Below are 48851 nucleotides of genomic sequence, written 5' to 3' on the forward strand. Positions count from 1 at the left end.
GCGGGAGCGGGGTCGACGGGCGGCAGGACCGCGGGCCGGGGAGCGCTCGCGCGGGTGGAACGGCGGGTCGAGCCGCCGGTCGCGGCTGCGCCGTCCGATTCGCCGGTGTGCCGTGCGGATGAGTCGCTCATGAGTGCCTCCCGAGGCCTGCTGCGGGCGGCCCGCGAGGCGGATCCCAGCCTAGAGCCTCACGCCCGGGAGCCCGCCGAGCGCCCGAGCAGTCCCGCGCGCGCGAGGAGCAGGTAGAGCTCGCAGCCCAGGCAGAGCCCGAACGCCGCGTTGAGGACGGCGGCGAGGAACGCGAGCGAGCCAGCCGCCGCGACGGCGTAGGGCACACCCGCGAGATGGAGGAGCACCCCGGCGCCCGTCACGACGAGTCCGACCAGCTGCGCGAAGCGGAGCGGGCGAGCGTCCTCCCATTCCCGGGGCGGCGCGAGTCGCGGGCGGACCAGCCGGCGGAACACGACCGCCCACGGACCGGAGCCGACGCCGCGCGCCGCCGACCACGCGAACAGCGCGGCGAGCACGGCGAGCAGGAGGAAGCCCGGCTGCACGAGCCGCTCCGAGAGGTCCGCTCGCGCCGGAGCGGCGAGTGCCAGGCCGACCGTGAGGAGCAGGAGGAGCGCGGTCACGGAGGCGGCGAAGCGCGGACCCCGCGGATCGACGCGGCCGGCGGGGGCGGAAGCGGTCACGGGGTCCTCTCCAGGAGTCGGTCGAGCTCGTCGAGCACCACGGAGCGGGAGGGGGCCCCGCTGAGGCGGCTGCGCGCCACTCCGTCGGCATCGAGGACGAGCAGGGTCGGGGTCTGCAGGACGCGGAAGCGGTCGGCGAGGTCGGCGCGGCGCGTGAGGTCGACCTCGAGGTGCACGACGCCGTCCCGCTCCTGGACGAGTGCGTCGAGCATCCGGTGCACGCCCGGGCAGCGGGAGCAGTATTCCGTCGAGAACTGCACGACCGTCGCCGAGGCGCCCAGAGCGGCCCCCGGGAGGAGCGAGGCGGGATCGATCCGGTCGGCGGACGCGACGGGCCGGGCTCGGACACGCCCGCTCGCGCGCCGGTGGGCCAGGCCGAGCGCCGCCGCGAGGGCGACGAGTCCGGCCAGCAGGGCGGCGATCAGGAGGGGATCCACGGGGGAAGGCTAGGCGCGATCCTCGCGCTCGTGCACGTTGTTGCGTCATGAGTCGACCGGCCCCCGAGTGCTCTATCGTCGTTCCGGTGACCGAGCAGACGAGCGCGACTCCCCCCATGGACTCCGACGGAGAGGGGCACGCCATCGAGTTCCGCTCCGATGTCGTCGTCGAGCTGGTGCGCTCGAGCGCCCACGACTCCGACGTCCTCTTCGCCGCCCGCGTCTCGACGCAGGGCGAGCAGACCCTCGCCGGCGCGCTCGACGCCGAGGAGGCCGACGCCGAGATCCAGCGCAAGCGCGACCGCGGCCTCATCAACTACCTGATGCGCGACCGCCACGGCTCGCCGTTCGAGCACAACTCGATGACCTTCTACGTGCAGGCGCCGATCTTCGTGTTCCGCGAGTTCATGCGGCACCGAATCGCCTCCTACAACGAGGAGTCGGGCCGCTACCGCGAGCTCCGCCCTGTCTTCTACGTGCCCGGCCCCCAGCGCAACCTCGTGCAGGTCGGCAAGCCCGGCGCCTACTCCTTCGAGCCCGGCACGCCGGAGCAGACCGAGCTCGTCGTCGCCGAGACCCGCCGCGCGAGCACGCAGGCCTTCGAGGCCTACCAGCGGATGCTCGGCGAGGGAGTGGCCCGCGAGGTCGCGCGCATCGTCCTCCCGCTCAACATCTACTCGTCGATGTACGTGACGCTGAACGCGCGCTCCCTGATGAACTTCCTCTCGCTGCGCACCAAGCGCGAGGACTCGACGTTCCCCTCCTTCCCGCAGCGCGAGATCGAGATGGCGGCCGAGCAGATGGAGCAGCGCTTCGAGGAGCTCATGCCCCTCACCTACGCCGCGTTCAACGCCAACGGCCGCGTCGCTCCCTAGCTCTCGGACGGCCTCCGGGACGTCGGAGTGCCGCGCGCGAGTCGACCCGGACCGGGACGAGCTCCGCGCGCGAGGCCCGCTCCGCGTCGACTCGGGACGACGCAGGCGCTCCAGTGGACGCGGGGCGGGCGCTGCTCGTCGAGGACGCCCCGGTCCGCGTCCTCTCAACGAGTCGGCTCCGCCCGACGAAGCCCCCGGCCACTCGCGTCCGACCCGCTACCCTGGCCTCGTGTCAACTCCGGAGAATCCTTTCGGCCAGGTCCTGGTCGCCCTGGTCACCCCGTTCACCGCCGACGGCGAGGTCGACTGGCCCGGCGTCGAGAAGCACATCGACGACTGCATCCGCGCGGGCGCCGACGGCATCGTCGTGACCGGCACCACGGGCGAGACCAGCACGCTCACCGACCCCGAGAAGATCCGCCTCGTCGAGGTCGGCAAGTCGGTCGCCGCGGGCCGCGCGAAGATCATCACCGGCGGCGGCTCGAACGAGACCGCGCACGCGATGCAGCTCGCCCGCCAGAGCGAGAAGGCCGGCGCCGACGGCAACATGATCGTGACGCCGTACTACAACAAGCCCACGCAGGCCGGCATCCTCACGCACTTCCGGATGATCGCCGACGCGACGGACCTGCCCGTCATCCTCTACGACATCCCGGGGCGCACCGGCGTCCCCATCCGCTACGAGACGATCCTGCGCGCGGCCAAGCACCCGAACATCCTGGCCGTCAAGGACGCCAAGGGCGATCTGTCCGAGGTGAGCCGCGTCCTCAACCAGACCGACCTGATGTACTTCTGCGGCGACGACGCGAACGTGCTGCCCGAGCTCGCGATCGGAGCGACGGGCCTCATCGGCGTCACCGCCAACATCGCGTCCTCGCCCTACCGCACCATCGTCGACGCGGTGAACGCGGGCGACCTGCGCGCCGCGACCCTCGCCCACCAGCAGCTCGAGCCGCTCGTGCGCGCCGTGATGACGCACGTCCCCGGTACCGTCGCCGCGAAGTACATCCTCCACGGCCTCGGCCGCATCTCCTCCCCGCGCGTGCGCCTGCCCCTGGTCGGCCCGGAGGAGTCGGAGGCGGCGCTCATCGAGGACGAGCTCGGCCTCGTGCGCGACATCCCCGGCGTCGACTTCCGCAACTTCCGCCCCGACCGCAACGCCGCCGCCGGCGGCGCCCTCCCCAAGGTCGCCGGCACCACACGCTGACGCCGCTCGAGCGGCACCTCCACCGAGAACCGAACGAAGAGGAGGGCGCATGCCCAGTCCCGTGATCACCCCGCCGGCGCTCGCGGCCGGCACGCTGCGCATCATCCCGCTGGGCGGTCTCGGCGAGATCGGCCGCAACATGACGATCTTCGAGATCGACGGCAAGATCCTGGTCGTGGACTGCGGCGTGCTCTTCCCCGAGGAGAACCAGCCGGGCGTCGATCTGATCCTCCCCGACTTCTCCCCGATCAAGGACCGCCTCGACGACATCGTGGGCGTCGTCCTGACCCACGGCCACGAGGACCACATCGGCGCCGTCCCCTACCTCCTGAAGCTCAAGCGCGACATCCCGCTCATCGGCTCGACGCTCACCCTCGCGCTGGTCGAGGCGAAGCTCAAGGAGCACCGGATCAAGCCGTACACGCTGGCGGTGAAGGAGGGCGACATCGAGAACCTCGGGCCCTTCGAGCTCGAGTTCGTCGCCGTCAACCACTCCATCCCGGATGCGCTCGCCGTCGCGATCATCACGGACGCGGGCTCGGTGCTGCACACCGGCGACTTCAAGATGGACCAGCTGCCCCTGGACGGCCGGATCACGGACCTCCGCGCCTTCGCCCGACTGGGCGAGGAGGGCATCGACCTGTTCATGGTCGATTCGACGAACGCCGACGTCCCCGGATTCACGCCGAACGAGCGCGACATCGGCCCGGTCATCGAGAGCGTGATGGCGAAGGCGTCGCGCCGCGTCATCGTCGCGAGCTTCTCGAGCCACGTCCACCGCGTGCAGCAGGTCCTCGACGCCGCTCACGCGAACGGGCGCCGCGTCGCCCTGCTGGGCCGCTCGATGGTCCGCAACATGGGCATCGCCGCCGACCTCGGCTACCTCAGGGTGCCGCAGGGCGTGCTGATCGACTTCAAGAAGGCGGGGGACATCCCCGAGGACCGGATCGTCTACATGTCGACCGGCTCCCAGGGCGAGCCGATGGCGGTCCTCAGCCGCATGGCGAACCTCGACCACCAGATCGAGCCGGGGGAGGGCGACACCGTCATCCTCGCGTCGAGCCTCATCCCCGGCAACGAGAACGCCGTCTACCGCGTGATCAACGGCCTGACCAGGCTCGGCGCGACCGTGGTGCACAAGGGCAACGCCAAGGTGCACGTCTCGGGTCACGCGGCGGCCGGCGAGCTGATCTACTGCTACAACATCCTCAAGCCGCTCAACGTCATGCCGGTGCACGGCGAGTACCGCCACCTCGTCGCGAACGCGAAGCTGGCGCGCGACACGGGCATCGCGGAGGAGAACACGATCATCGCCGAGGACGGCACGGTCCTCGACCTCCTCGACGGCACGGTCACCCGGGTCGGGCAGCTCGATCTCGGCTTCGTCTACGTCGACGGCTCGACCGTCGGCGAGATCACGGACGCCGATCTCAAGGACCGCCGCATCCTCAGCGAGGAGGGCTTCATCTCGATCATCGTCGTCGTGGAGGCGGGAACCGGCCGCATCGTCGTCGGCCCCGAGATCCACGCCAAGGGCTTCGCCGAGGACGACCGCGTCTTCGACGAGGTGAAGCCGCGCATCGCGAAGGCGCTGGAGGAGGCGGTGCAGAGCGGAGTCAGCGATCAGCACGCCCTGTCCCAGACCATCCGCCGCGTCGTCGGCCGCTGGGTGAACTCCAGCTACCGCCGCCGGCCGATGATCGTGCCGCTCGTCATCGAGGCCTGACCCGGCGGGCGGGGGAGCGCTGCTCCCGAGTCCGCCGCAGCCGAAGAGGGGGCGCACCGCCCGCCGGGGGAACCACCGACCGAGCAGCCAGGAGGCCGCACGTGGAGTACAGGATCCGCACCGCCCGGCGCGAGGACGCGCCGTTCCTCGCCGACATGCTGGTCGAGGCCGCCAACTGGAACTGGACGACCGCCAGGACCCGGATCGACGTCCTCGAGGAGGAGTCCACCCGCCGGTACATCGCGGGCTGGCCCCGCCCGGGAGACCTGGGCTCGATCGCCGAGACAGGTGAGGGAGAGCGGATCGGCGCGTGCTGGTCGCGCCTGTTCACGACCGCCGTGCCGGGACGCGGCTTCGTCGCGCCGGGCGTCCCCGAGCTCACGCTCGGAGTCCGGCCGGTCTGGCGGGCGCAGGGAGTGGGGCGCGCGCTGCTCAAGGCGGCGCTCGAGCAGGCGCGGTCGGCCGGCTACGCCCGGGTGTCGCTGAGCGTCGCGACCGACAACTTCGCCCGCCGCCTGTACCGGAGCGAGGGCTTCACGGCCGTCGCCGACCGGGGCGACGCCGAGACCATGGTCGCGACCCTGCGCTGAGCGGGCGGCCTCGGCGCGGGTCCCCGGCGATGACGGGGGCTGCAGGTACGGTGGCAGCATGGCCACGAGTACCAAGACGACCTCCCGCGGGCGGGGGAGCTCGCCCGCGCGCTCCGGCGCGCCGCGTTCCGGCCGGGGCTCGGGGCGGGGAGCGGCCGAGACGAAGGCCACCGTCGCCTTCGACTCCGGTCCGCGCACCAACGTCCTCGTCCGCCTGTGGATGACGCTCGCGCACGTCGTGGGCGGCGCCGCGCGCGCCCTCGGCCCCGAGCGCCTCGCGAAGGAGGAGCGCCGCGACGGCGTGCCGTTCCTCCTGGTCCTGCTCGGAGTCGCGGGCGCAGTGGTCGAGTGGTTCCTCGCGGGCGATCCCGTCGCGCAGGTGCTCGACGCGTGGAGCTTCGGCGCCCTCTTCGGACGGGTGGCCTACGTGCTCCCGGTGGTCCTCGTGCTCTTCGCACTGTGGCTCTTCCGGCACCCGAGCTCCGTCGACGACAACGGCCGGATCGGCGTGGGCCTGTCGTTCCTGCTGATCGCCTCCGCGGGCATCTGCCACGCCCACCTCGGCACGCCCTACCCGGGCGACGGGATCCTCCGCATGGCCGCCGCCGGAGGCGTGCTCGGCTGGCTCGTCGGCGCCCCGCTCGTCGCGATCGCGACCGTGCTCGGCGCGACGGTGGTGCTCTCGGCAGTCATCCTGCTCTCGCTCTTCATCATCACCAAGACGCCGCCGAACAGGCTCGGCGCGCGGTTCCGCGACCTCTACTCGTACCTCTTCGGCACTCCCGTCGTCGACGACGAGGAGCGGGCCCGTCTGAAGGCCGAGAAGGCCGCCGCGAAGGCGGCCGCCAAGGCCGAGGCGGAGTCGTCCGACGATCAGGAGGAGGGCGGCGAGCTGCCCTGGTGGCGTCGGACCGAGTCCGGGCGCGAGGACGAGCCGACAGTGCAGGCCGAGCTCCCGATCGACTCGCTCACCGAGATCGTCGACGAGCCGAAGGGCCGTCGCGGCCGGTCCCGCACGAAGGGCTTCGACACCGCCCTCGAGGAGCACGACGAGCCCTCCGATCCGCCCACGCGCTCCTACGAGACCCAGGTGCTCTCGGACGTCGAGGACGCCGAGGCGGCCCTCGCGCGCTTCGAGCGCTCCGGCGCCGCCACCACTCCCGTCGGGGTCGTCGACGACGACGCGACCGGAGTCATCCGACTGGACGACCTCGACGTCGCGCCCGCCGTCCCGGTGCCGCCGGTCATCGAGACCGGTCCCATCGCCCCCGTGCCCGCCGACGACCCGACCGCCGGCTTCGACTCCTCGTTCGAGGACGACACCCCGTACCGGCTCCCGTCGGCCGCGGCGCTGTCCACCGGCACGCCGTCCAAGGCGCGCTCCGCGGCGAACGACGAGATGGTCCGCGCGATCACCGAGGTGCTGCAGCAGTTCAACGTCGACGCCACGGTCACCGGCTTCTCCCGGGGGCCCACTGTCACGCGCTACGAGATCGAGCTCGGTCCTGGCGTGAAGGTCGAGCGCGTCACCGCGCTGAGCAAGAACCTCTCCTACGCCGTCGCCAGCAACGAGGTCCGGATCCTCTCGCCGATCCCCGGCAAGAGCGCCATCGGCGTCGAGATCCCGAACACCGACCGCGAGATCGTGTCGCTGGGCGACGTCCTGCGCTCCTCGGCCTCCACGACGTCGACACATCCGATGACCATCGGCGTCGGCAAGGACGTCGAGGGCGGCTACGTCGTGGCGAACCTCGCCAAGATGCCGCACCTCCTGGTCGCCGGCTCCACCGGCTCCGGCAAGTCCAGCTTCGTGAACTCCATGATCACGAGCCTGCTCATGCGCGCGCGGCCGCAGGACGTCCGCATGGTCCTCATCGACCCCAAGCGCGTCGAGCTGACGATCTACGGAGGCGTGCCGCACCTCATCACGCCCATCATCACGAACCCCAAGAAGGCGGCCGAAGCGCTGCAGTGGGTCGTGAAGGAGATGGACATGCGGTACGACGACCTCGCGTCGTTCGGCTACCGCCACATCGACGACTTCAACGCCGCTGTCCGCGGCGGCGAGATCGTCCTGCCGCCGGGCAGCAACCGCGTGCTGAAGCCGTACCCCTACCTGCTGGTGGTCGTCGACGAGCTGGCCGACCTGATGATGGTCGCCCCGCGCGACGTCGAGGACTCGATCGTCCGCATCACCCAGCTCGCGCGCGCCTCCGGCATCCACCTGGTGCTCGCGACCCAGCGCCCGAGCGTCGACGTCGTCACCGGCCTGATCAAGGCCAACGTGCCGAGCCGTCTCGCGTTCGCGGTCACGAGCGTCACCGACTCCCGGGTGATCCTCGACCAGCCGGGCGCCGACAAGCTGATCGGCCAGGGCGACGGACTCTTCCTGCCGATGGGCACGAACAAGCCGATGCGCGTGCAGGGCGCGTGGGTCCGCGAGGACGAGATCGCGAAGGTCGTCGAGCACGTCACCCGGCAGGCGCAGCCCGAGTACCGCCAGGACATCACCGTCCAGGCGCAGCGCAAGGAGGTCGACTCCGACATCGGGGACGACCTCGAGCTGCTCGTCGCCGCGGCCGAGCTCGTGGTCAGCACGCAGTTCGGCTCGACGTCCATGCTCCAGCGCAAGCTCCGTGTCGGGTTCGCGAAGGCGGGGCGGTTGATGGACCTCCTCGAGTCGCGCGAGGTCGTCGGACCCTCCGAGGGGTCCAAGGCCCGCGACGTGCTGGTGACCGCCGAGCAGCTGCCCGGGGTGCTGGCCCGCATGCGCGGAGAGGAGCCGGGCGAGGCTCCCGTCGCCCCCTCCGCTGTCGCTCCGGACCCCTACGACGACCCGCTGGCCGAGCCGACCGGTCCCGCCGCCGTCGACTACCACGACCACGACGAGAGCTCGGACGACGACGCCTGGCACCTCACGGGACGCGACTGAGCGATGATCCGCGCGGCGCACCGGACGACCACGACGAACGCAGGAGCACGATGAGCACTCCCACTCACGACAAGGCCTCGCCGGTGAGCAACTGGAACCTGCCGAACGCGATCACCGTGGTGCGGATCCTGCTCGCGCCGGTGTTCTTCTGGATGCTGCTCGCCGACGGGGGAGACGACGGCGGCCTCCGGATCGCGGCCGCGCTGCTCTTCATCGTCGCCATCGCGACCGACGGCATCGACGGGCACATCGCCCGCAGCCGCGGCCTGGTCACCGATCTCGGCAAGCTGCTCGACCCCATCGCCGACAAGGTGCTGACCGGCGCCGCCCTCATCGGGCTCTCGATCCTCCTCGAGCTGCCGTGGTGGGTGACGATCCTCGTCCTCGTGCGCGAGATCGGCATCACGGTGTTCCGGATGGCCGTGCTGTCCGATCGCGTGATCCCCGCCTCGCGCGGGGGCAAACTGAAGACGATCGCGCAGTCCGTGGCCCTCTCGCTCGCGCTGCTGCCGTTCTGGAACGTGCTCGGCGAGTGGGTGCACTGGCTCAACGGCGCGACCATGACCGTCGCCGTCGTCCTCACCGTCGCGACGGGCGTCGACTACCTCGCCGACGCCGCCCGCCAGAGTCGAGCGGCACGCCGGGCGTGATCGCCGAGGCGCTCGTCCGCGCGCTGGAGGCCCGCGGACTCGGACTCGCCGTGGCGGAGTCGCTCACCGGCGGAGCACTGAGCTCCGCGATCGTGGAGGTGCCCGGCGCCTCGGCGGTGCACCGCGGAGCCGTGGTGAGCTACGCGACCGACCTCAAGCACCGGCTGCTCGGCGTCGACGAGGCGCTCCTGGAGGCGGAGGGCCCGGTGCACCCCGAGGTCGCGCTGCAGATGGCCCGGGGAGCGGCCGAGCGGCTCGGAGCCGTCGGCGCCCGCACGGTCGGCATCGCGACCACCGGAGTCGCGGGGCCGGACCCGCAGGGAGGCCGCGCGGTGGGCACGGTCTTCATCGCCGTGGTGCTCGGAGGTCTCGAGACGGTGCGCGAGCACCGCTTCGAGGGCGACCGCGCGGGGATCCGGGCGGCGAGCGTCGAGGCGGCCCTGCGCCTGGCCGAGGACACCTTCGCGCACTCCTCCGACGAACCCGCCTGAGTGTTCCGGAATCGCTCCGGAATCGTGGAATGCCCTGGGTTTCGCCCCGGTTACATCTGACGTCGCTCACACGCAAAGTCCAGTCATCCGGTATTAGAGTCGACTCACACGAGCCGGGTAGTGAACAGCTATCCGGTTCCTTCGTACACACCCCCCTTCGAATTCATGCTCCGGCATCACTCGACGAGACCGTGGACGAAGAAGCGGTTGACGTGGAGAAGGAGGGTCCAATGGTTCTAGTTCGTCAGGAGATCGGCGATGTCCTCAGGGACTTCCGCCTGCAGAAAGGTCGCACGCTGCGCCAGGTGGCCAGCAAGGCGAGTGTCGCTCTGGGCTACCTGAGCGAGGTCGAGCGCGGTCAGAAGGAGGCCTCCTCGGAGATCCTCGCCTCTGTCGCCGATGCGCTCGACACCCCCATCTCCGTGATCATGCGCGAAGTCGGAGACCGGCTCGCGGTGATCGAGGGGATCGACACCATTCCCGACACCATCCCGGCCGACATGGTCGCCGGATTCGACGCGGACCTCGTCACGCGGTAGACGGTCCCGACCGCTTCATCCCCCACCTCCATTCCACGCGAAGGGCGCCCCGGCTCCGGCCCGGGCGCCCTTCGTCGTTCCCGGCCGGCCGCCTCTGCGGTTAGCGTGGAGTCATGAGGTTGAGCGAGTTCCGACAGCTGGTCGACGACGAGTTCGGGGCGTCCTACGCCCGCGTGCTCGTGTCCGATCTCGTGCTGACCGAGCTCGACGGGCGGACGGCGGACCGGGCGCTCCGGGACGGTGCGGAGCCCCGGGAGGTCTGGCTCGCCCTGTGCCGCGCGAGCGACGTGCCCGAGAGCCGCTGGCACGGGATCGACCCGAAGAGCCGTCGCCGCTGAGCCGTCGCTCGCCCTGACTCCCGAAGTCGTGTTCGACACGCCGGGTGCCGATGATCGAAGTCGTGTTCGATCGGGTCTAGGCTCCTCCACAGAAGCAGGAACGCCGCCGTGTCCACGGAGGCGCTCGCGCCGGGCGCCGATGTCGGTGGTCCGGCATACCGTGATGACAAGTCAACGGACCTGCTTCACCGCCTTGTCGCAGCCGGCCGGCGTCGTGTTCACCACGGCGGCATCACCGGCACGACGCGACAGCCTGTAGGCGATACCACCCCGACACGAGAGCGAGACGGCCATGCCCAGTTCCTCAGACCGCGAGAAGTCCCTCGAGACCGCACTCGCGCAGATCGACCGCCAGTTCGGCAAGGGCGCCGTCATGCGCCTCGGCAGCGACGAGCGCGCCCCCGTCGAGGTGATCCAGACCGGCTCGATCGCCCTCGACGTCGCGCTCGGCATCGGCGGGCTCCCGCGCGGCCGCATCGTCGAGATCTACGGCCCCGAGTCCTCCGGTAAGACGACGCTGACGCTGCACGCCATCGCGAACGCGCAGCGCAACGGCGGCATCGCGGCGTTCATCGACGCCGAGCACGCGCTCGACCCCGAGTACGCCAAGAAGCTCGGCGTCGACATCGACTCCCTGCTCGTGTCCCAGCCCGACACCGGAGAGCAGGCCCTCGAGATCGCCGACATGCTCGTCCGCTCGGGGTCCATCGACCTGATCGTCATCGACTCCGTCGCCGCACTCGTGCCGCGTGCCGAGATCGAGGGCGAGATGGGCGACTCGCACGTCGGTCTGCAGGCGCGCCTCATGTCCCAGGCGCTGCGCAAGCTCACCGGCGGGCTGAACACCACCAACACCACGATGATCTTCATCAACCAGCTCCGCGAGAAGATCGGCGTCTTCTTCGGCAGCCCCGAGACCACCGCCGGCGGCAAGGCGCTCAAGTTCTACGCGTCGGTCCGCCTCGACATCCGCCGCATCGAGACGCTGAAGGACGGTACCGACGCGGTCGGCAACCGCACCCGCGTCAAGGTCGTCAAGAACAAGATGGCGCCGCCGTTCAAGCAGGCGGAGTTCGACATCCTCTACGGCATCGGCATCTCGCGCGAGGGAAGCCTCATCGACTTCGGTGTCGAGCACGAGATCGTCCGCAAGTCGGGTGCCTGGTACACCTACGACGGCGACCAGCTCGGACAGGGCAAGGAGAAGGCGCGCCAGTTCCTCATCGACAACCCCGACATCGCGGCAGAGATCGAGAAGCGCATCCTCATCAAGCTGGGTGTCGTCGCCGATCCGAACGCGGTGAAGGACGCCGCTCCGGTCGCGATCGAGACCAAGCAGCCCGTCGCCAAGCAGCCCGTCCGCAAGGGCGCTTGAGCCCGGTGCGAGACGCGAACGGGGAGAGGGCCGAGGGTCGTCCCGTGGCCTTCCTCCCCTGGGTCACGGACGGCGAGCAGGAGACGGAGGCGTCCGCCTCCGCTCCGACGGGCGCGGGCGACGGGCGGACGGATCGGATCGCCGAGCTGTCGGCCCACGTCGCCCGCCGCTCGCCGGCTGCTCCCGAGGCGGCACTCCCCGAGACCGCGCCTGCCGAGGAGGCCGCCGACGAGGACGACGAGGCGTTCGAGCTGCCCGAGGAGCCCGATCCCGAGCAGATCGCCGACCGCATCGTCCGGGGCCTCTCGCGCAAGAGCCTGTCGGTCGCCGAGGTCGAGGCGCGCCTCTACACCGAGGGCGTCGCCGAGAAGGACGCACTCGAGATCCTCGAGCGGTTCGCCCGCTTCGGCTACCTCGACGACCACCGGATGGCCGGGCAGCTCGTCACGCAGCTGCGCGAGCGCAAGAAGCTCGGCAGGTCCTCGATCATGCAGGAGCTCCGCGGGCGCAAGCTCGACCCCGATGCCATCGCCGCGGCGCTCGACGAGCTCGACGGGGACGACGAGTACCGCACCGCCGTCGAGCTCGCGCGCAAGCGCCTGCCGAGCCTGCGCTCCCTGTCGGACGAGGTGGCGGAGCGGCGCCTCACCGGATTCCTGGCGCGCCGCGGTTACTCCGGCGCCCTCGTGCAGCGCGTCGTGCGCGAGACCGTCCGCAAGCCCGGCTCGAGCGTCCGCTTCCGCTGAGCCGCTCGGGGTGCTCCCACCCCGAGGGCGCGCCGGGAGCGCTCCGACCGGCGCGTAGAATCCCTGACCATGACCACGCTCATCCCCGCTCCGGTCTCCGCTGCCGTCGCCCGCCCGAGGACCTACGAGGTCCGCACGTTCGGCTGCCAGATGAACGTCCACGACTCCGAGCGGCTGAGCGGGTCCCTCGAGGCGGCGGGCTACGTTCCGGCCGACGGCGCCGAGGCCGACGTGGTCGTCATCAACACCTGCGCGGTGCGCGAGAACGCCGACAACAAGCTCTACGGCAACCTCGGCCACCTCGCCTCGGTCAAGCGCCGCCACGAGGGCATGCAGATCGCCGTCGGCGGCTGCCTGGCGCAGAAGGACAAGAACGTCATCCTCGACAAGGCCCCGTGGGTCGATGTGGTATTCGGCACCCACAACATGGGCGCTCTTCCGAGCCTGCTCGAGCGCGCCCGCCACAACGAGGAGGCGCAGCTCGAGATCCTCGAGTCGCTCGACGTCTTCCCGTCGACGCTCCCCACCAAGCGCGACTCGACCTACAGCGGGTGGGTGTCCATCTCGGTGGGCTGCAACAACACCTGCACGTTCTGCATCGTCCCCTCGCTCCGCGGCAAGGAGAAGGACCGCCGTCCCGGCGACGTCCTTGCCGAGATCCAGGCCCTCGTCGACGACGGGGCCATCGAGGTGACCCTCCTCGGGCAGAACGTGAACTCCTACGGCGTCGAGTTCGGCGACCGCCAGGCGTTCTCGAAGCTGCTGCGCGCCGCAGGCACGATCGACGGGCTCGAGCGGATCCGCTTCACGAGCCCCCACCCCGCGGCCTTCACCGACGACGTCATCGACGCGATGGCCGAGACTCCGGCCGTCATGCCTCAGCTGCACATGCCCCTGCAGTCGGGGTCCGACCGGGTGCTCAAGGCGATGCGCCGCTCGTACCGCTCCGAGCGCTTCCTCGGCATCCTCGACCGGGTGCGAGCGAGGATCCCGCACGCCGCCATCAGCACCGACATCATCGTCGGGTTCCCCGGCGAGACGGAGGCCGACTTCGCCGAGACGCTGCGCGTCGTCGAGGAGGCGCGCTTCGCCTCGGCCTTCACCTTCCAGTACTCGATCAGGCCCGGGACCCCTGCGGCGACGATGCCCGACCAGCTGCCCAAGCGGGTGGTGCAGGAGCGCTACGAGCGCCTCGTCGCCCTGCAGGACGCGATCAGCGAGCAGGAGAACCGCGCGGTCGTCGGCCGCGAGGTCGAGGTCCTGGTCGCCACGGGGGAGGGTCGCCGCGACGCCGAGACGCACCGCCTCAGCGGTCGTGCCGAGGACAGCCGGCTCGTCCACTTCGACGTGCCCGCCGGTTCGGAGCAGCCGCGGCCCGGAGACGTCGTCTCGGTCCTGGTCACCCGTGCCGCTCCGTTCTACCTGCTCGCCGATTCCCCGGACGGAGCGCCGCTGCGCATCCGCCGGACCCGCGCGGGCGACGCGTGGGACCGCGCGCAGACGGAGTCGTGCGGCGTGCCGTCGACCGGTGGCACCGGCGGCGCGCCGCGGGTCTCCCTCGGCCTGCCGGCGCTCCGCGCGCGGCCGGCGACGCTGACGTCTCCGATCTACGACGCTCTCGATGGCGAGCGCTGACGCGGGAGCACCCGAGCTGATCGCGGTCGTCGGGGCGACGGGCACGGGCAAGTCCGAGCTCGCCCTCGATCTCGCCGAGCGGGTGCGCGCGGCCGGCCGCGGGGCCGAGATCGTCAACGCCGACGCCATGCAGCTCTACCGCGGCATGGACATCGGCACGGCGAAGCTCCGTCCCGACGAGCGGCGCGGGGTCCCGCACCACCTCCTCGACGTCCTCGACGTCACCGAGGAGGCGTCGGTCGCGCGCTACCAGTCCGAGGCGCGCCGCGTCGTCGAGGAAGTGCTGGCGCGCGGGGCCCTGCCGATCCTGGTCGGGGGCTCAGGTCTGTACGTCTCGAGCGTCGTCTTCGAGTTCTCCTTCGCGGGGACCGACCCGCAGGTGCGTCGGGCGCTCGAGGAGACCGCGGAGCGCGAGGGCGCGGGCGTCCTGTTCGAGCGCCTGCGCGCCGTGGACGAGGTCGTCGCTGCTCGGATCGGCCCGCACAACGTCCGCCGCATCGTCCGCGCCCTCGAGATCACCGAGCTCACCGGCACCCCGAACAGCGCCCTGATGTCCGACGAGCCGGAGCTCTGGCGGCCGGCGGAGCTGCTGTTCCTCGAGGCGCCCCGCGACGTCCTGGTGCGCCGGCTCGACGAGCGGGTCGAGCGGATGTGGGCCGACGGCGTGCTCGACGAGGTGGAGCGGCTGGTGCCCCTCGGGATCGAGCGAGGCGTCACCGCGAGCCGCGCGATCGGCTACGCCCAGGCGCTCGGGCAGCGTGCGGGCGAGCTCTCGCAGGAGGAGGCGATCGCCTCGACGCAATCGCTCACCCGCCGCTACGCCCGGCGGCAGAACAGCTGGTTCCGCCGCTACCGCGACGCCCACCGCCTCCCGTCCGGAGCACCGGATCTGGCGGCACGGGCCGCGGTCGCAGCCCAGCTCGACGACTCCGCTCCTCGCTAGGCTGTCCGCCATGACGATCGAGCTGCACTTCACCAAGGGCCAGGGCACCGGGAACGACTTCGTGCTCTTCAGCGACCCCGACGGTGAGGTGGACCTCACGCCCGCGCAGATCGCGATGATCTGCGACCGGCACTTCGGCGTCGGAGCCGACGGGATCATCCGCGCCGTGCGCTCAAGGGCGATCGCCGAGGGTGCGGCCTCGCTCGCGGAGGAGCCGGAGGCCGAGTGGTTCATGGACTACCGCAACGCCGACGGATCGATCGCCGAGATGTGCGGCAACGGCGTCCGCGTGTACGCGGCGTTCCTCCTGGCGAGCGGCCTCGCCGAGCTCGAGCCGGGCGACACCCTGCCGATCGGCACCCGCGCCGGTGTGCGCGACCTCACGCGCAGCGGCTCCGGGTTCCAGGTCGACCTGGGGCGCTGGGAGCTGGCGGGCGGCGAGCCGCTGGTGCGGGCCAAGGAGCTCAAGGTCGCCCGTCCCGGCCTCGGGATCGATCTCGGCAACCCGCACGTCGTCGTCGCCCTCAGCAACGACGAGGAGCTCGACTCCGCCGATCTGACCTACATCCCCCAGGTCGAGCCGGAGCCCGTGGACGGTGCGAACATCGAGTTCGTCGTGCCGGGGGAGCCGCTGATCCACGACGGGATCGGCCGCATCCGGATGCGCGTGCACGAGCGGGGCAGCGGGGAGACCCTCAGCTGCGGCACCGGCGCCGCGGCGGCCGCCCTCGCGGTGCGCTACTGGGCGGGAGCCCGTGCGCCGCAGTCGTGGCGCGTCGACGTCCCGGGCGGCACGCTCGGAGTCACGATGTTCGCCACCGAGGAGGGCGAGCACGTGGGCCTGTCCGGTCCGGCCGACCTCGTCTACACCGGCACGATCCGCATCGACTGACGCGGGAGTCAGGCCGAGCGGGTGGTCCGCAGGACGCGGAAGCCCTTGGCGCTGGCGACCCGTTCGACCTCGAGCCGCTCGTCGAAAGCCTCGACGAGCCACTTCTGCAGCGAGTCGGACCCGAGGTTCCTCTGCACGACCAGCCACCCGTCGGCTCCGGGAGCCAGTCGGGGGAGCCAGCGCTCGAGCAGCGCGTGCAGCTCCTCCTTGCCGATGCGGATCGGCGGGTTCGACCAGATCGCGTCGAACCGCACGTCCGCGGGAACATCCTCCGGCAGGACGGCGTTGACATTGGTGACGCCGAGTTCCTCGCAGTTGCGACGGACCAGCTCGAGCGCCCGCTGATTGACGTCCACCGCCCACACCCGGGCGTCCGGAGCGCCGAGGGCGAGCGAGAGAGCGATCGGACCCCAGCCGCAGCCGAGGTCCAGCAGGTCCCCGCTCGCGGGAGGCTCGGGAACCGCGTCCAGCAGGACGCGGGTTCCGAGATCCACATGGCCGGGGCTGAACACGCCTCCGGCGGTGGTCAGCTCGAGGTCGCGGCCCGCCAGGCGGGCCGTGATCCTGCGGGGCCGGATGTCACCGTCGGGCGTACTCGTGAAGTAGTGCTCGGCGGCCATGAGAAGTGAACCTATCAAGACCTGAGGAGTTAGTGTTATCCGGATGACGGAAGACCTGAACGAGACCGGCACGACCGAGGCCGTGGACGTCGTCTCGAGGGTTCTGGCGAACGCGCAGTCGCGGTCGGCGGGATACTCGCGCTTCGTCTCGGGCGGCGCCCAGGCGCTGCAGACGTCGGGCCACGGGGGCGAGGACTCGGACGGCGAGCAGTTCGACCGCGAGGACCGGCAGGCCCTGCGCCGCGTCGCCGGCCTCTCGACCGAGCTCGAGGACGTCACGGAGGTCGAGTACCGCCAGCTGCGCCTCGAGAACGTGGTGCTGATCGGCGTGTACTCGCAGGGCTCGCTCGAGGACGCCGAGAACTCGCTGCACGAGCTCGCCGCTCTCGCCGAGACGGCGGGGGCGACCGTGCTCGACGGACTGCTGCAGCGCCGACCGCACCCCGACCCGAGCACCTACCTCGGCAAGGGCAAGGCCCAGGAGCTCGCCGGCGTCGTCGCGGCCCTCGGCGCGGACACCGTCGTGGCCGACACCGAGCTCGCCCCGAGCCAGCGCCGTGCGCTGGAGGACGTGGTGAAGGTGAAGGTGATCGACCGCACCGCGGTGATCCTCGACATCTTCAGCCAGCACGCCAAGAGCCGGGAGGGCAAGGCGCAGGTCGAGCTCGCCCAGCTCGAGTACCTCCTCCCGCGACTGCGCGGATGGGGCGAGTCGATGTCCCGCCAGGCCGGTGGCCAGGTGGGCGCGGGTGCCGGCATGGGCTCGCGCGGACCGGGTGAGACGAAGATCGAGCTCGACCGGCGTCGCATCCACACCCGCATGGCGCGACTGCGCAAGCAGATCACCGCGATGAAGCCCGCCCGCGAGGCCAAGCGCGCGAACCGCAAGCGCAACGCCGTCCCGTCGGTCGCGATCGCCGGCTACACCAACGCCGGCAAGTCGAGCCTGCTCAACCGGATGACCCACGCGGGCGTCCTGGTCGAGAACTCGCTGTTCGCCACGCTCGACGCCACGGTCCGGAAGGCTCAGACGGCCGACGGCCGCCTGTACACGTTCGCCGACACCGTCGGCTTCGTGCGGGCGCTGCCCCACCAGCTGGTCGAGGCGTTCCGCTCGACGCTCGAGGAGGTCGCCGACTCCGACATCATCGTCCACGTCGTCGACGCCTCGCACCCCGACCCCGCGGGGCAGATCGCGACCGTCCGCGACGTGATCGGCGAGGTGGGCGCGCGCAGCATCCCCGAGATCATCGCCTTCAACAAGTCCGACCTGGTCGACGAGGGCGCTCGTCTCGTCCTCCGCGGTCTCGCTCCGGACGCGGTCTTCGTGTCGGCGAGGACGGGCGAGGGCATCGACGAGCTGCGCTCCCGCATCGCCGAGATCCTGCCCGAGCCGAACGTCGAACTCGATCTGCTCGTGCCGTACGACCGCGGCGACGTGATCTCGCAGCTGCACCGCAGCGGCAGGATCCTCGCGACCGCCTACGTCGACGGCGGCACCCGCGTGCAGGCCCTGGTCCACCAGGACCTGGCGGGCCCGCTGGCCGAGTTCACCGCTCCGGCGCCGGCCGTCGAGGCCTAGCAGCACCACCCGAGCGCCCGCGGTCCCCGAGGAGGGGGGCGCGGGCGCTCCGTCGTTCCGGACACGTCCGACCGCTCTGCACAACGCCCCGCGACACACTCCGTCACGCCCGGTCACACCGCGTCACGCGCCTCGACGGCGCGGCGGAGCCGTTCCTACTGTGGACCCCGGAGCGCCACCCGGCGCCTGGAGCGACAGCCGAGCCCGGCACCCGCCCCACCGATCACACGCTGTGGAACGGAGGGCCCGCTGTGCCGTCGACCCGCTCGGAGACCCCTCCGGACACGCACTGTCCGACTCCGGTCCCCTTCTCCTTCGAGGTCTACCCGCCTCGCACCGACGCGGCGACAGCGGCTCTCGTGCGCACGGTCGACCGCCTCGCCGCGGCGGGCCCGTCGTTCATCTCCGTCACTTACGGCGCGGGCGGCTCGTCCCGGCGCGCCTCGCTCGAGCTCCTCCGCCACATCCGGCAGCACACCTCCGTCGAAGCCCTCGCCCACCTGACCTGTGTGGGGTCGACAGCCGCGGAGGCGGGTCGGCTCGTGCACGAGTTCCTCGAGGCGGGCGTCACCCGGTTCCTGGCGCTGCGCGGCGATCCTCCGGCGGACGCGGCCGACGGCGAGCCGTTCCTCGGCGAGCTGGGCAGTGCCGCGGAGCTGGTGCAGCTCATCCACCGCGTGCAGGCCGAGCGCGAGCCCTACGCGGCGGTCGCCGTTCCAGGATCGTCGGCGCTGCGAGTGGATCCGGCGTCGCGCCCGCGCGCCCAGGTGGCGGTCGCGGCGTTCCCCAACGGGCACCCGCGCTCGCGGTCGTCGTCGCAGGACATCGACGCGCTCCTCGCGAAGGAGGCGGCGGGAGCGTCGTTCGCGATCACGCAGCTCTTCTTCCATCCCGCCGACTACGTGCGCTTCGTCGAGAGGGCGCGAGCCGCCGGCGTGCGCATGCCGATCATCCCGGGCGTGATGCCGGTGACCAGCCCCGGCCGCCTCCGCCGGATGCTCGAGCTCAGCGGGGAGGACCTGCCCGCCGAGCTCACGATCGCGCTCGATGTCGAGCCCGACGACGAGGCGCGCACGCGGATCGGAGTCGAGCACGCGGCGGGCCTCGTCCGCACGCTGGTCGAGTCCGGAGCGCCCGCCGTCCACCTGTACGCCTTCAACCGGCACGAGGCGGTCCTCGCCGTCCTCGCCGAGAGCGGCCTCCTGGCTGCTCCCGCCCCGACCACGACCCTCACCACGGAGAGAGCATCATGACGACGACCGCACCCGACTTCCCGACCGGCACGATCCTGGGGTACCCGAGGATCGGCCGCAGGCGCGAGCTCAAGAAGGCCGTCGAGGCCTTCTGGAGCGGTGCCGCGACAGCCGACGAGCTCGAGCGCGAGGCCGCCGGCCTGCGCGCGGCGACGCGCGAGCGGCTCGCCGCTCTGGGACTCGGACGCACCGACTCCTCGATCCCGGAGGCGCACTCCTTCTACGACCAGGTCCTCGACACCACCGTCGCCGTCGGCGCGATCCCCGAGCGCTTCGCCGATCTCGCAGCCGACGGCTCGCTGGACCTCGCCGGCTACTTCACGCTGGCTCGCGGCGACGGTGAGCGCGCTCCGCTCGAGATGACCAAGTGGTTCGACTCCAACTACCACTACCTCGTGCCGGAGATCGGGCCCGAGACGTCGTTCTCGGCCTCGGACGACCGCCGGGTGCGCGAGGTGGGGGAGGCTCGGGACGCCGGCTTCACCACCCGTCCGGTGCTCGTGGGACCGGTGACCTACCTCCTGCTCGCGAAGCCGACGGACCGGGCCCCCGAGGGGTTCTCCCCCCTCTCCCGTCTCGCCGATCTCCTCCCGGTCTACGTCGAGCTCCTGGCCCGGCTGCGCGCGGCGGGCGCCGACTGGGTGCAGCTCGACGAGCCCGCGCTGGTCTCGGAGTCGGTCGATGCGCCGCGAACGGAGGTGCTCGATGCCGTCCGCGAGGCGTACCGCGTGCTCGGCGGTGCGGTCGACCGTCCGGCGCTGTTCGTCGCGGCTCCCTACGGCGATCTCCGCGACGCCCTGCCGGTGCTCGCCGCGTCGGCCGTGGAGGCCGTCGGAGTCGATCTCGTCAACGGATCGGCGCCGGCGCCCACCCCGGGGCTCGAGAGCACGGTGCTGGTCGCCGGCGTCGTCGACGGGCACAACGTGTGGCGGGGCGATCTCGCGGCGGCCCTCGTGACGGCCGAGGGGCTGCGACCGCTGGCGGGCGGCGTCGCCGTGTCCAGCTCCACGTCCCTCTTTCACGTCCCGCACGACGTGACGGACGAGCCGGATCTGGACCCGCGCCTGGCGTCCTGGCTCGCGTTCGCCGATCAGAAGGTCGAGCAGATCGCCGTCCTCGCCGAGGGGCTCCTCGCCGGCGCGGCGGCCGTCGAGCGGCCGCTGCGCGAGGCCACCGCCGCGCTCGAGGACCGTCGCTCCGCTCCCGGAGTGCGCGACGGCGCCGTGCGGCAGCGTGCGGCACGACTCACCGTCGACGATCACCGCCGAGTCCCCTACGAGGAGCGCGAGGCGGCGCAGGAGCAGTCGCTCGGCCTCCCGGTGCTCCCCACCACGACGATCGGCTCCTTCCCCCAGACGCGGGGGATCCGCACCGCGCGGGCCGCTCTGACGCGCGGCGAGCTCTCGCACGAGCAGTACGTCGAGCGCATGCGCGACGAGATCCGGCAGGTGGTGGCGCTCCAGGAGGAGATCGGCCTCGACGTGCTGGTGCACGGGGAGCCCGAGCGCAACGACATGGTCCAGTACTTCGCCGAGAACCTCGACGGGTTCGCCGTCACGCGCAACGGCTGGGTCCAGTCCTACGGGAGCCGCTGCACGCGCCCGTCGCTGCTCTGGGGCGACGTCTCGCGGCCCGCGCCGATCACCGTCGAGTGGTCGAGCTTCACCCAGTCGCTCACCGAGCGGCCGGTCAAGGGCATGCTCACCGGGCCGGTGACGATCCTGGCCTGGTCCTTCGTCCGCGACGACCAGCCGCTGGCGGACACGGCCGTGCAGGTGGCGCTGAGCCTCCGCGACGAGATCGCCGACCTCGAGGCCGCGGGCATCCGCATCGTCCAGGTCGACGAGCCCGCCCTCCGCGAACTCCTGCCGCTCGAGAAGGCGGATCAGCCGGACTACCTCGAGTGGTCCGTCGAGTCCTTCCGGCTCGCGACGGCCGGAGCCCGCGCCGCGACGCAGATCCACACGCACCTCTGCTACTCCGAGTTCGGCGTGGTCATCGACGCGATCGACCGGCTCGACGCCGATGTGACGAGCATCGAGGCTGCGCGCTCCCGGATGGAGGTCGTCGTCGACATCGAGCGCTCGGGCTTCGCCCGGGGCATCGGCCCGGGCGTCTACGACATCCACTCCCCACGGGTGCCGGGCGTCGAGGAGGTCTCGGACCTCGTCGGAACCGCGCTCGGCTCCATCCCCGCGCGGCAGGTCTGGATCAACCCGGACTGCGGCCTCAAGACGCGCGGGTACGACGAGACGGTAGCGTCGCTGCGCTCCCTGGTCGCGGCGGCGGCCGAGGCGCGCCTCGCGCTGACGGAGGCTGTCGTCTAGAAGAGCTCTCACGACGAAGGGGGCGGACGGCGCGCAGCCGTCCGCCCCCTTCGTCGTCGGCGCTCAGACGGAGCGCAGGACCGCGACGATCTTGCCGAGCACCTCGGCCTCGTCGCCGAGGATCGGCTCGAAGTTCGAGTTGCGGGGGAGCAGCCAGGTGTGCCCGTCTCGCTGGCGCAGGACCTTCACCGTGGCCTCGCCGTCGAGCATCGCCGCGACGATCTCGCCGTTCTCGGCCGTGCGCTGCGACCGCACGACGACCCAGTCGCCGTCGCAGATCGCGGCGTCGATCATCGACTCGCCCACGACCTTGAGCATGAAGAGCTCGCCCTTGCCCACCAGCTGGCGGGGGAGGGGGAACACCTCGTCGATCTGCTGGTCCGCCGTGATGGGGACTCCGGCGGCGATCCGCCCGACCAGCGGCACCATCGCGGCGTCGCCGACCGTCACGCTCGACTCGAACGACCCGTCGTCCTCGGTCGAGCTCGGCACGTCGATGAGGATCTCGAGAGCGCGCGGGCGGTTCGGATCGCGGCGGAGGTAGCCGCTGAGCTCGAGCTGGTTCAGCTGGTGCGTGACGCTCGAGAGCGAGGCGAGGCCGACCGCGTCGCCGATCTCGCGCATGCTCGGCGGGTAGCCCCGGCTCGAGACCGAGCGCTGGATCGCGTCGAGGATCGCGAGCTGCTTCGCGCTCAGGTTCTTCCGGCGGCGTCCGGTGCCCTGCTTGGCCTTGGCGGTCTGCGCGTCGCTCACGTGATCCTCTCTCGGCGCGCACCCCGCGTGCGCGCCCGCCCGGGTTGCGGTCGATCGCCGATGTCGGTGGTCGCTGCTGTACTACCAGCGGGCTCTCGAAACTGTATCCGGCAAGGGTGGCCGTTCGAAACATTCGTTCGAGTGTGTCGCGCGTTCTCGACAACGGATACGACGCGTCAGGCTCTTGCCTCCCGCTTTTTTCGAAGATATATTCGGAACAGAGGTTCGGGGCGGCCTCCCGGCCGAGGTCCGCCCCGAATCCCTGCTGAAAGGAGCGATCCCCATGATCGATCAGCACACCCACCAGCACAGCACCGCCGCCCTCGACGGTGCCGACGCGAAGCGTCCTGCCGTCGTGCGCACGCGACTCCGGATCACCCGCCGCGGCCGAGCCGCCCTCTCGGTTCTCGGGGCGCTCCCGCTCATCGCCGGCGCCTTCGCGTTCGGGCTCAACGGTGGAGGAGCGGTCGCCTCGGCCGAGACCTCCGAGGTCGAGTTCCAGTACGTGACGGTGCGCGCGGGGGAGTCGCTCTGGTCCCTCGCCGAGGAGATCGCACCCGACAGTGACCCGCGCGATGTCGTCTCCGACATCGTCTCCCTCAACCAGCTCTCGAGCGCCGGCCTCGAGCCCGGGCAGCGCCTCGCCGTCCCCGGCGCCTACGAGCTGGTCCGCTGAGCGGAGCGCCGGCTCGGCTCGACTCTGCGGCGGGCCCTGCCTCCTCGACGGGCGCCGCTACCATTCCCTGGTGACGACTCTCGACGACCTCCCTCTCCGTGACGACCTCCGCGGCAAGCTGCCCTACGGCGCTCCGCAGAAGGTCGTCCCCGTCGCCCTCAACGTCAACGAGAACACGCACCCCGTCCCCGACGACGTCATCGCCGACATCGTCGAGCGGGTGTCGGTCGCTCTGCGGACCGTGAACCGGTACCCCGACCGCGAGTTCCGTGAGCTGCGGGACTCGCTCGCCGGTTACCTCGGTCACGGACTGACCGCCGACAACATCTGGGCGGCGAACGGATCGAACGAGGTGCTGCAGCACATCCTGCAGGCCTTCGGCGGACCGGGTCGCTCGCTCCTCGGCTTCGCCCCGACCTACTCGATGTACTCGATCCTCGCCTCCGGCAGCGGCACCGAGTGGATCCCCGCGCCCCGGCAGGCCGACTTCGAGGTCGGAGCCGACCACGCGGCGGAGCAGGTCCGCCGTGCGCAGCCGGACATCGTCTTCCTCTGCGCGCCGAACAACCCGACGGGCACACCCCTGCCGCTCGCGACCATCGAGGCCGTGTACAACGCGACCTCCGGGATCGTCGTCGTCGACGAGGCGTACGCCGAGTTCGGCGGCCGAGGCGCCGACACGGCACTGAGCCTGCTCCCCGGCCGCCCCCGACTGCTCGTCTCGCGCACGATGAGCAAGGCCTTCGCCTTCGCCGGCGTGCGCCTCGGCTACCTGGCCGCCGACCCCGCGGTCGTCGACGCCCTCCGGCTCGTCCGCCTGCCGTACCACCTCTCCGCCCTCACGCAGGCGGCCGCCACCGCGGCCCTCGCCCACGCCGACGAGATGCTCGCGATGGTCGGCGACATCATCGAGCAGCGCGACCGCATGGTCGTCGGCCTCCGCGAGCTCGGCTACACCCCCCACGCGACGGGCAGCAACTTCGTCCTGTTCGGCGGGGTCGCCGACCCCGCCGCGACCTTCGAGGCGCTGCTGGCTCGAGGCGTCCTGATCCGCGACGTCGGCATCGCCGGGCACCTGCGGGTGAGCGCGGGCACCGAGGAGGAGACGACCGCGTTCCTCGAGGCGCTGCGCTCGCTGCCGGCACCCGATGCCGACCCGGCGACGGCGCTCGCGCACGAGTAGCGCGCACCCGCCGAGGGGTGCGGGGGCGGCGAATAGACTGGTCCCATGACCTCCCCGAGCGCCGCACCCGGGCGCACCGCCTCCCTCAGCCGTGCCACCAGCGAGTCGAGCATCGAGCTCTCGATCGACCTCGACGGCACCGGTGCCGCGGACCTCGAGACCGGCGTGCCCTTCTTCGACCACCTGCTCACCGCCTTCGCGAAGCACTCGCTCACCGACCTCCGGGTGCGCGCCACGGGCGACGTCGAGATCGACATCCACCACACGGCCGAGGACATCGGCATCGTGCTGGGCACCGCGATCCGGCAGGCGCTGGGCGACAAGAGCGGCATCTCGCGGTTCGGCGATGCCCTGGTCCCGCTCGACGAGGCCCTCGTCCAGGCAGTCGTGGACATCTCCGGCCGCCCCTACCTCGTGCACACGGGGGAGCCGGAGGGCTTCGCCCTGCACCTCATCGGCGGGCACTTCACCGGCTCGATGGTCCGCCACGTCTTCGAGGCCATCGCCTTCAACGCGGGCCTCACCGTGCACGTGACCGTGCTCGGCGGTCGCGATCCGCACCACATCGCCGAAGCGGAGTTCAAGGCGTTCGCCCGCGCCTTCCGCCAGGCCAAGGCGTTCGACCCGCTCGTCGCTGGGGTCCCCTCCACGAAGGGCGCGCTGTGAGCGCCCGCCCGTCCGTCGTCGTCTACGACTACGGATCCGGCAACGTCCACTCCGCCGTCAAGGCGCTCGAGCTCGCCGGGGCCGATGTCGAGCTCACCTCCGACCGCCGGAAGGCGCTGGAGGCCGACGGGCTGCTCGTCCCCGGAGTCGGCGCGTTCAGCGCGGTCATGGACGCTCTCACGAAGGCGCGGGGCGGCGAGATCATCGACAAGCGGCTCTCGGGGGGCCGCCCGGTCCTGGGGATCTGCGTCGGCATGCAGGTGCTCTTCGAGCGCGGCGTCGAGCGCGGCGTCGAGAGCGAGGGACTGGGCGAGTGGCCCGGCACGGTCGACCTCCTCCCCGCCGAGGTGGTCCCGCACATGGGCTGGAACACCGTTCAGGCGCCCGCGGGCTCGGTCCTCTTCGACGGCATCGCCGACGAGCGCTTCTACTTCGTGCACTCGTACGGCGCCCGGGAGTGGTCGCTCGACGTCATCCCTCCGTTCCCGGCTCCCGCGGTCACCTGGTCCGATCACGGCGGTCCCTTCATCGCGGCGGTCGAGAACGGTCCTCTCTCGGCGACCCAGTTCCACCCCGAGAAGTCGGGCGCCGCGGGCCTGCGGCTCCTCTCCAATTGGCTGGGCGGGCTCCGCACGAACTAGGATCGGCCGGTGGTCGGCGCCGCTCCCGGTGAGCGCCGCCTCTGCACCAGGGCTCCCGAGACTGAGGATGACGATGAGCGAGTTCACCAAGGCCCCGGGCCTTGTCCTTCTCCCCGCGATCGACGTGGCCGGCGGCAAGGCCGTCCGCCTGACGCAGGGCGAGGCGGGGACCGAGACCAACTACGGTGACCCGATCGACGCGGCCGGCGACTGGGCCGACCAGGGCGCGGAGTGGATCCACCTCGTCGACCTCGACGCCGCCTTCGGCCGGGGCGACAACCACGGGATCATGAAGAAGGTGATCCGCCAGGTGAAGGGCGTCAACGTCGAGCTCTCGGGCGGCATCCGCGACGACCGCAGCCTCGAGTCGGCACTCAGCGCCGGAGCGAAGCGCATCAACCTCGGCACCGCCGCTCTCGAGAACCCCGAGTGGGCCGCGAGCGTCATCGCTCAGTACGGCGACCAGATCGCCGTCGGGCTCGATGTGCGCGGCACCACGCTCGCCGCCCGCGGCTGGACGAAGGAGGGCGGCGACCTCTGGCAGGTCCTCGACCGTCTCGAGGAGGCCGGCTGCACGCGCTACGTCGTCACCGATGTGACCAAGGACGGGACGCTGAAGGGGCCGAACCTCGAGCTGCTCGAGCAGGTCATGGCCCGGACCCGCCGTCCGGTCATCGCCTCCGGCGGCATCTCGAACCTCGACGACATCGCCGCCCTGCGCGATCTCGTCCCGCAGGGCCTCGAGGGAGCGATCGTCGGCAAGGCCCTCTACGCCGGGGCGTTCACGCTCGCGGAGGCGCTGGATGTCGCGTCCGAGTGACGGACGCCCGCTCCCCTCGCATCTGACGGACTCCGCCGGGACCCCCTGGGCCGGCCGGCACTTCGCGCCGAGCGCGGGGAACGAGGACGACGGCCGTGCGCCGGAGCCCCTCGCGCGCGCTCTCGCCGACTTCGGCGCCGGCTCGCGCGGTCCGGAGGCCGTGGTCGACGCCCTGCGCGAGTCCCGGCTGCTGATCCCCCTCGTCGCGCACCTCGGGGAGGAGGGGGACGAGGTCGGCGGCCTGCGCACCGACAAGACGCAGGAGCTCTCGATCGTCACCGTCGCGGGGCCGGACGGCCGCAGCGTCCTCCCTGTCTTCAGCAGTGTCGACACGATGCGGCGCTGGGACGCCTCTGCGCGCCCGGTTCCCGTCGACGGCCGTCGAGCGGCGCTGGCCGCGGTGGCGGAGTCGACCGAGCTCCTGGTGCTCGACGCCGCCTCGGACCACGAGTTCGCCGTGCGCCGACCCGCGGTCTGGGCGATCGCCGAGGGCGCGCCGTGGCGTTCGAGCGCCGGGGATCCGGAGGTGCTCGCCGCTCTGCGGGCGGCGGCCCGGGACGAGGCGAGCGTCGTCTCGGTCGACGTCCGGCCCGGTGACCCGCGTCAGCGGCTCCAGGGGCCGGAGATCGTCGTGGTGCTGGCCCTCGTGCCCGGGCTCGACCGCGAGGCGCTCGGCGCCCTCGTGACTCGGCTGGGGGAGAGGTGGTCGGCCGAGGAGGTCATCGCCTCACGGGTCGACTCGCTCTCGGTGCAGCCGACTCCCGCCCGCTGACTCAGGTGACCGGGCCGGTCCACTTCTCGCCCGGGCCCTTGCCGATCGGATCGGGGAGGGGGGACGCCTCGCGGAACGCGAGCTGGAGCGTCCGCAGCCCGTCGCGCAGGCTCCGCGCGTGCATGTCGCTGATGTCGGGAGCTCCTGCGGTCACGAGCCCGGCCAGCGCGTTGATCAGCTTGCGCGCCTCGTCGAGATCGACCTGGGCGCCCGGCTCGTCGGCGAGTCCGCACTTGACCGCGGCAGCGCTCATCAGGTGCACGGCGGCGGTGGTGATGATCTCCACCGCGGGGACCTCCGCGATGTCGCGGGCGGCCTCCACGTCGGAGGAGTCGTCGGCATCGCCGAAGCGGCGGGCGTAGTCGTCGTCGTACTGGGCCATGGGTCCTTCGTTCGGTGGATCGGGCCCGTGCCGGGGCCTCGCGGAGGGGCTCCGGGAGGCGAGCGCATCCGCTCTGTCGCCCGGGCCGGGATTCTGCTAAGGTGATGCGGGCTCCGAGGCATGTCCTCGGTTCGAAAGTGGAGATTCTCCCACCCGCGCTTGACCGCTTCACTAGGTTACCGGGTCTGAAGCACTCCGCCCTCGGTGACGAGGGCAGGACTGCGGCACCCGAGCGAAACCTCGGAGGCCGGGTCGCAGGGTGCGAGCACGTGCACGAGCACGTCAGGAATCTCCTCTCTCGGGATGCGCCGGATCAGAATCCGGCAGCAGAGCAGCTACTCACCGAGATCAGAGGAGAAACGCAATCAGCGATCCCCGTACCAACGACCGAATCCGCGTCCCCGAGGTCCGCCTCGTGGGTCCCGCCGGAGAACAGGTCGGCGTCGTGAAAATCGAGGTCGCCCTGCGACTCGCGCAGGACGCAGACCTGGATCTGGTCGAGGTTGCTCCCAACTCCAAGCCTCCCGTCGCCAAGATCATGGACTACGGGAAGTTCAAGTACGAGCAGGCCCAGAAGCTCAAGGAAGCCCGTCGCAACCAGGCGAACACGATCCTCAAGGAGGTCCGTTTCCGCCTGAAGATCGACAAGCACGACTACGAGACCAAGCGCAAGCGCGCCGAGGGCTTCCTCAAGGCCGGCGACAAGGTCAAGGCCATGATCCTGTTCCGCGGTCGCGAGCAGTCCCGCCCCGAGATGGGCGTCCGACTCCTGCAGCGCTTCGCGGAGGACGTGTCCGAGTTCGGCCAGGTCGAGTCCACCCCGACCATCGACGGTCGCAACATGGTGATGGTCATCGGCCCCCTGAAGAACAAGTCCGAGGCCAAGGCCGAGGCCAACGCGGTTCGCGCGGCTCGCCGCGAGGCCAACACCCCTGAGGAATCGGCCGAGGCCGAATCCGTCTGATACTTCGCCGCCCCGGTCTCGGGGCCGGTGGACGCCCTGCTCGCGGGGCACCGGTTTCGCCCCGCTGACGTGGGTGCGACGTGACAAGGAGAGAACATGCCCAAGATGAAGACCCACTCGGGTGCCAAGAAGCGCTTCAAGGTGACCGGCTCCGGCAAGGTCATGAAGCAGCAGGCCGGTATGCGCCACAACCTGGAGTCCAAGTCCAGCGTCCGCACCCGCCGCCTGAACCAGGACCAGGTCCTCGCCCCGCAGGACGCCAAGGTCGCCAAGAAGCTTCTCGGTCTGTAGTCCACTGCCGCGCAGTCCGCTGCGCTGCGTGGTCCGCTGCTGCACCGACCCGGATCGATAGGAAGAAAAAGAAATGGCAAGAGTCAAGAGGGCGGTCAACGCCCACAAGAAGCGTCGCGTCATCCTCGAGCGCGCGTCGGGCTACCGCGGCCAGCGTTCGCGCCTGTACCGCAAGGCCAAGGAGCAGGTCACCCACTCCCTCGTCTACTCGTACCGCGACCGCCGCGCGAAGAAGGGCGAGTTCCGCCGCCTCTGGATCCAGCGCATCAACGCGGCCTCGCGTGCGAACGGCCTGACCTACAACCGCTTCATCCAGGGCCTCGCCCTGGCCGGCGTCCAGGTCGACCGCCGCATCCTCGCGGACCTCGCGATCACCGAGCCCGCGACCTTCGCCGCCCTCGTGGCGACCGCGAAGAACGCGCTGCCCGCCGACACGTCGGCGCCCAAGGCCGCCGCGTAGTCCGCACGGACGCTCCCGGAGGGGGTCCCGACCACTGGTCGGGGCCCCCTCCGTCGTTCCCGGCCACGGCTTCGGGGACGGCGACGTGTCGCCGGGGCTGCCGACGGCGCCGCCGATAGGCTCGCCGCATGCTCGACAACCCCCGTTCCCCCCGCGTCCGCTCCGTGGCGAAGCTCACCCGGCGCCCCGCGCGGCAGGAGACGGGGCTCTTCCTCCTCGAGGGTCCGCAGGCCATCGCGGAGGCGCTGCGCTACCGCCCCGAGCTGCTCGTCGAGTCGTTCGCGACCCCGACCGCTCTGGAGCGGCACCCCGAGATCGTCGCGGCCGCCGAGGAGGCGGACGTCGAGATCGAGTACGTGACCGAGGACGTGCTCGACGCGATGGCCGACACGGTCACGCCGCAGGGCTTCGTCTCCGTCTGCCGCCAGTTCCCCGTGTCGCTGAAGGACGTCGTCGCCTCCGAGCCTCGACTCGTCGCGGTCCTCGAGGAGGTGCGCGACCCCGGCAACCTCGGCACCATCGTCCGGGCCGCCGACGCCGCGGGTGCCGACGCCGTCGTCCTGACCGGCCGCTCCGTCGACCTGTACAACCCCAAGGTCGTCCGGTCGACGACCGGGTCCCTCTTCCACCTCCCCGTCGCCGTCGACGCCGAGCTCGCGGACGTGCTGCAGCGCCTGCGGGCCGTCGGCCTGCGCTCGGTCGCGGCGGACGTGAAGGGGGAGGACCTGCTCGAGGTCCGGGCCCGCGGCGATCTCGCCCAGCCGACCGTCTGGGTGTTCGGCAACGAGGCTCGCGGTCTCGAGGACGCCTCTCTCGAGCTCGTCGACGGTGTGGTCGCGGTGCCCATCTACGGCGCGGCGGAGTCGCTCAACCTCGCGACGGCCGCGTCCGTCTGCCTGTACGAGAGCGCCTTCGCGCTCCGTTCCTGAGAGCGGGCGTCCACCTGCCGGGTCTGAGCGCGCGCACAGAGGGCTTATTAACCTCTGATTAAGAAAACGCTCATGATTTGACCCACCCATTCCCGTGTGATTCTCTGGCCGAATGGAAGCAGCTGTGCAGGACGATCGCTCGTCCGCTCCCGTCGGAGCACCCCTCGTCGTCCTGGACGGCGTGCAGAAGCACTACGGGGAGTTCCAGGCCCTCAAGGACATCGACCTCTCCGTGCACCGCGGTGAGGTCGTCGTGGTCCTCGGCCCGTCCGGTTCCGGCAAGTCGACCCTCTGCCGCACGATCAACCGGCTCGAGACGATCTCGGGCGGGACGATCTCGATCGACGGCCAGAAGCTGCCGGAGGAGGGCAAGGGCCTCGCGGCGCTCCGTGCCGACGTCGGCATGGTGTTCCAGTCCTTCAACCTCTTCGCGCACAAGACGATCCTCGAGAACGTGACGCTCGGACCGATCAAGGTCCGCAAGCTCTCGCGCAAGGCCGCGGAGGCGGAGGCGCAGGCGCTGCTCGACCGGGTCGGCGTCGGCCATCAGGCGGGCAAGACCCCGGCTCAGCTCTCGGGCGGGCAGCAGCAGCGCGTCGCCATCGCCCGGGCGCTGGCGATGAAGCCCAAGGTCATGCTCTTCGACGAGCCGACCTCGGCGCTCGACCCCGAGATGATCAACGAGGTGCTCGACGTGATGGTCGGCCTCGCCAAGGACGGCATGACCATGATCGTCGTCACCCACGAGATGGGCTTCGCCCGGAAGGCCGCCGACCGGGTCGTCTTCATGGCCGACGGTGAGATCCTCGAGGACACCGATCCCGAGTCGTTCTTCACCGCGCCGCGCACCGACCGCGCCAAGGACTTCCTCTCGAAGCTCATCACCCACTGACTCCTCCCGCACCAGGAGGTGCGAGGGCGTGCGTCCGCACAGCACGCAGGAGGCACGCCCCGCACAGCATCCATCCGACGGATCGACCCCCACCATCCCGGGGAGCGATCGGACATCGCCCGCTCCGGCGGGCCACACCCCAGGAAGGACGACCATGCGCACCAAGCTCATGTTCATGACCGCCGGGATCGCAGCAGCGACCCTCGCTCTCGCCGGCTGCTCCGGCGGCGACTCCGGAACCGGCGACGCCGGAGCCGGCTCCGAGGGAAGCGGAGCGGCCTACGAGGTCGCGACCGACGTCACCCTCGAGGGCAGCCCCACCTTCGACGCCATGACCTCGGACGACACGGTCACCATCGGCGTCAAGGAGGACCAGCCCGGACTCGGCTACCTCGACGCAGCGACCGGCGAGCGCTCGGGCTTCGACATCGAGATCGCCAAGTGGATCGCCGCCTCGCTCGGCTTCTCCGAGGACCAGATCGAGTACACCGCGATCCCGTCGGCCAACCGCGAGGCGTCGATCGTGAACGGCGACATCGACTACTACGTCGGCACCTACTCGATCACCGACAAGCGCAAGGAGCAGGTCGGCTTCGCCGGACCCTACTTCGAGACGGGCCAGCAGCTGCTGGTCGCCGCGGACGACGACACGATCGAGGGTCCGGACGACCTCACCGCCGACACCACCGTGTGCTCGGCGACCGGGTCCACCCCGATCCAGAACATCCGCACCAACTACCCCGAGGTGAAGACCGAGGAGTTCGACACGTACTCGCAGTGCGTCGACGCTCTGAACGACGGACAGGTCGACGCGGTCACCACCGACGGTGCGATCCTCATCGGCTACGCGGCGCAGAGCCCCGACGAGCTCAAGGTCGTCGGCGAGCCCTTCAGCACCGAGCTGTACGGCGTCGGCCTGGCCAAGGACGACACCGCGCTGCGCGGCTTCATCAACGACATGTTCACCGAGGGCGGTGACACCTGGAGCGCGATCTACGACGAGACCCTCGGCGAGTCCGGCACCGAGGTCGAGCAGCCCGCGGTCGACGCGTACTAGCAGGCGGTCCCGGGCGGCGCTCTGCGCGCCGCCCGGGACTCCCGCTCCTCCCTCCCACCTCCCGATGAAAGGGCTCGCCGCATGGATGTTCTCCTGAACAACCTCGACGTGTTCGTCCCGGCGTTCGGCAACACGCTGTTGCTCTTCGCCGTCTCGCTCGTGTTCGCCCTCCTCATCGGCACCGTGGTGGGCGCCATGCGCGTCTCGCCCGTCCCGATCGCCCGCGCGGTCGGCACCGTCTACGTGAACACCGTCAGGAACACTCCGCTCACGCTCCTGATGTTCTTCTTCGCCTTCGGGTACCCGAAGCTCGACCTGCCGGATCTCGACTACACGACGCTCGCGATCTGCGCCCTGAGCCTCTACACGGCCACCTACGTCGCCGAGGTGCTGCGCTCGGGCATCAACACCGTGCCGATCGGCCAGGCCGAGGCGGCCCGCGCGGTCGGGCTCGACTTCGGCCTGACCATGACGCAGGTCGTCCTCCCGCAGGCCTTCCGCTCGGTGATCCCGCCGCTGATGAGCGTCCTCATCGCACTGCTGAAGAACACGACCGTCGCCGCGGGCTTCTCGGTCGCCGAGGCCGGCACGATCGTCCGCGAGCTCAACGAGCGCGGCGAGAACAGCCTGATCGTCGTGCTGTGGGTCGCCCTCGTGTTCGTCGTGCTCGTCACCGGCCTCTCGCTCGTCCAACGTCAGCTCGAGAAGAAGTGGAGGGTCGCCCGGTGAGCTCCGTCCTCTTCGACAACCCGGGCCCTCGCGCCAGGGCGCGCAACCGCGCGATCGGGGCCGTCGTGATCCTGCTGATCGCCGCCTTCCTCGCCTTCGTCCTCTGGCGCTTCGCCGAGTCCGGCCAGTTCTCGGCCGAGAAGTGGCGCGCTTTCCAGTACCCGCTCGTCTGGCAGAGCATCGGAGCGGCGCTGGGCCAGACCCTCGCCGCCTTCGCGACCGCCGGAGTCGCGAGCATCGTGCTCGGACTCGTCCTGGCCGTCGGCCGCCTCTCGGACCGCCGGTGGATCAACGTCCCGGTCACGCTCTTCATCGAGCTGTTCCGCGCGATCCCCGTGCTCATCCTGATGATGCTGATGTACTACGGGCTCCCGTTCGCGGGGCTCAAGCTCAGCCCCTACCTCGCCGTCGTCATCGCGCTGACGCTCTACAACGGCTCCGTCTTCTCCGAGATCTTCCGGGCCGGCATCGAGGCCCTGCCCCGCGGCCAGAAGGAGGCGGGCTACGCGATCGGCCTCCGTAAGGCGGGCGTCATGCGCCTGATCCTGTTCCCGCAGGCCATCCGCTCGATGCTCCCGGTCATCATCGCCCAGCTCGTCGTCGCACTGAAGGACACCGCGCTCGGCTCGATCATCACCTACAACGAACTGCTGTACTACGCGAAGTACCTCGGCAACCAGCCGAGCCTGGACAGCCCGATCATCCCGGCGGCCATCGTGATCGGCGCGATCTACATCGGCATCTGCCTCGCCCTCTCCGGCCTCGCGAAGTGGGTCGAGATCCGCACGAAGAGCAGCGGACGCCGCGGCACCGGGCACCCCGCCGCCCGCGCCACCACCGACACGGCGCTGATCGCGGCGCAGGACTGAGTCGATTGCTCGCCTCGCTTTCGGCGAGGCGAGCCGCGGTCGGCGTTCCGGGGTGGTGCGTTCGCGGGAGCGGGGTGCGTGCGGCTAGGGCGAATCGCTCGCACGCGATCCACGCGTTCGCCTCGTCGAGATCGGCTGGTCGTCCGCTCGACCTGCTGGTCCAGTAGCCGCGGAGCGGCGTCTCGAGACACGGGTCCGCTCGCAGCCGACGTGACGCACCTGCTGGTCGAGTAGCCGCATGGCGGCGTACCGAGACCCGGATCCGCCGGCAGTCGTCGTGACGCCTCTGCTGCCCGAGTAGCCGCGAAGCGGCGTATCGAGGCCCGTCCGCCCGCAGTCGTCGTTGTGCGTCTTCCGGTCGAGTGACCGCACGCGGCGGGGGAGGGGCGGCGCAGGCCCTCGCCTACACTGGGGGATCGTGTCCGACAGCAACCCGATCACCGACGAGGCCGTCTCCGCAGCCGTCGCCGAGGCGCTCACCGCGATCAGCGCGGCCGGCGACTCCGCTGCGCTGAAGGCGGCCCGCTCCGCCCATCTCGGCGAAGGCTCCGCCCTCGCCCGTCTCAACGCGCAGATGCGCTCCGTGCCGCCCGAGTTCAAGGCCGCCTCCGGCAAGCTCGTCGGCTCGGCCCGCAAGCAGGTGGGCGACGCGTACGCCGCGCGGGAGGCCGAGCTCGTCGCCGCCGAGGACGCGGCCGCCCTCGACGCCGAGCGAGTCGACGTCACCGCCGGCGCGAGCTTCCGCCGCGTCGGCGCCCGCCACCCGCTCTCGCTCCTCCAGGAGAGCATCGCCGACGTCTTCGTCGGCATGGGCTGGGAGATCGCGGAGGGCCCCGAGCTCGAGAACGAGTGGTTCAACTTCGACGCCCTGAACTTCGACGAGGACCACCCGGCCCGTGCGATGCAGGACACCTTCTTCGTCGATCCGGTCGACTCGCACCTCGTCCTGCGCACGCACACGTCGCCGGTGCAGATCCGCTCGATGCTCGAGCGCGACCTGCCCGTCTACGTCATCGCTCCCGGACGCGTGTACCGCACCGACGAGCTCGACGCGACGCACACCCCCGTCTTCACCCAGTTCGAAGGACTCGCCGTCGACCGGGGTCTCACGATGGCGCACCTGCGGGGCACCCTCGAGCACGTCGCCCGGCTCCTCTTCGGTGACGAGGCGCGGATCCGCCTGCGTCCGAACTACTTCCCGTTCACCGAGCCCAGCGCCGAGCTCGACGTCTGGCACCCGACCTTCGTCGGCGGCGCGCGATGGATCGAGTGGGGCGGCTGCGGGATGATCAACCCGAACGTGCTCCGCGCGGCGGGCATCGACCCGGAGGAGTACTCCGGCTTCGCCTTCGGGATGGGCATCGAGCGGACGCTGATGTTCCGCAACGACGTGAAGGACATGCGCGACATGGTCGAGGGCGACGTCCGCTTCAGCGAGCAGTACGGGATGGTGATCTGATGCGCATCCCGCTGAGCTGGCTGGGGGAGTACGTCGACCTCGAGCAGGGAACGAGCACCGAGTCGGTGCACGCCGCCCTCGTCTCCGTGGGTCTCGAGGAGGAGGACGTCCACCGCTTCGAGGTCTCCGGACCCGTCGTCGTCGGCCAGGTCCTCGACCTGGTCCCCGAGCCGCAGAAGAACGGCAAGACGATCAACTGGTGCACCGTGCGGGTCGCTCCCGAGGGGGAGACGGCGGCGGACGGAGGCGGGGACGTCCGAGGCATCGTCTGCGGTGCGCACAACTTCGCCGCGGGCGACAAGGTGGTCGTGTCCCTGCCGGGCGCGGTCCTGCCCGGGCCGTTCCCCATCTCGGCTCGCAAGACCTACGGCCACGTGTCCGACGGCATGATCGCGTCGAGCCGCGAGCTGGGCCTGGGTGACGACCACGACGGCATCCTCCGTCTCGCGAGCCTCGGCATCGACCCCGAGGTGGGCACCGACGCGATCGCTCTGCTCGGGCTCGACGACGCGGCCGTCGAGGTCAACGTCACGCCCGACCGCGGCTACGCGTTCTCGATCCGCGGCATCGCGCGCGAGTACGCCCACGCGACGGGAGCCGCGTTCCGCGACCCGGCGCTCTCCGTCGTCGACGCCGGACGCTCGGGAGCGGCACCGGTGTTCCCGGTCGAGATCGAGGACCGTGCGCCGATCCGCGGCCGGCAGGGCGCCTCCGTCTTCGTCACCCGCGTCGTGCGGGGCGTCGACACCGCCCGACCCACGCCTCCGTGGATGGTGGCGCGCCTGCGCCTCGCGGGCGTCCGCTCGATCTCGCTGGTCGTCGACGTCACCAACTACGTCATGTTCGAGCTCGGGCAGCCGCTGCACGGCTACGACCTCGCCACCCTGCAGGGCGGCATCCTCGTGCGCCGCGCGGAGCCGGGGGAGACCCTCGAGACCCTCGACGGCCAGACGAGGAGGCTCCACCCCGAGGACCTGGTGATCGCCGACGACGGCGGCGCCATCGGCCTCGCGGGCGTCATGGGCGGTGCTCGCACCGAGATCGGCGGATCCACGCAGGACGTGCTGATCGAGGCGGCGAACTTCGATCCGGTCTCCATCGCGCGCACCGCTCGCCGGCACAAGCTGCCGAGCGAGGCCTCCCGCCGGTTCGAGCGCGGAGTCGACCCGCTCGTCGCGCCGGTCGCCGCCGCCCGTGCGGTCCAGCTGCTCGTCGAGCTCGCCGGCGGCACGGCGGACGAGCTCGGCTCGTCGCTGACCGCCTCCGCCGCGGCACCCGTGATCGAGCTGCCCGACGGCTACGTGTCCTCGCTCATCGGAGTGGAGTACACGCCCGAGGAGATCCGCGGCTCGCTCGTCGAGATCGGCGCGAGCGTCGAGGCGGGTGGATCGGGTCTCCTGGTCACTCCGCCGAGCTGGCGACCCGACCTCACCGACAAGGCGACGCTCGCCGAGGAGGTCGCGCGGATCACCGGGTACGACCGCATCCCGGCGATCCTGCCGGTCGCGCCGCCCGGACGCGGGCTCACGTCCGGCCAGCGCCTGCGCCGCGTCATCGCGCAGACGCTCGCGGCGTCGGGGCTCGTCGAGGTGCTCTCCTACCCGTTCCTCCCGCGTGCTCTCAACGACCGGCTCGGCTCGCCCACCGGCGAGCCCGTGCAGCAGGTCACCCTGGCGAACCCGCTCGACGCGACGGCCGCGCAGCTGCGCGTCACGCTGCTCCCGGGCCTCGTGCAGGTCGCCGCGCGCAACCGGTCGCGCGGTCTGACCGACCTCGCGATCTACGAGACGGGCACGGTGTTCCTGCCCGACGCCTCGGCGCCGTTCGGCTCCGACGTGCTCCCGCGCGGGGCCGAGCGCCCGTCGGCCGAGGTCGAGCGCGCGCTGAACGCGGGCATCCCGCCCCAGCCGCTGCACGTCGCGGCTCTGCTCATGGGGGCCGCGGTCGAGCGCCAGCCCGGGGTCGCTCAGCGCGACGTCGACTGGCGCGACGCACTCGACGTCGTCCGGGCGATCGGAGCCGCGGCCGGGGTCGACCTCGTCGTCCGCCAGGGCGCGCACGCCGCGCTGCACCCGGGCCGCACCGCCGAGATCCTCCTGGACGACTCCGTCGTCGGGTACGCGGGCGAGCTGCTCCCCGCGCTGGCGGAGGAGCTCGACCTGCCCCGCCGGGTCGCCGTCGTCGAGCTCGACCTCGATCCCGTCCTCGCCCGGGCCGGAGCCGTCGTCGTCGCGCGACCCGTCGGCGCCCTCCCCGCCGCGACGCAGGACCTCTCGCTCGTCGTGCCCGTCGAGGTGGCGGCCGAGGACGTCCGATCGGCCGTCGCCGACGGCGCCGGGATGCTGCTCGAGTCGATCCGCCTGGTCGACGACTACCGCGGCGCGGGCCTGGAGGAGGGGACGAAGTCGCTCACCTTCGCGCTCCGCTTCCGCGCCGCCGATCGCACCCTCACCGCAGCCGAGGCGACCGCGTCGAAGGAGAGCGGAGTCGCGGTCGCGGCCGAGCGCTTCGGCGCGCGACTGCGCGACTGATCGCCGCGGTCGTCGGCCCGCGAGAGCCGGCGACCGCACCGATCGCGTCCCCTGCACGGACTAGGCTGTCGGGCATGACTTTTTCCGTGGCGGTCGCCGGTGCGAGCGGGTACGCGGGCGGCGAGCTCCTGCGCCTGCTCGCCGAGCACCCCGGGTTCGAGGTGCGCACCGTCACGGCGCACGCCAACGCCGGGCAGCCCCTCATCGCCGTGCAGCCCCACCTGCGCTCGCTGCGCCACCTGACGCTCGTCGACACGACGACCGAGAACCTGGCCGGCCACGACGTGGTCTTCCTCGCCCTCCCGCACGGCAGGTCCGGCGAGATCACGGCGACGCTCCCCGACGACGTCCTCGTCGTCGACTGCGGCGCCGACCACCGGCTGACCGACGAGCAGGACTGGGCCGACTACTACGGCGGCGAGTTCGCCGGGGCGTGGCCCTACGGGCTCCCCGAACTCCTCATCGGGGGCGGCGGACGCAAGCAGCGCGAGCGGCTCGAGGGCGTGCGGCGCATCGCCGTTCCGGGCTGCAACGTCACCGCTATCACGCTCGGGCTCGCTCCGGGCCTGCACGCGGGGGTCATCGAGCCGGGCGACCTCGTCTCGGTGCTGGCCGTCGGCCCCTCCGGCGCGGGCAAGAGCCTGCGCACCGATCTGCTCGCGAGCGAGCTGCTCGGCTCCGCCCACGCCTACGGTCTGGGCGGCACCCACCGGCACAACCCCGAGATCCGGCAGAACCTCGCCCTCGCGGGAGCGGGCCCGGTCTCGATCTCCTTCACGCCCGTCCTCGTGCCGATGTCCCGCGGCATCCTCGCCACGTCCACCGCGCGGCTCGCCCCCGGCGTGTCGGCGCACGACGTGCGCGCCGCCTGGGAGTCCGCGTACGGCGACGAGACCTTCGTGCAGCTGCTGCCCGAGGGCTCGTTCCCCCGGACGGCCGACGTGGTCGGGGCGAACACCGCCCTCGTGGGCGTCGGCGTCGACGAGCGCGCCCGCCGCGTCGTCGCGGTCACCGCGATCGACAACCTGGTCAAGGGCACCGCGGGCGCCGCGATCCAGTCCGCCAACATCGCTTTGGGCCTCGACGAGTCCCTCGGCCTGAGCGTGAACGGAGTCGCGCCGTGAGCATCACCGCAGCAGCAGGATTCGAGGCGGCCGGCGTCGTCGCCGGCCTGAAGTCGACCGGCGCGCGCGACATCGCCCTGGTCAAGAATCTCGGCCCGCTGCAGAACGCCGCGGCCGTCTTCACCAGCAACCGCTGCAAGGCGAACCCGGTGCTCTGGAGCGAGCAGGTGATGCGCGACGGCGTCGTCTCGGCGATCGTCCTGAACTCCGGCGGAGCCAACTGCTACACCGGGGCGCAGGGGTTCCAGGTCACGCACCGCACGGCCGAGCTCGTCGGCGAGATGCTCGACGTCGCCGCCGGTGACGTGCTCGTGTGCTCCACGGGGCTGATCGGCGACCAGCTCGACCTCGCGAAGATCACGCGCGGAGTGACCGACGCGGCGGCCGCACTCCCCGGCGCCACCGGGACGGAGGCCGGCGAGGACGCCGCCCGGGCGATCATGACGACCGACACGGTCCCGAAGCAGGCGACGGTGCGCTCGGACGACGGCTGGAGCATCGGCGGCATGGCCAAGGGCGCGGGAATGCTCGCGCCGGGGCTGGCGACCATGCTCGTGGTGATCACGACCGATGCGGTCCTCGACTCCGCGGAGCTCGACACCGCACTCCGGTCGGCGACCCGGGTGACCTTCGACCGACTCGACTCCGACGGCTGCATGTCGACGAACGACACCGTGGCGCTGCTCGCGAGCGGTGCGAGCGGAGTGAGCCCCTCGGTCGACGCCTTCACCGCCGCGCTCACCGAGGTGTGCCGCGACCTCACCCTCCAGCTGCAGGCCGACGCCGAGGGGGCGGCGCACGACGTCGCGATCCGCGTGCTGAACGCCGCGAGCGAGGACGAGGCCGTGGTCGTCGCCCGCGCCGTCTCGCGGAGCAACCTGTTCAAGGCCGCGATCTTCGGCAACGATCCCAACTGGGGCCGAGTCCTGGCCGCGGTCGGCACCACCGACGCCGAGTTCGACCCGTACGGCATCGACGTCGCCATCAACGGCGTGCAAGTCTGCCGCGCCGGCGAGCCGTTCGAGGGCCGGGACCTCGTCGACCTCGCGCCGAGGTCCGTCTCGGTCGACATCGACCTGCATGCGGGCCCCGCGACGGCGACCGTCTGGACGAACGACCTCACGCACGACTACGTGCACGAGAACTCGGCCTACTCGAGCTGAGGCGGACATGGACCACGACACCCACACCGAGGCCGAGGGCATCGCCCTGCGCGAGGAGGCCGGGCTCAAGGCGGGCACCCTGATCGAGGCGCTGCCCTGGCTCAAGCGCTTCCACGGGCGCACGATGGTGATCAAGTTCGGCGGCAACGCAATGGTGTCGGAGGAGCTGCAGCGCGCCTTCGCGCAAGACATCGTCTACCTGCGCTACGCCGGCATCCGGCCGGTCGTCGTGCACGGCGGCGGCCCGCAGATCTCCCGGATGCTCGACCGGCTCGGCATCACGAGCGAGTTCCGCGGCGGGTACCGCGTGACGAGTCCCGAGGCGATGGAGGTCGTCCGGATGGTGCTCACCGGGCAGATCAGCCGCGACATCGTCCGGCGCATCAACGAGCACGGACCGCTGGCCGCCGGCATCTCCGGGGAGGACGCCGGTCTGTTCCTCGGGCGTCGGCGCGGGGTCGTCCTCGACGGCGTCGAGCACGATCTGGGTCTCGTCGGCGACGTCGTCGCCGTCGACCCCGCTGCCGTCCTCGCGCAGCTCGAGGCCGGGCGCATCCCGGTGGTCTCCTCGATCGCCCCCGACTCCGACGATCCGACGCAGTCGCTCAACGTCAACGCCGATGCGGCCGCGGCTGCGCTCGCCGTCGCGCTCGGGGCCGAGAAGCTCGTCATCCTGACCGACGTCGCGGGCCTCTACTCCGACTGGCCGGATCGCGACTCGCTGGTCTCGCAGATCTCCTCCGACGAGCTCATCGACCTGCTCCCCTCCCTCGAGTCCGGCATGATCCCGAAGATGACGGCGTGCCTCGACGCCGTGCAGGGCGGTGTGCCCAAGGCCGCGATCATCGACGGGCGGCTCGCGCACTCCGTCCTCCTCGAGGTGTTCACCAGCGAGGGCATCGGCACCGAGGTCGTCGCCTCGCCCCGACCGGACGACCGGGAGCGAACGTCGGGCCGCTGACCCCTCAGCGGCCCCGGCTCCGAGCGCGCGCCCTCCCGGGTCCGTGCACCGACGGCCGCCCCGGCCGGTCCGCTCGTTCAGAAAGGTCCGTCATGCCCTCCGACACCCCCGGCTCCACCGCGGTCGACTCCCGCGCGGACGAGGCGCAGCAGCGCTACGCGTCCGCGATGATGCGGACGTTCGCCCCTCCGCTCGCCGTCCTCGAGCGCGGAGAGGGCTGCCGCGTCTGGGACGTCGACGGTCGGGAGTACCTCGACTTCCTCGGCGGCATCGCCGTCAACTCGCTCGGGCACGCCCATCCGGTCTTCGTGGAGGCGGTCAGCCGTCAATCGGCGTCGCTCGCCCACGTGTCGAACTACTTCGCCACCGCGCCGCAGATCGCGCTCGCCGAGAAGCTCCGCGAGCTCACCGGCGCGGGGGAGGAGGGGCGCGTCTACTTCGCGAACTCCGGCACCGAGGCGAACGAGGCCGCGTTCAAGCTGGCGCGCCTGAACGTCGAGGGCGGGGCCCGCCCTCGGATCCTCGCACTCCGCAACGCCTTCCACGGGCGCACCATGGGCGCCCTGGCGCTGACGGGCAAGGCCGCGATGCGGGCGCCGTTCGAGCCGATGCCGGCAGGCGTGGAGCACATCGACGCGAGCATCGAGGCCCTCGAGTCCGCGCTCGACACCTCGGTCGCGGCTCTCGTCGTCGAGCCGATCCAGGGGGAGGCGGGGGTGATCCCGCTGCCCGACGGCTTCCTCGAGCGCGCACGGGAGCTGACCCGCGAGCACGGCGTCCTCCTGATCGTCGACGAGATCCAGACCGGCGTCGGCCGCACGGGCCACTGGTTCGCCTACCAGCGCGCCGGCATCGTCCCGGATGCGATCACGCTCGCCAAGGGTCTGGGCGGCGGGTTCCCCGTCGGCGCGCTCGTGACCTTCGGCCGGGCCTCGGAGCTGTTCCAGAAGGGGCACCACGGCAGCACGTTCGGCGGCAACCCGCTGGCGACCGCTGTCGCGGGAGCAGTCCTGGGCGAGATCGAACGGGCCGGACTGCTCGCCAACGCCCGCGAGCGCGGTGCGCAGATCGTCCGGGCCGTCGACGCCCTGTCCTCTCCGCTCATAGGCGGCGTCCGCGGTGCGGGGCTGCTGCTGGGCATCGCCCTCACCGAGCCCGTCGCCGCGGAGCTCGCGGCGGCGGCCCTCGCGGAAGGACTCATCGTGAACGCCGCGAACGAGTCGAGCATCCGCCTCGCGCCGCCGCTGATCATCTCGGCCGCCGACGTCGACGACTTCGCCGTCCGCTTCGCGCGGGCGCTCTCGACCCTCACCTCCGACCACTCCTCGACCGAAAGCGACCCGCTCCCGTGACCCGCCACTTCCTCCGCGACGACGACATCACCCCCGCCGAGCAGGCCGAGATCCTCGATCTCGCCCTCGAGCTGAAGCGCGACCGGTGGTCGAGGAAGCCGCTCGAGGGTCCGCAGACCGTCGCCGTGATCTTCGACAAGTCCTCGACCAGGACCCGGGTGTCCTTCGCCGTCGGCATCGCCGATCTCGGCGGTGCCCCGCTCATCATCTCGACCGCCAGCAGCCAGCTCGGCGGCAAGGAGACGGCGTCGGACACCGCCAGGGTGCTCGAGCGACAGGTGGCCGCGATCGTGTGGCGCACCTACGCGCAGTCGGGGCTGGAGGAGATGGCCCGCGGCACCCGCGTGCCCGTCGTCAACGCGCTGTCCGACGAGTTCCACCCGTGCCAGCTGCTGGCCGACCTGCTCACGATCCGCGAGCACCGCGGCCGCCTCGCCGGTCTCACGCTCACCTTCTTCGGCGACGGCGCGAGCAACATGGCGCACTCCTACCTGCTCGCCGGAGCGACGGCGGGCATGCACGTGCGGATCGTCTCGCCGGACACCTACGCGCCCGACCCCGAGGTGCTGGCCGACGCGCAGCGCATCGCCGCGACCACGGGAGGATCGGCGACGACGACGACCGACCCCGCCGCGGGGGCGACCGGTTCCGACATCGTGATCACCGACACCTGGGTGTCGATGGGCAAGGAGGAGGAGAAGGCGCAGCGCGTCGAGACCTTCGGCGCCTACCGCGTCGACGCCGGGACGATGGCGGCCGCGGCTCCGGACGCCCTCTTCCTCCACTGCCTCCCCGCGGACCGCGGGTACGAGGTCACCGCCGACGTGATCGACGGCGCTCAGAGCGTGATCTGGGACGAGGCCGAGAACCGTCTCCACGCCCAGAAGGCCCTGCTCGTCTGGCTCCTCGAGCGCGCGGGCGAGCCCGCCGCCGCTCAGTAGACTCGACAGCCGAACCGAGGAGAACCATGACGGAACGACCCTCCGCCCGCGCGGGCGAGGCCGGTGCGCTCTGGGGCGGCCGCTTCGCCGGCGGGCCCTCGCCCGAGCTCGCGGCCCTCTCGAAGTCCACGCACTTCGACTGGCAGCTGGCCGAGTACGACCTCGCCGGATCCCGTGCGCACGCGCGGGCGCTCGCCGCAGCCGGGTACCTCGACGAGGTCGAGCTCCAGCAGATGCTCGACGCCCTCGAGCGCCTGCGCGCGGACGTCGTCGACGGCCGCTTCGTCGCCGAGGAGTCCGACGAGGACGTGCACGGCGCTCTCGAGCGCGGCCTGATGATCGAGGCCGGCCCCGAGCTCGGCGGCAAGCTGCGGGCGGGCCGGTCGCGCAACGACCAGATCGCGACCTTCGTGCGGATGTACCTCCGCGACCACGCCGCCGTCGTCTCCGAGCAGGTCGTCCAGCTCATCGATGCGATCGCCGCGCAGGCCTCGGCTCACCCCTCCGCGATCATGCCGGGCCGCACGCACCTCCAGCACGCTCAGCCCGTGCTCCTGGCGCACCACCTGCTCGCCCACGCATGGGCGCTGCTGCGCGATCTCGAGCGCCTCCGCGACTGGGGCGTCCGGGCCGACGTCTCGCCCTACGGGTCGGGTGCCCTCGCCGGATCGACGCTCGGCCTCGACGCCGGCGCGGTCGCCGCCGAGCTCGGCTTCGCCGCCAGCGTCCCCAACTCGATCGACGGGACGGCGAGCCGGGACCTCGTCGCGGAGTTCGCGTTCGTCGCCGCGATGATCGGCGTCGACGTCTCGCGGATCGCCGAGGAGATCATCCTCTGGAACACCCGGGAGTTCTCCTTCGTCACCCTCGACGACGGCTACTCGACGGGGTCGTCGATCATGCCGCAGAAGAAGAACCCCGACATCGCCGAGCTCGCGCGCGGCAAGGCGGGTCGGCTCCTCGGCAATCTGACCGGGCTCCTCGCGACGCTCAAGGCGCTGCCGCTGGCCTACAACCGCGATCTGCAGGAGGACAAGGAGCCGGTCTTCGACTCGGTCACCACCCTCGAGGTACTGCTGCCCGCGTTCAGCGGGATGATCGCGACCCTCACCTTCCACACCGATCGCATGGCGGAGCTCGCGCCCCAGGGGTACTCGCTCGCCACCGATGTCGCCGAGTGGCTGGTCAAGAAGCACGTGCCGTTCCGGGACGCGCACGAGATCACCGGTGAGCTGGTGAAGGCCGCCGAGCAGCGCGGCCGGGGGCTCGAGGAGCTCGACGACGAGGAGCTCGCCGCGGTCTCGCCGCTCCTGACGCCGGACGTCCGCTCGGTGCTCTCGCTCGAGGGCTCGGTCGCCAGCCGCGACGGGATCGGCGGCACCGCTCCGGCGCGGGTCGCGGAGCAGCTGGCCCAGCTCACCGAACGGGTCCGCGTCGTGCGCTCGTCGCTCCGGGGAGAGCGCTGATGACGCTCCGGAAGGACGACGACGACGACCGGCGCCCGCTGCGCCCGGTGCAGCAGCGGATCCTGGTGGCCGTCGCCGTGGTGATCATCGTCGCCGTCGTCGTGGTCACGCTCGTCTCGGGTCAGAGCTTCTTCTAGGCCGTGACCCGGCCGATCGACCTCCGCCGCTCGGCGCTCGAGGTGGCGCCGGACCTGCTGGGCTGCGTCCTCGTGCATCGCAGCCCGGAGGGTCCGGTCGCCGTGCGACTCACCGAGGTCGAGGCCTACCTCGGGGTCGGCGAGGACCCGGGCTCGCACGCCTACCGGCGCCGGACCGACCGCACGGCGCCGATGTTCGGCGAGCCGGGCACGGTGTACGCCTACTTCACGTACGGCATGCACACGTGCGTGAACATCGTCTGCGCTCCTGCGGGAACGGCGTCGGCCGTGCTGCTGCGCGCCGGCGAGATCGTGGAGGGCCTGCCCCTCGCCCGGTCCCGGCGCCCAGCGGTGCCGGATCGGGATCTCGCCCGCGGCCCCGCCCGGCTGACGCGCGCGCTCGGCGTGCTGCTGTCGGAGTCGGGGGATCTACTCGAGGAGTCCTTCGAGCTGCGGCCGCGGCGGGAGGCGGTCGCGATCACCGCCACCCCTCGGACCGGAGTCGCCGGACCGGGAGGAGGCGAGGAGTACCCGTGGCGGTTCGCGATCGCCGGCGAGCCCACGGTGTCGCCGTACCGCCGTGCCGTGCCGCGCCGGCGCGCGGGGGGAGCTCAGCCCGCGAGGTAGAGGCGTGCGAGCGTCCCGAGCGCGGCCGACCACGCGAGGCTGGCGAGGGTGCCGATGATGAAGCGCTCACGCGCCTCCGGAGAGGCGAGCTCGCTGAAGCGGCCGACGCCCTTGACCGCGACCACCACGGCCACGCCCTCGGGGATCCCGCTCATGAGGGCGCCGGCGGTCGCGATGCGCTCGAGGAGTCCGATGGTCGTGCCGCCGCGGAGCACCTCGATCGGCTGGCCGATGGCGCTGGGCGACGCGCTCGTGGCCGACGGGGGACGCGGCGCCGCGATCATGATGCCGCCGTGGGCGCCCGCCCGAGCGTCGGCCGTCGCCAGATCCAGGGTGAGCAGCACCACGGGCCCGCCGCCGAGCACGGCGATCGCGAAGGCCGCCGTCGCGATGAGGAGCGCGACCGGCACCGGCGCGGAGGATCCGGCGAGCCCTGTGAGGAGGAACGCCGCCGCCACGCCGCCGATCCCGATCCAGGCCAGGACCGGCCGCCGCAGGCGCAGGGCGAGCACGGTGCCGACGAGAGCCGCGACGAGGACGAGGACGACTCCCGTCCAGGCGACGGACTGCACGGAGGCGGCCACGGCGTCGGGCAGTGCGGTGGGGAGCATCGTCATCGCTCGGTCCTCTCGTCGATGGGGTCGAGCGTACGGTCGACCACCGTCAGGAGCCGCGCGAGGGCCGCGGAGGCCGGGGCGTCCACGCGCGCACTGGCCGCGCGCACCCGCAGACTCACGGCCTGCGGGGTGACGGCGAGCCGCTCCGCGGCGTCCTTCTGGCTGCTCCCGGCGGCGAGGAGGTCGACGATCTCCCATCCCGCGTCGGACCGGGAGTCGCGCAGGTGCAGCAGCGGGTCGATCAGCGCCTGTGCGTCGGCGGGGGAGGGGAAGACGGTCGACGCGTCATCGGGGTCCGTCGAGAAGCGGCTCGGCCGGGTCTTCGCCGCCTCGACCGCCCGCCGCGCCGCGAAGTGCGCTGACCCGGTGGCCGCACGAGTGGTCCGGGGGAGGGGGCGCTCCACCGACCCGATGCCCAGCCCGATGCTCCAGTGACCGGTGCGGTGCAGCGCCAGGACGAGGGCGACGACGACCTCGGCGCGGTCGAGGACGAACTGGAACTCGTCTCCCGCGGTCCGCTCGGGCGGAAGGACGAACCCGTTCGCATGCTCCTGCAGCAGCCGGGCGATGGCGTCGTCGACGCGGTCGCGATCGCGTCTGCTGTCGCGCTGATCCGCGGTGATGACGAACACGAGGGCCTCCCAGGACAAGTATCCAGGCTTGATCTCACAACATCAAGCCCGAGCGCTTGATCACCCGCCCGGAGGTCGGGCGTGCGAGCGATACCCTGGACGCGTGATCGATCAGTCTGTCCACGGCTCCTCCGCGCACCCCCTGCTGGACGCGGCCTTCGAGACCGTGTGGGACGAGATCGTCTGGCGCGGGTCCGTCCACGTCTCGACGGATCGCGACCTGCTCCGGGACCTCCTCGCCGGCGACCCGATCACCTACTACTGCGGATTCGACCCGACCGCGCCGAGCCTGCACCTGGGCAATCTCGTCCAGCTCATCCTGATGCGCCGGCTCCAGCTGGCCGGCCATCGGCCGCTCGGTCTCGTCGGGGGCTCGACGGGGCTCATCGGCGACCCGCGGCCCACCGCCGAGCGGACGCTGAACTCGCGCGAGACCGTGACGGAGTGGGTCCAGCGCCTCCAGGGCCAGGTCTCGAGGTTCCTCTCCACGGAGGGGGAGAACGCGCTGCGCCTGGTGAACAACCTCGACTGGACGGCGCCCCTCTCGGCGATCGACTTCCTCCGGGAGATCGGCAAGCACTTCCGAGTGGGCACCATGCTCAAGAAGGACGCCGTGAGCGCGCGGCTGAACTCGGACGCCGGCATCAGCTACACGGAGTTCAGCTACCAGATCCTCCAGGGACTGGACTTCCTCGAGCTCTACCGCCAGTACGACTGCGTGCTCCAGACCGGGGGCAGCGACCAGTGGGGCAACCTCACGAGCGGGACCGACCTCATCCACCGCACGGAGGGCGTCTCGGTCCACGCGATCGGCACGCCCCTGGTGATGAACTCCGACGGCACCAAGTTCGGCAAGAGCGAGGGCAACGCCGTCTGGCTGGACCCGGAGCTCACCAGCCCGTACGCCTTCTACCAGTTCTGGCTCAACGTCGACGACGACGACGTCGTCGATCGACTGAAGGTCTTCACCTTCCTGCCCCGGGTCGAGATCGAGCGTCTCGCGGAGGCGACCGCTGCGGCGCCCTTCAAGCGCGAAGCGCAGCGCGCCCTCGCGTGGGAGGTCACGTCGCTGGTCCACGGAGAGACCGTGACGCGCCAGGTGATGGACGCCGCCTCCGCCCTCTTCGGGCGCGGAACGCTCGACGGCATCGATCCCTCGATCCTCCGCGGTGCCCTCGAGTCGGTGCGGACCATCGGAGCCGAGCGCTCGATGCCCGTGATCCAGGCGGTCGTCGACACCGGTCTCGCGGGGAGCCTGGGGGAGGCGCGTCGGGGGATCGCGCAGGGCGGGATCTCGGTGAACAACGTCGTCGTCGCGGACGACGCCGCGGTTCTCGGCGACCTCCCGCTGATCGACGGCATCGCCGTGCTGCGCCGAGGCAAGAAGAGCTTCGCCGGCGCGTTCGTCGCCGAGAGCAGCTGACGACCGCGACACGCCCGGGTTTCGAGCGACTTGCGGGCCCCCGAAACATCGACGTAATGTAACCCCTCGTCACCCCAAAGGAGCGGCGAGCGAGAGTCGGACGCAGAGCGTCGAGACCCGGTCGTCGGCCTCAAGCGGGGACCATCCCCTCGCTCCACGGACTGCTTGAGATTCGTCTCTTGAAGGTCCCGGATCGCGAGCGTAAGATGTAAAGCCTCCGCAGGACCTCGGTCCCGGCTTCGCTGCAACACCGTCATCGGCAACGATGACGACGAGCGGATGGAGGTGTCGGAAGGCGATCGCGAGATTGTCTCGTTCGTGTGAACGAACTCCGCCGCTGACATCACGAAGACGCCGATTTGACACGGCGAGCGGACGTGCCAAGTTAGTCAAGTTGCCACGGGGGCGATCGGAACTGCGGTTCTGATAAGCATAACCGGTTCTGGCAGCCATAATCAAATCGAGAGCCTTCGGGCCTCGATCG

50 protein-coding genes are annotated in these 48851 nt (G+C 71.5%); 42 read left to right on the plus strand and 8 right to left on the minus strand.

Annotated features, from left to right (window positions below):
* Positions 1–188: 188 nt before the first annotated feature.
* Entirely contained in the window at positions 189–692 is a 504-nt protein-coding gene (locus IOC53_RS11400) for a DUF4395 domain-containing protein (RefSeq protein ID WP_207405806.1), read from the minus strand.
* Positions 689–1129 (minus strand): thioredoxin family protein, encoded by a 441-nt coding sequence (locus IOC53_RS11405; protein WP_207405808.1) that lies wholly within the window; start codon positions 1127–1129, stop codon positions 689–691. The genes IOC53_RS11400 and IOC53_RS11405 overlap by 4 nt, the downstream gene beginning before the upstream one ends.
* A 116-nt stretch (positions 1130–1245) precedes the next feature.
* Between IOC53_RS11405 and thyX the strand changes: the two genes are divergently transcribed.
* The 9 genes from thyX (at position 1246) to IOC53_RS11450 (ending at position 10477) form a co-directional block, all read left to right on the plus strand.
* Positions 1246–2004: an FAD-dependent thymidylate synthase gene (gene thyX, locus IOC53_RS11410; RefSeq protein WP_207405880.1), complete on the plus strand. Its 759-nt coding sequence runs from the start codon at positions 1246–1248 to the stop codon at positions 2002–2004.
* Positions 2005–2233: 229 nt separating this feature from the next.
* A complete protein-coding gene (gene dapA / locus IOC53_RS11415; RefSeq protein WP_207405810.1) occupies positions 2234–3211 on the plus strand; it encodes a 4-hydroxy-tetrahydrodipicolinate synthase in 978 nt (325 codons plus the stop codon).
* A 49-nt stretch (positions 3212–3260) separates the two neighbouring features.
* A complete protein-coding gene (locus IOC53_RS11420) occupies positions 3261–4937 on the plus strand; it encodes a ribonuclease J (RefSeq protein ID WP_207405812.1) in 1677 nt (558 codons plus the stop codon).
* A gap of 101 nt (positions 4938–5038) precedes the next feature.
* A complete protein-coding gene (locus IOC53_RS11425) occupies positions 5039–5527 on the plus strand; it encodes a GNAT family N-acetyltransferase (RefSeq protein ID WP_307786171.1) in 489 nt (162 codons plus the stop codon).
* 58 nt (positions 5528–5585) lie between these two features.
* Positions 5586–8459, plus strand: a complete 2874-nt coding sequence (locus IOC53_RS11430) for a DNA translocase FtsK (RefSeq protein ID WP_207405814.1) — start codon at positions 5586–5588, stop codon at positions 8457–8459.
* Between the two features lie 50 nt (positions 8460–8509).
* On the plus strand, positions 8510–9109 hold the full coding sequence (gene pgsA / locus IOC53_RS11435; RefSeq protein ID WP_207405816.1) for a CDP-diacylglycerol--glycerol-3-phosphate 3-phosphatidyltransferase: 600 nt from the start codon (positions 8510–8512) through the stop codon (positions 9107–9109).
* Positions 9106–9600 carry a CinA family protein gene (locus IOC53_RS11440; protein WP_307786172.1) on the plus strand — a complete coding sequence of 165 codons (495 nt, stop codon included), beginning with the start codon at positions 9106–9108 and terminating at the stop codon, positions 9598–9600. Before pgsA ends, IOC53_RS11440 begins: the two co-directional genes overlap by 4 nt.
* Positions 9601–9830: 230 nt before the next feature.
* The gene (locus IOC53_RS11445; RefSeq protein WP_055793878.1) at positions 9831–10139 is read left to right on the plus strand and encodes a helix-turn-helix domain-containing protein; all 309 of its coding nucleotides are present in this window, start codon (positions 9831–9833) and stop codon (positions 10137–10139) included.
* A 113-nt stretch (positions 10140–10252) separates the two neighbouring features.
* Positions 10253–10477, plus strand: coding sequence for a DUF3046 domain-containing protein (locus IOC53_RS11450; RefSeq protein WP_207405818.1), 225 nt, complete (start codon positions 10253–10255; stop codon positions 10475–10477).
* A 171-nt stretch (positions 10478–10648) separates the two neighbouring features.
* On the opposite strand, the gene IOC53_RS19260 is transcribed toward IOC53_RS11450, so the two are convergent.
* Positions 10649–10771 (minus strand): hypothetical protein, encoded by a 123-nt coding sequence (locus tag IOC53_RS19260; RefSeq protein WP_278250064.1) that lies wholly within the window; start codon positions 10769–10771, stop codon positions 10649–10651.
* Here IOC53_RS19260 and recA point away from each other — a divergent pair.
* From recA to dapF, 5 genes are all read left to right on the plus strand, one after another.
* Positions 10770–11852, plus strand: coding sequence for a recombinase RecA (recA, locus tag IOC53_RS11455; RefSeq protein ID WP_055793336.1), 1083 nt, complete (start codon positions 10770–10772; stop codon positions 11850–11852). The genes IOC53_RS19260 and recA overlap by 2 nt on opposite strands.
* A gap of 44 nt (positions 11853–11896) precedes the next feature.
* Complete coding sequence (locus IOC53_RS11460) at positions 11897–12598, plus strand: regulatory protein RecX (protein ID WP_207405820.1); 702 nt, start codon at positions 11897–11899, stop codon at positions 12596–12598.
* Positions 12599–12667: 69 nt separating this feature from the next.
* Complete coding sequence (miaB, locus tag IOC53_RS11465) at positions 12668–14233, plus strand: tRNA (N6-isopentenyl adenosine(37)-C2)-methylthiotransferase MiaB (protein ID WP_207405822.1); 1566 nt, start codon at positions 12668–12670, stop codon at positions 14231–14233.
* Positions 14220–15176 (plus strand): tRNA (adenosine(37)-N6)-dimethylallyltransferase MiaA, encoded by a 957-nt coding sequence (miaA, locus tag IOC53_RS11470; protein ID WP_207405824.1) that lies wholly within the window; start codon positions 14220–14222, stop codon positions 15174–15176. The genes miaB and miaA overlap by 14 nt, the downstream gene beginning before the upstream one ends.
* Positions 15177–15186: 10 nt before the next feature.
* Entirely contained in the window at positions 15187–16068 is an 882-nt protein-coding gene (gene dapF / locus IOC53_RS11475) for a diaminopimelate epimerase (protein ID WP_207405826.1), read from the plus strand.
* Between the two features lie 8 nt (positions 16069–16076).
* Here dapF and IOC53_RS11480 read toward each other — a convergent pair whose 3' ends face one another.
* The gene (locus tag IOC53_RS11480; protein ID WP_207405827.1) at positions 16077–16688 is read right to left on the minus strand and encodes a class I SAM-dependent methyltransferase; all 612 of its coding nucleotides are present in this window, start codon (positions 16686–16688) and stop codon (positions 16077–16079) included.
* 43 nt (positions 16689–16731) lie between these two features.
* Between IOC53_RS11480 and hflX the strand changes: the two genes are divergently transcribed.
* From hflX to metE, 3 genes are all read left to right on the plus strand, one after another.
* The gene (gene hflX, locus IOC53_RS11485; RefSeq protein WP_207405829.1) at positions 16732–18270 is read left to right on the plus strand and encodes a GTPase HflX; all 1539 of its coding nucleotides are present in this window, start codon (positions 16732–16734) and stop codon (positions 18268–18270) included.
* A 359-nt stretch (positions 18271–18629) separates the two neighbouring features.
* Positions 18630–19523: a methylenetetrahydrofolate reductase gene (locus tag IOC53_RS11490; RefSeq protein WP_374070733.1), complete on the plus strand. Its 894-nt coding sequence runs from the start codon at positions 18630–18632 to the stop codon at positions 19521–19523.
* Positions 19520–21850: a 5-methyltetrahydropteroyltriglutamate--homocysteine S-methyltransferase gene (gene metE, locus IOC53_RS11495; protein WP_207405833.1), complete on the plus strand. Its 2331-nt coding sequence runs from the start codon at positions 19520–19522 to the stop codon at positions 21848–21850. The genes IOC53_RS11490 and metE overlap by 4 nt, the downstream gene beginning before the upstream one ends.
* A gap of 63 nt (positions 21851–21913) precedes the next feature.
* Here the strand turns inward: metE and lexA are convergent, their stop codons facing one another.
* Positions 21914–22603: a transcriptional repressor LexA gene (gene lexA / locus IOC53_RS11500; RefSeq protein ID WP_207405835.1), complete on the minus strand. Its 690-nt coding sequence runs from the start codon at positions 22601–22603 to the stop codon at positions 21914–21916.
* Positions 22604–22886: 283 nt separating this feature from the next.
* On the opposite strand from lexA, the gene IOC53_RS11505 reads away from it, so the two are divergent.
* The 6 genes from IOC53_RS11505 to IOC53_RS11530 all read left to right on the plus strand — a co-directional run bounded on the left by IOC53_RS11505 (position 22887) and on the right by IOC53_RS11530 (position 27361).
* The gene (locus tag IOC53_RS11505) at positions 22887–23279 is read left to right on the plus strand and encodes a LysM peptidoglycan-binding domain-containing protein (protein ID WP_207405837.1); all 393 of its coding nucleotides are present in this window, start codon (positions 22887–22889) and stop codon (positions 23277–23279) included.
* Between the two features lie 70 nt (positions 23280–23349).
* Positions 23350–24462: a histidinol-phosphate transaminase gene (locus IOC53_RS11510; protein WP_207405839.1), complete on the plus strand. Its 1113-nt coding sequence runs from the start codon at positions 23350–23352 to the stop codon at positions 24460–24462.
* A gap of 45 nt (positions 24463–24507) precedes the next feature.
* A complete protein-coding gene (gene hisB, locus IOC53_RS11515; RefSeq protein ID WP_207405841.1) occupies positions 24508–25128 on the plus strand; it encodes an imidazoleglycerol-phosphate dehydratase HisB in 621 nt (206 codons plus the stop codon).
* Positions 25125–25769, plus strand: coding sequence for an imidazole glycerol phosphate synthase subunit HisH (gene hisH, locus IOC53_RS11520; RefSeq protein ID WP_207405843.1), 645 nt, complete (start codon positions 25125–25127; stop codon positions 25767–25769). The genes hisB and hisH overlap by 4 nt, the downstream gene beginning before the upstream one ends.
* A 73-nt stretch (positions 25770–25842) precedes the next feature.
* On the plus strand, positions 25843–26589 hold the full coding sequence (gene priA, locus IOC53_RS11525; RefSeq protein ID WP_055793876.1) for a bifunctional 1-(5-phosphoribosyl)-5-((5-phosphoribosylamino)methylideneamino)imidazole-4-carboxamide isomerase/phosphoribosylanthranilate isomerase PriA: 747 nt from the start codon (positions 25843–25845) through the stop codon (positions 26587–26589).
* Positions 26573–27361 (plus strand): SseB family protein, encoded by a 789-nt coding sequence (locus IOC53_RS11530; protein ID WP_207405845.1) that lies wholly within the window; start codon positions 26573–26575, stop codon positions 27359–27361. The genes priA and IOC53_RS11530 overlap by 17 nt, the downstream gene beginning before the upstream one ends.
* 1 nt (position 27362) lies before the next feature.
* Here the strand turns inward: IOC53_RS11530 and IOC53_RS11535 are convergent, their stop codons facing one another.
* Positions 27363–27743: a DUF1844 domain-containing protein gene (locus tag IOC53_RS11535; RefSeq protein WP_207405847.1), complete on the minus strand. Its 381-nt coding sequence runs from the start codon at positions 27741–27743 to the stop codon at positions 27363–27365.
* A 364-nt stretch (positions 27744–28107) separates the two neighbouring features.
* On the opposite strand from IOC53_RS11535, the gene infC reads away from it, so the two are divergent.
* From infC to IOC53_RS11625, 18 genes are all read left to right on the plus strand, one after another.
* Positions 28108–28707, plus strand: a complete 600-nt coding sequence (gene infC / locus IOC53_RS11540) for a translation initiation factor IF-3 (RefSeq protein ID WP_077222490.1) — start codon at positions 28108–28110, stop codon at positions 28705–28707.
* A gap of 96 nt (positions 28708–28803) precedes the next feature.
* Positions 28804–28998 (plus strand): 50S ribosomal protein L35, encoded by a 195-nt coding sequence (rpmI, locus tag IOC53_RS11545; RefSeq protein ID WP_055793295.1) that lies wholly within the window; start codon positions 28804–28806, stop codon positions 28996–28998.
* Between the two features lie 73 nt (positions 28999–29071).
* Complete coding sequence (rplT, locus tag IOC53_RS11550) at positions 29072–29458, plus strand: 50S ribosomal protein L20 (protein WP_055793292.1); 387 nt, start codon at positions 29072–29074, stop codon at positions 29456–29458.
* Positions 29459–29586: 128 nt separating this feature from the next.
* Complete coding sequence (locus tag IOC53_RS11555) at positions 29587–30387, plus strand: RNA methyltransferase (RefSeq protein WP_207405849.1); 801 nt, start codon at positions 29587–29589, stop codon at positions 30385–30387.
* Between the two features lie 172 nt (positions 30388–30559).
* Positions 30560–31279, plus strand: a complete 720-nt coding sequence (locus IOC53_RS11560) for an amino acid ABC transporter ATP-binding protein (protein WP_242683249.1) — start codon at positions 30560–30562, stop codon at positions 31277–31279.
* Between the two features lie 154 nt (positions 31280–31433).
* On the plus strand, positions 31434–32336 hold the full coding sequence (locus IOC53_RS11565; RefSeq protein WP_207405852.1) for a glutamate ABC transporter substrate-binding protein: 903 nt from the start codon (positions 31434–31436) through the stop codon (positions 32334–32336).
* A gap of 81 nt (positions 32337–32417) precedes the next feature.
* Positions 32418–33065 carry an amino acid ABC transporter permease gene (locus IOC53_RS11570; RefSeq protein WP_207405853.1) on the plus strand — a complete coding sequence of 216 codons (648 nt, stop codon included), beginning with the start codon at positions 32418–32420 and terminating at the stop codon, positions 33063–33065.
* Entirely contained in the window at positions 33062–33934 is an 873-nt protein-coding gene (locus tag IOC53_RS11575; protein WP_207405854.1) for an amino acid ABC transporter permease, read from the plus strand. The genes IOC53_RS11570 and IOC53_RS11575 overlap by 4 nt, the downstream gene beginning before the upstream one ends.
* A 418-nt stretch (positions 33935–34352) precedes the next feature.
* Positions 34353–35393 carry a phenylalanine--tRNA ligase subunit alpha gene (pheS, locus tag IOC53_RS11580; protein ID WP_207405855.1) on the plus strand — a complete coding sequence of 347 codons (1041 nt, stop codon included), beginning with the start codon at positions 34353–34355 and terminating at the stop codon, positions 35391–35393.
* Positions 35393–37924, plus strand: coding sequence for a phenylalanine--tRNA ligase subunit beta (gene pheT / locus IOC53_RS11585; protein WP_207405856.1), 2532 nt, complete (start codon positions 35393–35395; stop codon positions 37922–37924). The genes pheS and pheT overlap by 1 nt, the downstream gene beginning before the upstream one ends.
* Before the next feature lie 74 nt (positions 37925–37998).
* A complete protein-coding gene (argC, locus tag IOC53_RS11590) occupies positions 37999–39048 on the plus strand; it encodes an N-acetyl-gamma-glutamyl-phosphate reductase (RefSeq protein ID WP_207405858.1) in 1050 nt (349 codons plus the stop codon).
* Entirely contained in the window at positions 39045–40211 is a 1167-nt protein-coding gene (gene argJ / locus IOC53_RS11595; protein WP_207405861.1) for a bifunctional glutamate N-acetyltransferase/amino-acid acetyltransferase ArgJ, read from the plus strand. Before argC ends, argJ begins: the two co-directional genes overlap by 4 nt.
* A 7-nt stretch (positions 40212–40218) precedes the next feature.
* Entirely contained in the window at positions 40219–41172 is a 954-nt protein-coding gene (argB, locus tag IOC53_RS11600; RefSeq protein ID WP_207405863.1) for an acetylglutamate kinase, read from the plus strand.
* A 92-nt stretch (positions 41173–41264) separates the two neighbouring features.
* Positions 41265–42524, plus strand: a complete 1260-nt coding sequence (locus tag IOC53_RS11605; RefSeq protein ID WP_207405865.1) for an acetylornithine transaminase — start codon at positions 41265–41267, stop codon at positions 42522–42524.
* Positions 42521–43465 (plus strand): ornithine carbamoyltransferase, encoded by a 945-nt coding sequence (gene argF, locus IOC53_RS11610; protein WP_207405867.1) that lies wholly within the window; start codon positions 42521–42523, stop codon positions 43463–43465. The genes IOC53_RS11605 and argF overlap by 4 nt, the downstream gene beginning before the upstream one ends.
* A gap of 26 nt (positions 43466–43491) precedes the next feature.
* Positions 43492–44931: an argininosuccinate lyase gene (gene argH / locus IOC53_RS11615; protein ID WP_207405869.1), complete on the plus strand. Its 1440-nt coding sequence runs from the start codon at positions 43492–43494 to the stop codon at positions 44929–44931.
* Positions 44931–45068, plus strand: coding sequence for a hypothetical protein (locus tag IOC53_RS11620; protein WP_207405871.1), 138 nt, complete (start codon positions 44931–44933; stop codon positions 45066–45068). Before argH ends, IOC53_RS11620 begins: the two co-directional genes overlap by 1 nt.
* A 3-nt stretch (positions 45069–45071) precedes the next feature.
* The gene (locus IOC53_RS11625; RefSeq protein WP_207405873.1) at positions 45072–45695 is read left to right on the plus strand and encodes a DNA-3-methyladenine glycosylase; all 624 of its coding nucleotides are present in this window, start codon (positions 45072–45074) and stop codon (positions 45693–45695) included.
* On the opposite strand, the gene IOC53_RS11630 is transcribed toward IOC53_RS11625, so the two are convergent.
* Positions 45680–46312 (minus strand): hypothetical protein, encoded by a 633-nt coding sequence (locus tag IOC53_RS11630; protein WP_242683242.1) that lies wholly within the window; start codon positions 46310–46312, stop codon positions 45680–45682. The two genes, IOC53_RS11625 and IOC53_RS11630, sit on opposite strands and share 16 nt — an antisense overlap.
* Positions 46309–46962, minus strand: coding sequence for a DNA-binding protein (locus IOC53_RS11635; protein WP_207405875.1), 654 nt, complete (start codon positions 46960–46962; stop codon positions 46309–46311). Before IOC53_RS11635 ends, IOC53_RS11630 begins: the two co-directional genes overlap by 4 nt.
* Before the next feature lie 85 nt (positions 46963–47047).
* Here IOC53_RS11635 and tyrS point away from each other — a divergent pair, with 85 nt between their 5' ends.
* Positions 47048–48367, plus strand: a complete 1320-nt coding sequence (gene tyrS, locus IOC53_RS11640) for a tyrosine--tRNA ligase (protein ID WP_374070749.1) — start codon at positions 47048–47050, stop codon at positions 48365–48367.
* Positions 48368–48851: the final 484 nt, after the last annotated feature.

The sequence above is a fragment of the Rathayibacter sp. SD072 genome, assembly GCF_017355185.1.
Classification (GTDB): Bacteria; Actinomycetota; Actinomycetes; order Actinomycetales; family Microbacteriaceae; genus Rathayibacter.

Coding starts and splice junctions, on each gene's coding strand:
- thyX (WP_207405880.1), top strand. CDS start 1,246: ATGGACTCCGACGGAGAGGGGCACGCCATCGAGTTCCGCTCCGATGTC.
- IOC53_RS11420 (WP_207405812.1), top strand. CDS start 3,261: ATGCCCAGTCCCGTGATCACCCCGCCGGCGCTCGCGGCCGGCACGCTG.
- IOC53_RS11430 (WP_207405814.1), top strand. CDS start 5,586: ATGGCCACGAGTACCAAGACGACCTCCCGCGGGCGGGGGAGCTCGCCC.
- pgsA (WP_207405816.1), top strand. CDS start 8,510: ATGAGCACTCCCACTCACGACAAGGCCTCGCCGGTGAGCAACTGGAAC.
- IOC53_RS11445 (WP_055793878.1), top strand. CDS start 9,831: ATGGTTCTAGTTCGTCAGGAGATCGGCGATGTCCTCAGGGACTTCCGC.
- IOC53_RS11450 (WP_207405818.1), top strand. CDS start 10,253: ATGAGGTTGAGCGAGTTCCGACAGCTGGTCGACGACGAGTTCGGGGCG.
- recA (WP_055793336.1), top strand. CDS start 10,770: ATGCCCAGTTCCTCAGACCGCGAGAAGTCCCTCGAGACCGCACTCGCG.
- IOC53_RS19260 (WP_278250064.1), bottom strand. CDS start 10,771: ATGGCCGTCTCGCTCTCGTGTCGGGGTGGTATCGCCTACAGGCTGTCG.
- miaB (WP_207405822.1), top strand. CDS start 12,668: ATGACCACGCTCATCCCCGCTCCGGTCTCCGCTGCCGTCGCCCGCCCG.
- miaA (WP_207405824.1), top strand. CDS start 14,220: ATGGCGAGCGCTGACGCGGGAGCACCCGAGCTGATCGCGGTCGTCGGG.
- dapF (WP_207405826.1), top strand. CDS start 15,187: ATGACGATCGAGCTGCACTTCACCAAGGGCCAGGGCACCGGGAACGAC.
- IOC53_RS11480 (WP_207405827.1), bottom strand. CDS start 16,688: ATGGCCGCCGAGCACTACTTCACGAGTACGCCCGACGGTGACATCCGG.
- hflX (WP_207405829.1), top strand. CDS start 16,732: ATGACGGAAGACCTGAACGAGACCGGCACGACCGAGGCCGTGGACGTC.
- metE (WP_207405833.1), top strand. CDS start 19,520: ATGACGACGACCGCACCCGACTTCCCGACCGGCACGATCCTGGGGTAC.
- IOC53_RS11505 (WP_207405837.1), top strand. CDS start 22,887: ATGATCGATCAGCACACCCACCAGCACAGCACCGCCGCCCTCGACGGT.
- hisB (WP_207405841.1), top strand. CDS start 24,508: ATGACCTCCCCGAGCGCCGCACCCGGGCGCACCGCCTCCCTCAGCCGT.
- priA (WP_055793876.1), top strand. CDS start 25,843: ATGAGCGAGTTCACCAAGGCCCCGGGCCTTGTCCTTCTCCCCGCGATC.
- IOC53_RS11530 (WP_207405845.1), top strand. CDS start 26,573: ATGTCGCGTCCGAGTGACGGACGCCCGCTCCCCTCGCATCTGACGGAC.
- IOC53_RS11535 (WP_207405847.1), bottom strand. CDS start 27,743: ATGGCCCAGTACGACGACGACTACGCCCGCCGCTTCGGCGATGCCGAC.
- rpmI (WP_055793295.1), top strand. CDS start 28,804: ATGCCCAAGATGAAGACCCACTCGGGTGCCAAGAAGCGCTTCAAGGTG.
- rplT (WP_055793292.1), top strand. CDS start 29,072: ATGGCAAGAGTCAAGAGGGCGGTCAACGCCCACAAGAAGCGTCGCGTC.
- IOC53_RS11555 (WP_207405849.1), top strand. CDS start 29,587: ATGCTCGACAACCCCCGTTCCCCCCGCGTCCGCTCCGTGGCGAAGCTC.
- IOC53_RS11565 (WP_207405852.1), top strand. CDS start 31,434: ATGCGCACCAAGCTCATGTTCATGACCGCCGGGATCGCAGCAGCGACC.
- IOC53_RS11570 (WP_207405853.1), top strand. CDS start 32,418: ATGGATGTTCTCCTGAACAACCTCGACGTGTTCGTCCCGGCGTTCGGC.
- pheT (WP_207405856.1), top strand. CDS start 35,393: ATGCGCATCCCGCTGAGCTGGCTGGGGGAGTACGTCGACCTCGAGCAG.
- argC (WP_207405858.1), top strand. CDS start 37,999: ATGACTTTTTCCGTGGCGGTCGCCGGTGCGAGCGGGTACGCGGGCGGC.
- argB (WP_207405863.1), top strand. CDS start 40,219: ATGGACCACGACACCCACACCGAGGCCGAGGGCATCGCCCTGCGCGAG.
- IOC53_RS11605 (WP_207405865.1), top strand. CDS start 41,265: ATGCCCTCCGACACCCCCGGCTCCACCGCGGTCGACTCCCGCGCGGAC.
- argH (WP_207405869.1), top strand. CDS start 43,492: ATGACGGAACGACCCTCCGCCCGCGCGGGCGAGGCCGGTGCGCTCTGG.
- IOC53_RS11620 (WP_207405871.1), top strand. CDS start 44,931: ATGACGCTCCGGAAGGACGACGACGACGACCGGCGCCCGCTGCGCCCG.
- IOC53_RS11630 (WP_242683242.1), bottom strand. CDS start 46,312: ATGACGATGCTCCCCACCGCACTGCCCGACGCCGTGGCCGCCTCCGTG.